Genomic DNA, 57671 nt, shown 5'->3' on the forward strand with positions numbered 1-57671 from the left:
ATAAAAATTTTTCATAATTTTACTTTTAAATTTGAAATAGAATTTCTATTAAAAGATAGAGTTAGATTTTTAGTGTCGCCACATTGTGATTTAAATTTTTGGCAATCAACTTTGTATTTTTGTTTTTCACACAAAATTTCATGCCAAATTTTTAGAATTTATTTTGAAGTTTTATTTTCTTCTTTTAAAACTTTAATGATAAGTCCAAGCCCAATGCCAGCAACTATTACTATAAAAATGATCTCGGCGATATCAAGAGCTGTCATTTTTTACTCGCGTTAGTTTTATCGTTAGTTGGTTTTTCTTCTATTTTAACTGCGTTCTTATCGCTAACGTTAGTTTTAAATTTTGGATTTTCATTGCGCTGTTTTAGCTGTCCGCAAGCCGCACTTATATCAAGTCCTTTACTCTGTCTGATCGTGCAAGTGACGCCATGATCCCTCAGATATTCTTGAAATTTTAGCATGCTAGCAAGCTCAGGCCGTCCAAATTCACTACCTTCATGCGGGTTAAAGTAGATCAAATTTACCTTTGCCTTGATACCATGCAGCAGTTTTACCAGCTTTTTTGCGTCACTAACGCTGTCATTTAGGTCCTTGATAACAAGGTATTCAAACATCACACGCTTTCGCATATCGATAGGAAATCCTCTAACAGCGTCCATAACAGCCTCGATATTATACGCCTTATTTATCGGCATCAGGCGGCTTCTAAGCTCGTTAGTAACAGCATGTAGCGATATGGCCAGCAAGACACCAAGGTCCATCTCACCAAGCTTTTTTATCTGGCTGCCAAGGCCACTAGTTGAAACGGTTTGGCGGCGTGAAGATATGGCTAGACCCTCATTAAGAGCTAAAATTTTGATCGCTTTACTAACGTTAGCAAGGTTGTCAAGTGGCTCACCCATACCCATATAAACGACATTTATGCGCCTCTCGTATGGTATGTTATTCTCTCTTTTTATCCATAAAATTTGCCCTACGATCTCGCCAGCAGTTAGATTTCTAACAAGCCCGCCCTTTGCTGTTAGGCAAAAAGCACAGCCCATTTTGCAGCCAACCTGCGAACTAACACAAACAGTATAACGAGCATGGCGACTAATCTTACCATCTTCGTCGCTAATCTCCTCTTTCATAGGTAGCAAAACACTCTCTATCTTTAGCCCATCTTTTAGCTCGAAAAGATATTTGATAGAGCCGTCACTACTTTGCTCAAATTTCACACATTTTAGAGGATCAAGATAAAATTTCTCAGCCAAGTCCTGGCGCATATCTTTTGGTAAATTTAGCATTTGACTAAATTCTGTCGCATTTTTTTTGTACACCCACTCATAAATTTGCGTAGCTCTAAAAGAGGGAGAGACCAGCTCTTTTAACTCTTCGATGCTAAGATCAAGCAAATTTTTCACACATTTTCCTTTACATATTTTGTTAGTAGCTCTTTGGCCGCAGAGTGATTTTTTATAAAATCAGCATGCGCATTTTCATCACAAAAATTTGTCGCTACGAAAATTCCATAAGCTGGAATTTTAAAAATTTGAGCCACTTTTAGAACAGAAAAAAACTCCATATTTTCTAAAAAATATCCCTTTTCAAACATCTTATAAGCCAAATTTTTGTCTGTCGTTATGAAATTTGATGAATTTGTTTTGATAGTTCCACGTGAAACGATAGAAGAAATTTCACACTCGATAGGCGAATAAGATCTATTTTCTATACTAGAAATTTCAATATTTGCCCCAACCGAGCTTTCATAAATTTGCAAAATTTCACCATCTTTATATAGACCAGCCGAGCCAACAAAAACTATCTTTTCTGGCATCTGGTATAAATTTCGCTCGGGATTTTTTGACAAATTTTGGCTTAGATTTTGCAACTCTGGGTTTGATGAGTTTGCAAATTTAGCCTCGATCTTTGCAAGATAGTGTGGATCAATGTTTTTTAAATTTATACCCTTTTCATCCGCTCCAATGCACGATCTTTTTTGCAAAAACTTTGTCAAATTTATCGCCATATCGACTAGCCCCACCCCCATTGGCAAGGCAAAGTCAAAAATTTCATTTTTTCCAGCCGAGATAACTAACATCAAAGCCTAACCTCAACGCCATTTGCCTTGAGATACTCTTTTAGCTTTTTTATCTCGATCTCGCCAAAGTGAAATATCGAAGCCGCCAAACACGCATCAGCCCCAGCCTCAAAAGCCTCTTTAAAATGCTCCATCTTGCCAGCACCACCACTTGCGATAGTTGGTATAGAAAGCGCGCTAAAGATCTTTGTTAGCTCCAGACTAAATCCCTGCTTGACGCCGTCGTTATCCATAGACGTTAGCAATATCTCCCCTGCTCCGCGCGACTCGACCTCTTTTGCCCAAGCAAAGGCATCTTTTTTGGTATCGATCCTGCCGCCATTTATAAAAATGCTATAACCATTTTCGATCTTTTTGGCATCGATCGCTACGACAACGCACTGTGAGCCAAATTTCTTAGCCGCTTCGTCGATCAAATTCGGATCTTTTATCGCAGATGAGTTTAGGCTCACCTTGTCACAGCCCGCATTTAAAAGGCGCGAGATGTCGTCGATCGTGCGTATGCCTCCGCCAACGGTAAGCGGTATAAAAAGCTTGCTTGCAACCTTTTTTACTACATCAACTATCGTATCACGGCCAAGGTGAGAGGCTGTGATATCCAAAAAGCAAAGCTCGTCAGCGCCCTCGTCGTTATATCTTTTAGCTATCTCGACCGGGTCTCCAGCATCGACAAGTCCAACAAAATTTACACCTTTTACGACCCTGCCGTCTTTTACGTCGAGGCATGGGATTATACGTTTTGCAAAATGATTCAAATTTATCCTTTGTCTATCTTTCTAGCTGCCACCTCAAAGTAGGGCAAACTAGCCCAATTTTCTCGATTTCCAACTATATAAATAACCTCTTTTGCTCTTGTTAGCGCCACGTTTAGCAGATTTGGCTTGCTAGCAGCCCATGCTCTAGCGCCCTTTGTAGCTCCCCCTAACACAAATACAATAACATCAGCCTCTTTACCCTGCATAGTGTGGATAGTGCCAGCACCTTTTAAATTTCTACAAACATCTTTAAATGGCGTTATTATCCTGATGTTATTTTTCTCACCAGCTAGCTCGCCTGCTAAGAGCTCTTTAACCACCTCGCCCTCGGCTTTGTTGTAGTTTCCTATCCACTCCTCGCTTCTAACATCTATCCACTTTGTTTGCACGTTAGTGTTTGCAAATTTACTAGCCGCGCTTCTACCAAGTATCATCATATCATCGTAGGTAGTCTCGTTTGAGATCTCAAACATAGGGTTAGCGCACCTTCTATGCACGATCAATGGTGAGCCGACCCAGATACTCTCACCGCTACCTTTTATATATGTGCCAATCTTTTGCGCCTTGTCTGCTCTTAGTTGCACAGAGGATTTAAGCAAGTTAAACTCCTCCTTTGCCTCGCAGTAGCTAAGGATCGCGTTATTTAAACTAACTGGCAGTATTACGACTGGTTCAAGTTGAAGTGGGTCGCCAACCACCACCGCCATCTTTGAGCGAAGCAAAGCACCTAACGCGTTAGTTAAATTTGCCTGCCCTGCTTCGTCTATCAAAAGTATGCCTATATCGCCATTTAAAAGCTCTTTAAAGGTATTATTAAACGAGGCAAAAGTCGAGCTAACAACAGGCGTTAGCAAGAAGAGTCCCTTGATGATCTCGCGTCTATGCTTTGCCTCTAAGCCGTTTTTCTCAGCCATCTTTTCATCGTTAAAGATAACACTAAGGGCACGTAAATTTGTCCTAACAGCCTCTTTGCAGGCAAAAATGGCAGCTTTGTGCAAATTTAGCGCCTCTTTGAAAAGCTCTATCCTAGCCTTAAAAAGCTTTGTCTTGTGAAATTTCTGGTCTATGCCAAATTCCATCATAAATGGCATACTCTTTTGCATCTCTTCGTTGCTCTCGCTAAAGCTGCTGTTTAGAAAGATATCTAGCTCCTCGCTCCTGCCAAGTATCTTTTGACGTCTAGCAAAGTCGCTTTGTAGCCTTTTGTAAAGATTTATCTTAGTATTTAGCTCTGCTACCCTGCTCTCAAGCCCTGCTATCTCGTCTTTTAGCTCATTTAGCCTTGCCTCATTTTTCTCTTTGCTCTCGCCATTTTGCTTGCTAGCTTTTAAATTTTGCTCAGCTATCTGGCGGTTTATCTCGCCAACCTTTAACGCCTCGTCATTATACTTTTCAAAGGCCTCTGTCTTAAAAATTTGCTGAAAGAGAAAAAATGGCGGCTTTTCTGGCGTGCTTAAATACTCCTGCAAAGCTTCATTTTGACTAACAACTCTTGTTAGCTCGCTAAATTCAGCCTTTTTATCTTCAAGCCCGCCACTAACGCTAGCAAATTCGCTCTCAAGAGGAGATAAAAGCTCATCTATCTGCCTAGCTGAGTTATAGCTCTCTAGCCTTCTATCGACGTCAGCTAGCTCTGTTTTAAGGCTCTTTAGCTCCTCTTCTTTGATCCTGATCTCACTAAAAAGTAAATTTACCTCGTGAAGTGCGAGGTTAAATTTCTCCTTTGCCACGTCGTAGTCATCAACCCCTTCGCCAACTGCCAGATATTTGCCAAGCCCCATCAAAAAGCCATCTTGCTCCAAAAACTCGCCATACTCTTTTAATATCTTGTCATACTGGCTGTGAGTAGCCTCGATCTTTACGCCGTTAATTGCATTGAAAACAAAATTTGACTTGTTTTGCTTTGAGCCAAGCGCCACGCAAAATAGCCCCCAAGCTGGCTTTGAGATAAAGGACTTCTCGCCAAATTCGCTCTTTTCATCGGCCGAGAGCAGCCTTGTGGCTATAAATTTAAAATAATCAATCTCGCCCTTATAATCCCCTATGCTCTTTAGCTGGCTTAGCTCTTTGCTCAAAATTTCAACCGCACCGTTATTACAAGAGCTAACGACCATCTCGTAGCCTTGCAGCTCGTCATTTAGCCTAAAATAAAGCGCCTTTTCGTCGCTGTCATAAACTGGCTCAAAGATATCGTGCCTACTCATTTGCGCGAGCTTCATCGCCCTAAGCGTCACCACTTCAGCCATCACGTCCTTTAAAAGTGTTGTTTTACCCGTGCCTGGAGCGCCATTTACGCTATAAATCCCGCCGTTACCTTCTTTAAATTTCTCTATGATGTTATTTAGCGCCATTTGCTGTGAGAAATTTAGTGCAAAATCACTTGCAAAAGCTGATCTTGGGTAGCGCTCAGCCTTAAAAAAATCCCTAACAGCCCTTTGATTTAGCTCATCTCTAACGTCAAGTCTCTCAAATTTATTCTCACTGCCCTCGTCTAAAAACTGATCCGTCAGCTCGTGCGTCCTGCCTGACTCGTAAAATTTGATAAGTAAATTTATATCATCTATAAAAAAGCTATTTAAAAGGGCGTCATTCTCTTTAAAATTTGGGTCAGCGATCCTTACTTCAAGCCTGATCACGTCTTTACAAAACGGCGTCTTTAGCGAGCTTTTTAGCTCCTCATGCACCGCTTTTACATAGTCGCTAAGCCTCATTTTCTCTTTATGGATAGAAATTTTATCCTTGATGTGCTCGCACTCTTTGTTAAAGTCATTTTGGCTGATCTCTTTTAGGTGGTTTAGGCGCACCATCGCCCAAGGAGCCGTTGGGATAAAGAGCTCATTTGATGAGCTTGGCGTGAAAAATGCGCTTAGCTCATCATCTAAATTTGCATCTTTTAAGGCTAAATTTTGCTCATTTTTGCAAAATACTAGATCGCCAGAGAGCTTAAGCTTATAACAAAATGCCTTTTCAAAGCTCGTTTGCTCAGAGCGTAGCTCATCTAAAATTTGCTCTTTTTCAAATTTCACCTTTGCTAGCTTTGATATCGCAAGGGCGAGCAGGTCAGTCTCAAAAATGCTGCCATAAATTGAAATTTCTACACCATTTTTTAAAAGCGACCTGTCAAATGCTCTTAAAATTTGCATAAATTTCTCATCGAAATTTGCGATCTCAAGGTCCATTGATTTTTTAAATTTACTATTTGTCTTTTTTGGCTCGTCTAAGGTTTTTGGCTCTAAATATTGTGATAATAAAAAGTATTTTAAGGTATTTGCCCTACTCAAATTTGCGCCTTATTTTGTTGTTATTTAGTGATTATAGTCCATTTTATATATGATTAAACTAAACTTGTAATCATTGTATAAGTAATTTTTGGCTAATATCGCGGCTATGATAAAGGCAAAAAAGCACTTTGGACAGAATTTTTTACAAGACAAAGCGACACTAGATAAGATCATCCAAGCGATACCCAATGACGTAGAAAACGTCGTTGAGATTGGGCCTGGCTTAGGTGATTTGACATTTAGACTTTTGCAAATTTACAAGACGACCTCTTTTGAGATAGATTGTGAGCTGTTTCAAATTTTAAAGGTCAAATTTGCAAATGAGATCCAAAATGGACAATTAAAACTTTTTTGTAAAGATGCATTAGAGCAGTGGCAGCAAGAGGGCGGACTAAGTAGCCAGAACTACTTTTTAGTCGCAAATTTGCCCTATTACGTTGCTACGAAGATGATACTAAATGCGATAGATGACGAAAAATGCCTTGGGCTTATTGTGATGATACAAAAAGAGGTTGCTCTTAAATTTAGTGCAAAGAGCAAGGATAAAGAATTTAGCGCTTTATCGATCCTCGCTTCACTTCAAGGCAGGTGTGAGCTTTTGTTTGACGTGGATGCAAAACTTTTTAATCCACCTCCAAAGGTCACATCCTCAGTCATCAAACTACAAAAAACAAAAAAGATTTTTGGCAAAGACGGGATTTTCAAAGATGCAAATTTATATGAAAGCTTCAAGGGCTTTTTAAAAGCTGCGTTTGCTTCGCCAAGAAAGACGCTTTTGAAAAATTTATCCACAAATTTTGACAAAAAGGCGTTAGAAGAAATTTTTGAAGACCTGGGCTTAGCTCAAAATTTACGTCCACACGAACTAGATGTCGATTCTTATCTAAAAGTATTTGAAAGATTAAAGGAAGATAATGAACGACAAAAACGAAGAGAAAGTTGTAACTAATCAAAGTAAAAATAACAAAAGACGAAGATTTAGGCCAAAAAACAAGCCAAAACAAGAGGGCGAAACTACCGAGCAAACATCACTAGCAAGCAAAAGCGTGATAGATAACTTCTTTGCAGCAGAGCAGGCTGAAGCCAAAACGCACGCTGAGCCAAAGAGTCAAAATCCTCGCCCAAAAAAGCAAAGAAATAATAAAAATCAAAACAAAACTGGCGAAAACAATAAGCCAAAAGAGCAAAAACAGCAAAAAGAAAAACCAAAACAAGAGCCAAAAGCTGAAACTAAAAACGAGGCAAAAGAGCAAAAAGAAAAGCCTAAAAAGGCTAAAAAACCAAAGAAAAATTTACCTGCAAAACTAAATGGTAACGAGCAGTGGCAACAAGATATCGCAAGCGCGATGGAGGCAAACAAAGCCACTCACGAGCTAAGGCTTGAGCCACTAAAGTATCTAAACTCAAGCGAGCATAAAATTCGCATAACTCCACTTGGCGGTCTTGGCGAGATCGGCGGCAATATGACGGTCTTTGAAACAGAAACTAGCGCTATCATCGTTGATATCGGCATGAGCTTTCCAAGCGAGAGCATGCACGGCGTGGATATCCTCATCCCAGACTTTGACTATGTTCGCAAGATAAAAGATAAGATAAAAGGCGTCATCATCACTCACGCACACGAGGATCACATCGGCGCGGTGCCTTATTTTTACAAAGAGTTTAAATTTCCTATCTATGCCACACCGTTACCACTTGGCATGATAAATAATAAATTTGAAGAACACGGACTAAAACAAGAGCGCTCGCTCTTTAGATCAGTTGAAAAAAGAAAGCCATATCTCATAGGCGACTTTGAGGTCGAGTGGATACACATCACCCACTCTATCATCGACGCCTCCGCACTTGCGATCACGACAAAGGCTGGCACTATCATCCACACAGGCGACTTTAAGATCGACCACACGCCGATAGATGGCTATCCAACAGACCTTGGCAGGCTAGCGTATTACGGCGAGCGTGGTGTGCTTTGTCTATTAAGCGATAGCACAAATAGCTACAAAGAGGGCTTTACGAAGAGCGAAAGTAGTGTTGGCAAGACCTTTGACGCGATATTTTCAAAGGCAAAAGGCCGCGTCATAATGAGCACATTTAGCTCAAACATCCACCGCGTCTATCAAGCGATCGAATGGGGCTTAAAATACAACCGCAAAGTCTGTGTCATCGGCAGATCAATGGAGAGAAATTTATACACTGCGATGGAGCTTGGCTACATCAAGCTTGATAAGAAAATTTTTATCGATGCAAACGAGGTTGGTAAATTTAAAGATGACGAGGTGCTTATCGTCACTACTGGCTCTCAGGGTGAGACTATGAGCGCGCTTTACCGCATGGCGACAGATGAGCACAAATATATAAAGATAAAGCCGACCGATCAGATAATCATCAGCTCAAAAGCGATCCCAGGTAACGAAAACAGCGTCTCAACGGTGCTAAATTTCTTACTAAAATCAGGTGCGAGCGTCGCTTATCAAGACTTTAGCGAGATCCACGTCAGCGGTCACGCAGCGCAAGAAGAGCAAAAGCTGATGCTTCGCCTCATAAAACCAAAATTTTTCTTGCCAGTGCATGGCGAGTACAACCACATCGCAAAGCACAAAGAGACGGCAATTAGCTGTGGTGTGGATGAGAGAAATATCTATCTGATGAGTGACGGCGATCAGATGGAGGTTTGTCAAAAGTACCTAAAACGTGTAAAAACTGTAAAAACTGGCAAAGTCTTCATAGATAATCAAATAAATAAACAAATCGCAGACGACGTCGTCATCGACAGACAAAACCTTGCCGAAGCAGGTGTCGTCATGATAATCGCTCAAATTTCACGTCACGGCGCAAAACTCATCAACAAGCCTCGCGTCATCAGCTACGGCCTTGTGGGCGACAAGCAAGACGCCGAGTTTAGAAAAGAGATGGAGGGCGTGCTAGAGCAGTATCTAAGTAACGTCAAAGAGGAGCTTTTGAAAGATAGCAGACTACTCGAGTCACAAGTGCGCCAAGTGATCAGAAAGCACATCTTTAGAAAGGTCAAAAAGTACCCAACTATCGTGCCGATCATCTATCTAATGTAAGGAAAATTTATGCAAAAAGCCAACCAAATCGCCGCTGAAGTCTTAGAGATAGAAGCAAATGAGCTTTTAAGACACGCTAAAAGCGTAGAGATAGAAGATGCTGTAAATTTGATATATAACGCAAAGGGCAAAGTCATAGTAACAGGCGTGGGCAAGAGCGGTCACGTGGGCGCAAAGATCGCTGCCACGCTTGCAAGCACTGGCACGCCAAGCTTTTTTTTACATCCGACAGAGGCCATGCATGGAGACCTTGGCATGATAGAAAAAGACGACATCTTGTTAGCCATTAGTTTTAGTGGCGAGAGCGATGAGCTTGTCAAAATTTTGCCTCATGTAAAGCGCTTTGGCGTAAAAATAATCGCCATGGCAAGGAGCAAAACAAGCTCGCTTGGTAAATTTAGCGACGCTTTTATAGATATAAATGTAGAGAAAGAGGCGTGCCCACTAAATACCGCCCCAACAGCATCAACAACGCTAACGTTAGCTCTTGGCGATGCGTTAGCTGTTTGCTTGATGCAAAAGCGCGGCTTTAAAAAAGAGGACTTTGCAAATTTTCATCCAGGTGGCAGCCTTGGCAAGAGGCTATTTTTGAAGGTCAAAGATGTGATGAGAAGCGAAAATTTACCGATAGTCCGCTGGAATGCAAGCCTAAAAAGTGCGATCGATACTATGACACATGGCAAGCTTGGCACGGTTCTCATCGTCGATAAAGATGGCGTGCTAGACGCTCTTTTAAGTGACGGCGATCTTAGGCGTGCGCTTATGAGAGAGGACTTTGACTTAGACGAGCCAGCGATGAAATTTGCAACCTTGCATCCAAAAGAGATAAACGACAAAGAGATGTTAGCCGTAGATGCGTTAGCTTTGATAGAAAAATACAAAATTCAGCTTCTAGCTGTCGTAGAAAATGGCGTGCCTGTGGGTGTTTTACACATCCACGACCTTGCAAATTTAGGACTATAAAATGGAAAAAACAAGACTAAATAAATTTATCTCACATAACACAAACTACTCACGCCGTGAGGCAGATGAGCTGATAAAAGCTGGCAAGGTTAGCATAGCAGGGCGTGTGGTTAGCGACCTTGCTACAAGCGTGGATGAAGATGACAAAGTGCGTATAAATGGCCGTTTGATAAAGCTAAAAAAGGAATTTACCGTTATCGTTTATCACAAACAAAAGGGCGAGCTAGTTAGCAAAAAAGATGACCGTGGGCGAAAGACGATATATGACACGTTAGATAAGAAATTTGCAAAATTTGTTAGCGTGGGACGCTTAGACTACGCAAGCGAGGGGCTACTTTTACTAACTGACGCTCCAGCGATCGCCACAGCGCTCATGAATAGCGACTTAGAGCGCGAATACTACCTAAAGGTAAAAGGCGAGGTGACAAAAGAGGTGATAGAGGCGATGACAAATGGTTTTTTCGCCAAGGATGCCACCAAAGGCGCGCACGCAAAAACCACTATAAAATCAATGGAATTTAAGCCATTTCTAGCCTATAAAGTCTTTGGCTCAAGCGGTGGCTACACAAAACTAAAGGTCATCATCAATGAGGGTCAAAATAGGGAACTTCGCCGCTTCTTTGGCTACTTTGACCTTGAAGTGATGGATCTAAAACGTGTTAGTTTTGGGCGTGTTAGCCTTGATATGCTAAAGCCTGGCAAATGGCGCTACTTCGAAAATAGCGAATACGAAGACCTAAGAGACTTTTTAAAAGTTAATAACGTTAGATACTAAGGATAAAATTTGAAAAATTTTTTAAATACCGTGGCAACCATTGTAGCTACTATTATTTCAACTTTTCTTGCACAGATAGCTATTTCTAAATATAGCGCGGGCAACTTAGAATATCAAGTAAAGTCCGCCAATTATCAATCAATTGAAAAAATAATGGCTATGAACACAAGCAATGTATAACCCTAATTAATTTAAGCATAGAAAATAATTCAAATTTTAATGAAAAAAATATTCAAGTTAAAATCCCAAATATCTATGAAACCCTATTCAATAATATTGAAATAAATAGCGATATTAAAAATATTGAGTTTAATAAAACAAAAGCAAACTTTATTCAAATCCCAGAACTTAGGCAAAAAGAAAAGGCTAAAATTCAAATAAAATTTACAGGACTTTCTTGCATAGACACAGATACTCCATATCTAGAAAACGATCCGTACATATCATCAGATAGCTCATTGGCTCAGAAAAAACAAAAGTTTTTTGACAAATACTCTGAATTAACTTTTATGATGTCATCATTGGGTGTGCTATTTATTATAATTTTATGCATCGCATTAGCAATAGATATTTTAACACCAAAAGAAAAAAAGATAGCAAGTTTAGAAAAGCAAATTCAGCAATTAAAAGATAAAAAAAACTAGACAAAGTATAAAAATTGATATCAAATTAACAAATAATATGTTTATATAAAAATATTATTTAAGGCAATAAGACTAAAAAATATCTTTACAAATTTATATCTTATTTTCTGAAAGTAGGATGTTTATGTATGGATTTAGCAGCGTTTCGCCGCGTGCTGCGTAGAGCAAGACCTCTTTAAAGTAGTTGTCGTTTATGCCGTAAGTGTGAAATTCATACGCCCCTATGCCGTATCCCATCGGCGTGATATCGACCCTCGAGTACCAGGCATCTTGCGCTAGGATGTAGCGGTTTGTATCTCTTGAATAGACATATAACTTGATCTTATCTTTGCTCTTTTGCCCCATATACCAGATGAAAGAATTGGTGATGTCGTTGAAAAAGTAGATGTCGCCATTTGGCATGATCGCCTGAGCTGTGTCGTTGTTATCAGCGATGAGCGTCCTGCTCTCATAACATATAAATTTATTTGGCGTAAGCTGCTCTATGGGCTCAAATTTGCCGTTATTTAGGACTAAAATTTTATCATCGCTTATGTCGGCATTATAGGCGAGCACGGCTAAAACTAGAGCTAACAAACAAAGAGAAAAAATTTGCTTTATCAAAATAAAAATCCTCTTAACAAATAGTATTTGAGCATGTAAAGCGAGCAGATCAGCACGCAAACACTTAGCCAGATCGATGAAAATTTAAGCTTGTGTGAGTAGTTTGTCTTTGTGATGATCTCCACAAGATATGGCATAAGGCCGTAAAAAACGCCCAAAAACAAACTGCCCCAGATGAGGTAACCAACGTAATAATAGTCGCTTCTTAGCATGCAGTATGGGCACTTGTGATTTGGCTGCTCATAAACGTAAAGGCCAAAAAAGTAGGTGATAGCGTAGTAGCTAAGCACCAAAAATAGCAAATTTGCCACAAAGCTTGCCATACTTTGCTTTAAGAAATTTAGCGCCAAAATGACAAAAAATAGCACGAAAAATACGCTTACTAAGCCAAAATTTGTATAGCCAAATGGCAGCTTTGGAGCTTGAAAAGTGACAGAGCAGCAAAAGACTGGCACTTTTAGCGGGATGTTATAAAAAAACGAAATTTCTATGCCAAGCTCGAGCAGTATCATCACAAAAAGGCAGATAAAAATGGCATATTTTTTCTTTAGATATGGGAAATTTAGAGCCTGCAAGTCAAGCTTGTTTATAACCAGCCAGATACCAAGCCCAAAGATGAGCAAAATTTTAGTGAGCATCAAGATGCCGCCAAATTTATTTGAGCCGATTACGCCAGCTGAGCACATAGCCCCTGGGACGATGTCAGAGAGCTCATTTAAACAAAGTGCGAAAAATATAAACAAAACGATCTTTGCGCAGACGCTAAAGAGCAAGATCGTATTTACAAGGTAGTTTTGCTTTTCAAGCGAGTATTGAAGCGATGTTAGCGCGTTATAGTCCCACGACTTCACGATCCTAACGACGTAAAATAGCGAAATGCCCATCAAAACTAACAGCACAAACTCCGCTAACAAAAAGGCAATAACGGCGTTTGATAAAAATACGCTCATACTATCTCTCCGTTTTGTAGGCTAAGAGCCCTATCTGTGGCGCTTAGCTCGTCAAAAATGCTATCGTGAGTGGCGACTATGACGCTTTTTTTAAGCGCTTTAAATGACTCTAGCAATCCTAAAAATGCACGCGCATTTTGCCTATCTAAATTTGCCGTTGGCTCATCAGCCAAAATGATATCCGCATCCATTGACAAAGCCCTAGCCACCGCACATCTTTGGCGCTCGCCACCGCTTAAATTTGATACGTTTTCATCTCTTTTGTGAGAGATATTTGCAAGCTCAAGAGCCCTTTTTATCATCTCTTCACGCACGTTTGCCTTGAAATTTGTTAGAGCAAACGGAGCTAACAAATTTTCATAGACACTTAAGCCCTCTATGAGGTTAAAATTTTGAAAAACAAGCCCAAGCCTTTTGTGTCTAAACTCAGAGCAAAATGCGTCAGGCAGCTTTGCTATGTTAGTGCTATCTATCAAAATCTCACCGCTAGTTGGCTTTTGAAGTAGGGCTATAAGCGAGAGCAGGGTGCTTTTACCACTTCCACTAACGCCTTTTAGTATCACTAACTCGCCGTTATTAACATCTAAATTTATATTTTTTAGAGCGCAAAACTCGTTTTGTTTGCCTTGGTTATAGACTAGGCTAACGCCTCTTATATTTATCATTTTAGCCCCTCATTTATGTCGCCACACGCCACACGCCACGACGGGATAAGGACAAATGCCAAAAATGGTATGACGCCAAAGACAAAGATCAAAAAGAGCTTATCAAACTCCAAAATAGGCGTGAAATTTGTAAAATTTAAAAGCTCATCGCCTAAAAATATCTCCTTTAAAAATGGAGCATTTAGAACAAACACAAAGAGATAAGCTAACATAACTCCAAGCAAAAATGCGCTAACGCTAACAATGAAATTTTGTATAAATTTTAGGAAAATGATATCTTTTATACAAAAGCCGATACTTCGCAAAATAGCTATCTCGCGCTTTTTACTGCCGTAAGCAAGTGAAATTTGGTTTTTAAGTAGCACGAAAAATATTAGCATAACGCCAACATAGATGCTCATAAAAATTCCGCCCTTATAGTAGTAAAGATGTCTAATGTTTGCCACCTCATCTTCTATGCTAATGGCAAATGAGTTTGGATATAAATTTTCTATCTTTAAAGCCACTTGGCTGATCTCTTCGCTATTTGGTACATCAACATAGAGCTTTGTGTATTCTTCATCTTTTAAATTTAAGATAGCCCTTAGCGTTTTTGGGTGCAAAAATATGGCGTTATTTGTGATAAGAGCGCTTTGTTTTGGCATGGTTTTTACTATCTTTACTGGTATCATGCGCTCTTCTGTTAAGAAGTTAAAGCTCTCATCGTAGTAAAGCTCGTTCATAGCAGCTTTTACGCCATCGCCAACTATCATCTCATCTTCTTTCAAGCTATCATCCTCATATAGATGAAACCAGACGCGCTTTTGCACGAAGTAGTACTCTCCATCCGCCACGCCTCTAACGTCAGCCACGCCATCGATCTTTGAGATATCGTAGATATAGCCAGGGTGCATAAGGTCCCTTTTGCCAGCACGAAAGGCGCTAACAACGATGCTTGATCTATCTTTTACTAAACTTATGAGATCATGCTGGATAGAGCCAGAGATGAAAAGCACCGAGCTTAGCACAAAGATAATGAGCGCAAAGAGGCAAAAGCTAAAGAGATGATCCTTTTTGTCTTTAAAGAGCAGGACCACAGCGTAGTTTATGAAATTTCTACTTATCATAGACAAAGCCCTTTTGCTCTTTTAGGCTAAAGCTAGAAGCTAAATTTGCCCTTGTTATCTTTGAAATTTCTCTTAGCTCATCTTGCTTTGCTTTGTGGTCAAAGCTAAGGTAGTGCGCCGCTAAAAGCGTGTAAGAGAGCCCAAAAAATAACGCCAAAAATGCCAGAAATTTCACTTTATTTACCGATAAATGTCTTTATCTCGTCAAATTTTATGACACCTTTGCCAGCGTGATCTTTCATAAAGCTATTTGCCTTTGCTTCGTCTTTAAACGGGATAAACTCCTCGCCCATCGGTCCAAAAACGTTTGAGCCATGCACGTAAAACGCCTCTTTTGCATCGAGTTTTTCAAGCGTGTAATAATCACTCACATAAGCTTCTTTTGCCACCTCATCAGCAAAGTAAAAGTGCGCCATATCTTTTACGCCATCAAAATAATAATCCTTGCCACCAGCCTTTATAAGTGTCGCCCACTGCTTGTTTTTTATAGGCATGCCACACACCGCACATCTTGCGTCCTTTGGTAGCTCGATGCGCTCTTTTGACCCTTTATAGGCGTTTATGTTTGCATCACTCGTCAAATTTCCAGCCCACAAGGCAAAAACCGCACTAAGTAACAAAGCTATAAATTTCATCTTATCTCCTTTAGTTTCTCTTTTTCTAACTCGCCCTTTTCATAGAGCTTTTTTAACATCTCATCATCAAAGTCTATCTCGTAATAGCCCTTTACAAACTCGCTAAATTTATCAAACTCATCAAATGCATATCCAAGCAGCCAGCGTCCGCCGTTATTGCCACCGACTAAATTTTGATGCTCCATCCCGTCATACCAGATAAAAAAAGTCGTCTGCTCTATCTCATCTGGCAAGAAGTAAGAGCGAAATTTAGCAGCCTCGCCACTATAAATTTGCTCTACCACGCTTTTGTCTGCCATGCTAAGCGCATTTAGCTCATTTTCATGGTCAAACCCTCTAACCAGCACTGCCTCACGCGCAAATATCACATCGAGTAGATCGCCCTGCCCGTTATCTACCACGTATCTTAGGCTATTTTCATCCTCTTTTTTAGAAATGAGCCTTAGATACTCTTCATCTGGCTCCAAAAAGGCACTATCAAGCGCATATAGCGCCTCTAGGCTTGCCTCTTTATTGCCCCAGTTTTTAAAACTCATCAATTCTTTCCTAAAATTTCTAAATTCTCGCACGCCTCTTTTAAGCCATTTTTGCAGCTTTTAGTGAAAATTTCACGTGCTTTTTCTACGTCCTCTTTCACGCCTTTGCCCTCAGCTAGCATGATAGCGTAGTTGTTGCAGCCCTTTTCATAGGCGTATATGCACGCTTGCTCGTAAAGTTTCGTCGCTTTTGTAAGGTTTTGATCAACACCTTGCCCATAAACATATAAAAAGCCAAGATTATCACATCCTATGCCAGCTTCGTTTGCGCAGGCCATTTCGTAGTATGTTTTGGCTTTTGCGTAGTCTTTCTCGGTGCCCTCACCCTGAGCATACAAGTAGCCAAGGTTACTACATCCCATGCCGTCACCTGCCTTGCAAGCCTTCTCAAAGAGCTCTTTTGCTTTTTTTAGATCTTTTCTCACGCCAGTGCCGTTTGCATAGAGCAAGCCAAGCTCCGTGCAGCCCTCGTTGTCACTGCATGCTTTTTCGTAAAATTTAGCTGCTTTTTCGAGGTCTTTTTCTACGCCTTTGCCCTTTTCATAGACGTAGCCAAGGTTGCTGCAAGCCATAGAGAAATTTTGATCGCAAGCCTTTTCATAAAGCATCGCCGCCTTTGCTTCATCCTTTTTGACGTTGCCGTCCCCTCTGCTGTAAAGCACAGCTAGGTTGTAACAGCCTGATGCCTTTTTCTCTTTGTCGCAAGCATCTTCATAAATTTGCGCTAGTTTGTTGTGATCATCTTTTGCGTTTAAAGCCTCTTTGATGTAGCCAGCATTTAAAACGCATAAACTAGCAGCCAGTAAAATCAAACTCTTCATCATATCTCCTAAACTACTTTTATATCTCTGCCGCGATAAGCTAGGGCGATCAGCAAGGCAAGAGCCGCTAAGATCAAGTATATCAGCCCAGAAACGCCAAAGCTCTCGCCATTTGCGTATGAGTGAAGCCCGCTAAGGTAGAAATTTACTCCAAAATATGTAAAAAGCACCGAAGCAAATGATAGCACGCTAGCTGTTAAAAAGGCAAAAACGCCCCTTAGCTTTGGTATAAACCTTAAATGAAGCACTATGGCATAGACGATGATCGTGATGTATGACCAGCTCTCTTTGCTGTCCCAGCCCCAGTATCTGCCCCAGCTCTCATTTGCCCAGACGCCGCCTAAAAAATTCCCTATAGTTAGCAGGCTAAGTCCTATGATGAGGCTTAGCTCGTCGGTGGCGGCTAGGTATCTTATCTGCTCGCTAAGCTTTTGTTCATTTTTGTCATTTTTTAGAGCCATTAAGATAAGTCCCACAAGCCCCAGCACAAAGCCAAAGCCCAAAAAGCCGTAGCTTGCTGTGATGACGCTTACATGCACGCTAAGCCAAAATGACTTTAAAACTGGGACTAAATTTGTTATCTGTGGGTTTATAAAATTTAGATGAGCAACGAGCAAGCTAACACTTGCAAAGAGCGAAGCAGCGCCTAGTGCGAAGCTTTGATGCTTGAAAAATAGCACTCCAGCTAGCACGCTTATAAGCGAGATATAGACTAAACTCTCATAAGCATCACTCCAAGGTGCGTGACCTGAGATGTAAGCGCGTAGGGCTAAATTTAGAGCATGCACCGCAAATGCAGTGAAAAACGCAAGGCTAAGCGCTCTTTCAAATCTAAATTTCCTCCCAAAAAATATCCTATAAAAGCCAAGGGCAAGTGAAGCAAGAGCTAGGATCATATAAAAATAGATAAGAAATTTAAATATCTCCATTTGATTGTAGAGCACTTCAATGCTGGCCTTTGCCTTGCTTGGCGCAAGAGAGCCTAGAGTGCTTCTTTGGTAGTTTGAAATTTGCTCCAAACTCCTATCAGCCCCAGCGCACTCGCCAGTTTTTACGCAAAGGCTTAAATTTTCTATGTAAGCTCCTAAAACGCTTTTAAACTCATTTGAAATTTCATCTTTGCTAAAAGCTTCATTTACGCCTAGCCACGTGATCGCTTCACCATTTTTAGCTGGGATAAATTTTAAAATTTCGCCCTTTAGCGCAAGGTATAAGACATTTAGCCTCTCGTCAAATTTAATGACGTCGTTATCAAATTTATCTCTTTTTGAGGCGGATTTTTCATTTGCAGCCTCTACAAATTTAGCCAGCTTATACTCGCCATTTTCGTTAAAGACGTCATTAAAGCTAGCAAATTTCTCGCTAACGCCAAGAAGCTCGCCCACGCGCTCACTCGTGATCTTTACTATCTTTTTATCCATCCACTCTTGTGGCGAGATGGCAAAAGAGAGCATCAGCTCATCGCTACTAAGCCCAAAGAGCGTCGTTTTGGTTGAAATTTTGCTTATTACTGCCCTTGTGTAAGAGCCAGCTGGTGCGATCCTGCTATCAGTTTGAACTAAAATTTTGGCAAATTTATCTGCGTGAGCTTTAAAATTTATAGCTTCATCGCTTGCGAAATTTGGCGTAGCGTTAAGCAAAAGCAGGGCTAAAAACGCAAACTGCGTGCCTTTTATGAAGTTACAAAGTCTAAAAAATCGGCTCTTTTTGCTAAATAAATTTCCCACAAAGCCAAGGCAAAGCAGAAAATATCCGATGTAAGTTGGCACTTTGCCAGGATCAAAGCTGATCTCAAAGGCGCTCCCAAGCTCGTCAGCGTCGTATGATGACTGAAAAATTTTATAGCCCATGATGCTTAGTGGGTGATTTAGCGAAATTTCATGCTCGCTGCCTGCGATATTTACCCTGCTCGTGTAAGATGATGGGCTATTTAGCCCTGCGTAGCGCTCTAGGATAAATTTATCAAGCCTTAGTGAAAATGGTAAATTTATCGCTCGTGAGCTAAAGTAAAATTTCGCCTCTTGCCCGTCAAAGCTCAAAATGCTTGGCTCAAGATCGTATCCAGCGCCACCTTTTAGCTTGGCACTTTTGCTCTTTTGCCCAGCAAAGCCAGCCTCTATGCTAAGCATGGCTGGAGCGTTTTTCTCATCCTTTTTGTAGCCAACTATCTTTATAATAAATTCTTTGCCGTTTATATCTTTTTTGAAATGAAAGTCGTTTTTGCCAAGCAGGCTAAGTTTTAGTGGATATTCAAAGCTCTCATTTGAAATTTGCACTCTTAAATAGGGCTTTGTGCTTTGCATAGTGTTGCCACTCTCGCCAACTCTTAAGTGCATAACGCCCTCTTCGCCAAAGTATCTTGTAAGCACAGCACCGATGAAGATCACGATAAAAGCAAGATGTATCAAAAATGCGCCAAATTTCTTATACATCTTGGTTTTTACGATGCTAACGGCTAAACAAATAGCACAAGCTGCCATGACGCACTCGTACCAGAGCGCTTCATAAACAAGCACTCTAGCCGTCTGTGTGTCATAAAAATTTTCCAAAAAGGTCGCCGCCCCTGCACCAAAAGCAAGGATAAATAATAATATTAAAGACAAGCGATAAATGTTTAAAATTTTCATCACTTGCCCTTAAGCCTTAAATGCTATAAGTCTGTCCTGCATAAAGTATAAAAACCCTAAGCAATAAAACGCCAACGACTGCTGCAAATGAGCCAAGGTAGAAGCTAAATTTCATCTTGCCAAGTGCGAAATTTAAAACAAGAGGCAAGACAAAGCCAACTAAAACAACCCCAAGCCAAAAGAATTTAGCCCAAACGCCACTATAAAATGCAACTGCCGCGCCTTGCTGATAGCTTGAACCAAGCAAAAGCGATACAAAAAGCATTAAAATGAGTAAAATTTCAGCACATAAGACGTAAAACTCCACGCCATGAAGCGAGCTAAGGTCGCTTGAGTGTGGATCTTCTTTGAAAAATAGTGCCGCTATCAAGCTGCTACCACTTATGCCAGCACTAAGCCCTGAAGCTATAAAAAGCGCTGGTAAAACAGCAGTGTTTAAAAGTGGAAATCTAATAAGCACTGAGATCAAAAAGCCTGTATATGCGCAAATGATAACAGCAAAAATCAGGCAAAGCGCGCTTAAGAGCGGATAAAGTGGCGATAAAATTTTCATAACGCCATCAAAAAAGCCACAAAGTGACTTTAACTCCGCATTAAAGGCGTATAGACACATCAAAAAGCTAAGCGGTATAAACACGCAAAGCGCGGCTACACCGATAGACATAACCGATGTGAAGTTGTAATTAATCAAAATTTTCCAAAACAAAAGTGGCTTTTCAAGGTCAGCTATCAAGCAAACCATACCAAGCATGATGCTAACAAAGGCTAGAAGCGAAGCAGCCTTGAAAAATGGACTAAAGCCATCTTGCCTTTTGTAACGCTTTAGAACTATGGCAGCTATTAGCGCTCCGCCACTCATACCAGCTAGCAAAAGATAAACAGCGATCGGCCAGCCCCACTCTACTCCATGCGAAAATGTCGCAGTGAAATTTAATGCACCATCCATCTTACACCCCCGCTTTTACTTTAGGAATATATCTAAGGCTTGGTTTTGTGCCAAGTTCTGCTCTTAGCCTTATGCTATCTTTGACAGCTAGTAACTGGCTAATGTGCGAGTTCTCATCGTTTAAATCGCCAAAGACCAAAGCCTCATATCTGCACGCCTCAACGCAGGCTGGATCTTTTTTATCCTTTAAATTTGTATCTATGCAGAAGTTACAGCTTTGGGCTGAGTGACTAAACTTATCGATATATCTCACGTCGTAAGGACAGGCTACGATGCAGTATTTACAGGCGATGCAGTCATCTATGTTTGTAGTTTGGATGCCAGTTTTTATATCCTTGTGACAGGCTTTTGTTGGGCAAACAGCCACGCAAGGTGCATCCTCGCACTGCTGGCAAGATACTCTTACATATCTTTTATCAAGAAAATTCTTTGGATCAGTCTTATCCTCTACAAAAAGTCTCATCTGCCCTTTTGGGACTAAATTTACCTTTCTACATGCCACTTCGCAGTCCGTGCAGCCGACGCATTTGTTTTGGTCAAATATCATGCCAAAATGTGGTTTTTTCGCACTCTCTTCACTTTTAAAAGCAAAACCACTACTTGCCACGCTAGCACCAGCAGCCACAACTGCCATGCGTTTAAAAAAGGCTCTTCTGCTATTTTGATTTTGCATTTTTAACTCCATTTATGCCTTAATGAGGCTTTTTAATGCCCTCATTTTGCTCTTTTTCATGAATTTTTCTTGCTGCCTCAGCTAGTTCGCCAGGCTTTAAGACCTTAATAAGCTCTATCTCAAAAACGATAGTCTCGCCTCCAGGTATCCCCTCCATGCCGCTATCGCCGTATGCAAGCTCAGGCGGGATGACAAATTTAAACTTCTCGCCCTCTTTCATAAGCATAAGTCCCTCTTCAAGACCAGGGATCAAATTTAGCATCGAAAGATGAGCTGGAGCCTCTTTTGTCTCGTCAAAGACCTTGCCATCGACAAAGCTTGCTTTATAATTTACTATGATGATGCTCTCAGGCTTTGGAGTAGCCCCTTTTGAGCCACCTTTTATGATCTCATATTGTAAATTTGATTTTGTTGTTTTTACATTTTTGTTTTTTGCATTTTTTTCCATATAGGCTTTGCCTTGGGCTAAATTCTCTTTTAGCTTGGCAGCCTCTTTTTCTTTTACTATCTTATCTAAGCTTTCAGCTCTCTTGTTTAGTAGCTTTGCTATCTCATCATCACTTAGTTTTAGCTCGCTCTTTAGCGCATCGCTAAAGCCTTTTATCACTGCATCAGCGTCATAGCCAACACCTAGTTGCTTTTGATCTAGCAGTCCTTTTAAAACATATCCGCCACTTGTTGCGCCTATGGCATAAGAGTCGTTTGTATCGACATTTGCTAAGAGGCTAGCCACGCTTAGGCTAAGAAGTAGCGAACATTTTAAAAACCCATTTTTCATTTCAAACCCTTAAGATTAAAGGGGCTAAAACTAGCCCCTAAATGCTATAAATTTTTGTTTAGAATTCTCTGAGCTTCTTTTATATACTCTTTAGATGCATCTAGTCTTTGTTTAGTAAATTTAAATCCGTGCATACCCCACGAACCATCTTTTTCGACCATATCGATGATCTCTTGAGCGTTTTGGACAAGCTCATAAACTCTTGCTTTATCACTTGGATCTAGCTTTTTAGTCTCTAGCAGTGAGTAAATTCCCTCGATGCCTATTTTTACCTCTGAGAATTCATTTTTAACTGGAGTTTGCCATCCCATAACCTCATCATAAACTTGTTTTTGGTTTTTGAAGTGAAGTGTTGGTTTTAGCTCAGATAGCACTGGGCTATGGCAGCCTTTATTATCTTTCATATCTTTATCAGCCCAAGATGTTCTAGCACATGCCCACATCAAATCAACATAGTTGTGGCCATTTTTATCTCTCTCAAAGTGCCAATCTTTAGCATCTCTTGGACCTTTAGCAGCGTCGCCTGGGACTAGAGATTTCTCTTTTGGATCGACCATGATCTTCCAGATGTGAGAGCGTCTTTGAGTATCAAAGCCAGCGTTGTCTTGGAACTGAACAGCGTAGAAATTCTCGCAGCTCATCATAAATGGCATGTGGCAAGATGCACAAGTGTTGTTTTTGTGAGTATCTGCTTTTGATGCAATATATGCTTGAGTCTCGTGACAATCTTTACAATCTTTTTTGATCTTTGGTTTAGTGTAGAACGCACTTAGATAGCCTTGATCTGGGTTGTAGTTCATACCAGTTACGCTCTTATCGCCTACAACGTTACCTGTGTTGTCGTGTGGATCGTGGCAAGTGACGCATCTCATACCTTTATCGTAGTGAGCGGTAAAGTATGATTGTGAGCCTTCTGAGCCGCATCCTGGTCCCATTGATTTAAATTTAGAGCTAAGTGAGAGATCAAGCTTGCCGTTATTAAGTGGGTTAGCTCGCATTAGATCTGGGCTAAAGTTAAATCTTTGGTGACAGCGTTCGCAGTTTGATGTTCTAAAATTTGTAGCTCCATCAAGGTGACCGCCAGCTCCGTGGCACTCCTCACAGCTTACGCCTTTTGAGATAGTGTGTTTTTGAAGCTCTTTGGCATTACCAAGTGCTGCGTAAAATTCTGCTTTTGACTTAAAGTCAAATTTAACTGGGTGGCAAACCTCACAATATGATGAGTTTGCTTGGAAAAACATCGACTTTTTATGTTTTGCGGCGTATGAGGCAAGACCTCTAACATATCCGCCATTATCGCCATACTCTTCAAGCGTGCCAGGAAATTCTGGGACGAGCTCTTTTATCTTTTTAACAGTTGCGTCGTCTAAATTTAACGCCCATGTTCTTTGCCATTGGTTTGATCCAGCTACGATCTGACCTGTGCCATCTCTTAGCAAACCGCCCTCAACGTAGTAAGTACCACGAAGTAGCCATGCATCGACGTAGCCCATCTTAGTTCTTAAGTGACCAACGGTTGCATAGATGACATCTGGAGTAATACCTTTTGGAAGGATAGAAGCGGTATCTTTGTCAAATACTGGCTCAGTTAGGTTGTTATTGACCTCTGGGTGCTCGCCAGGGAAGCGCATAGTAGTTGCGTGGCGAGATCTGCTCCAGACCTCATACTGAGCTGGGTGACACTCACCGCACTTTTCTGGACCTACAAATTTATTAGGAAATTGAAGTGATGAGGTGGCTGGAATTCTATACATCATAGAGCTATAGCCCTTACCACCATCTCTTTTACTAAGCTTTGACATATCAAAGCCATGTCCCTCGGCAAGCCACTCTAAGCCGCGGTCATGAACGACCATTTTGCCGACGGTTTTGCCACCATACTTTGTAAAAATAGGGTGGTTTTTAAATAGCCAGTTATACATCTCTTGCTCTTCTACGACGTAGTCTTGCAAGGAGACAACACCTCTACTTTGCAGTGTGCCTTTAGGATTTGCGATAACATCACGTGCTTTATCGGACATCTGCATATTATGCTCTTCGCAACAGGCTTGTGAAGCAAAGATACTAACACCCATGAGTAAGCCTGCTAAGGCTTTGTGTAAGTTTCTCACGTCTCCTCCTTTGAATTTTTATCCTAAAATCAAAATGATTTCATACTGATAATCTTAACACCAAAAAAGGGCAGAAAAGGGGGAAAATTAACAAATTATAAATTTTCGAAACTAATTGTAAATGCAACGTGGTTTTCATCCACATTTTTAGCAAAGATTAGGGCATTATTTTTGCGAGCGATAAGGCGGCTCATATATAGCCCAAGCCCGCTACCGCTCTCTTTTGTGCTAAAGTGTGGCTCAAAGATAACCTTTAAAAATGAATTTTTTATCGCTCCTGCATTATTTTGCACGCATAAATTCTTGCGATCATCTTTTAAAAAGGCGCTTATCTTTATCACTCTTGGCTTTGTGTAGCTTTGTTTAAATGCGTCTTTTGCGTTGTTTATGATGTTTATTAAAATTTGGATTATCTCATTAAAGTTTGCAAATACCTCAAAATTTTCTCTCACATCAAGCTGCACTTCGATCTGATACTTTTTAAGCGTTGCGTTTAAAATTTTTATCGTTTGATTTATCACTTCAAGCACCTTAAACTCTTTTCTCAAGGTATTTGGACTAAAGAAATTTTTAAAGTCATCAACGGTTTCTGACATGAAATTTATCTGCTTGCTTGTCTCTTCTATAAACTCATAAATTTTCGCCTCATCAAGCTTTTTTCGCTCCTGATAAAGCTCTAAATTTATCAAAGCCGAGCTTATCTGAGCAAGCGGCTGCTTCCACTGGTGCGAGATATTGCCTATCATCTCGCCCATAGAGGCTAGGCGGCTTTGATGTATCATTAGCTGCTCAGTCTGCTTTTTGCTCTCTTCTCCACGCCTATGCATCTTATAAACAAGTAGCAAAAATAGCCCAAAGATAAGCGTTATAGCGCTCATTATGATGATGACCTCTTGCAAATGGTAGGTAAAAATGGCGCGGATTGGTATCTTAAACGAGATCATCGCGACCGTTTCGTTCACGTCTGGGATATCTATGCCCTGCATGCCATATTTTTCTAGCATTTGTTGTGGGGCATTTGCGCTGCTATGACAGGCTAGGCAGCTTGGACTTTGGTTTTTTATAGGCAGACCCACAAAGAGCTGTGAGCCATTTTCATCTTTTATTATCTTTACAAATTCTTTAAATTTATTCTCTTTAAAGCCATGCAAGACGCCGGCTTCAAATTCATTTGGCTGATGGGCTTTATTTAGCGGAGCGATGGCAACTAGCTTGTAGTCAAATTCAAGGTTGTATTTTTTCTTTTGGATGTTGTAAATTTCACGGCTTATATATGATGACGATAGAAGCCTCTCGTCAAAAAAGTCCTCTTTTAAGATGCCCTGCTCTTTTAACTGCTCGATTAGTGGGCGCTGAACTTCAGCGATGTACTCTCTTACTGAATTTATGCCCTCCAAAACATAATACGCCTCTTTTTTGGCGTCTTTCATCGCAAGATCGTTGTAGAAATTTAAAACAAGTGCCGAAACTAGCAGATAGACAAAGATAAAAGCACCGACTATTAGCTGAAATTTATATCTCACAAAGGTAGCCCACGCCGTATAAATTTTTGATCACGTCTTTGCCAAGCTTTCTTCTAAGCTCTTTTACGATCGTCTTTATAGCCTCTTTTGTCGGTTGCTCGTAGTCCCAGATGTAGTCAAAAATTTGTTCATAAGTGATAGTTTGGTTTTTGTTGTTTAAAAAGTACTCCAAAAGCTTGCTCTCGCTCTTGCTTAGATGAGAAATTTCGCCATTTACATAAAGTGCTTTTTTACCAAAATCATACTCAAGTTCGTCATTTAGCCTGATAGTTGGTGTGCGTCCAACTAGCTCAAACGCCACATCTTCAAGCGCTTTAACAAAAGATTTTTTATCGTATGGTTTTGCAAGATATCTTGTGATCTTTAGCTCAACCGCGCGCCACAGATACTCTTGCTCGACGTGGCTAGATAAGATCACGATAGGGATTTTTTGATTGATAGCTCTTACTTTTTTAGCGATCTCAAGACCATCGATATTTGGCACGCTGATATCAAGCACTAGCACGTCATACGCCCCACTCATTGCAAGCTCAAGCGCATCAAAGCCGTCTGTGACGCCTTTAACTTCTGCAAAAAAGAGCTCCAGCGAGGCGCAGATATTTCGCAAAATCGCCTCTTCATCTTCTAAGCAAAGGACCTTTTTGTTTGATAAAACATCTAAAATATCATACTCTTGCATACGTCATCTCATCTCTTAAGCCAAAATACCGACTTAAATAACACAAAATAAAAACTATTTCATAAATTTACATCATGATCGTAAGCTTAAAGTAAAAAAACAGCTCACTACTTAAGCGATAAATTTAAAAGAAAAAGTTAAATTTAGCCAAAGATTTGGCTAAATTTATCAGGTTCTAAATTTTGAAAGGCTAGTGTTTAGATTATCAGTCATCTTTGAAAGATGAGCGGCTGCAAGTGAAATTTCATCCATACTTTTTGAGTTTTGTTTTGAAATTTCATCGATATTTACGATGCCTTTTATCAGCTCTTCGACCTTATGTCCAGTTTCTAGATAGTCCTTCGTAGAGGTCTCATTTAAGCTAACGCTCTCGTTCATTAGCTGGTTCATATTTTCTATTTTTTCATTGATTTGGGCTGATTTTTTGCAAAGTTCGCCAGCTTTTTTAGCATTATCGCCGATAGTTTGGCTTGAGTTTGAGATCGCTTCAACGATTAAATTTATAGTCGCATTTATCTCGCTTAGGCTATTTTGCGTGCGCTCAGCCAGCTGTCTAACCTCATCAGCCACGACTGCAAAGCCACGTCCGTGCTCTCCTGCGCGCGCTGCTTCTATGGCGGCATTTAGAGCAAGTAAATTTGTCTGATCAGCGATGTCGTCGATGATATTTAAGACATCTTTTACATTTTTAGCTTGATCAGCCAGGCTTTTCATTGAGCTAGCGAGTGAAATTTCGCTATTTGCAGCCTCATCTACATTTTTACTAAGTCCTAAAACATCGTTTGAGACCTCATTTATGTATAGACAGGTTCTTTCAAGATTTTCTTTGCTCTTTTTAGCCTCCTCAAATGAGCTCTTTATCTCTTCTGACATAGTTTTTGCCATGTTTGTCGTATCTGTGACGATTAGTGAAGATTTGTTGGTTAAATTTGTAGTTTGAGCTGAGGTTGAAGAGAGCTGCTCGGCGATAGATGAGTTCTCATGTGCTAGGCCTTTAACACTTTCTATAACAGATCTTAGCTCGCTTGTTAAGTCATTTATCGAGCTTTTGATGTTTGAAATTTCATCTTTACCGCTAACTTCAAGCTTTTTAGTAAGATCGCCCTTGCCACTTTTTATCTCATCTGACATCGCGGTTAAATTTGCAACGATATTTTTTATAGGTTTGATGATCGCTCTACTTAAGATAAATAGCACAACAGCTATTAAAACAACCGTGATCAGGGCACAAGCGATGATAAAAGTTCTTGTATTTTGGCTATTTTGCTCGTTTAGCACGACCTTTGTCTTTTCTATCTCATCAGCCAAGTCATCGACATATACGCCACTTCCTAGCATCCACTTATATGGCTCGAAATTTGCAGCATAGCCAAGCTTCTCCACTGGCTCCTCGCCCTCTTTTTTCGCCCAGCCAAATGTGACGAAGCCGCCGCCTTGTTTAGCTTTTTCAATGAGCTCTTTTATAAGAAATAGCCCTTTTGGATCTTTTAAGCCGATTAAATTTTTACCAACAAGCGATGGCTTTTCAGGGTGCATCAAAACAACGCCGTCGTAGTCATAGATGAAGATATAGCCAGTTTTATCGCTAAAGAATTTTAGCTTTGAGACGACTCTAAAAATTTCTTTTTTTATCTCATCGTCGCTTAGCCCTTTTTCTTTGCCGCCGTTGTAAATTTCACGCATCATTTGATTGATCGTCTCGACGTCATCTCTTAAATTTTCTTTTCTGGCATTTACCAGCTCGTCGTAGGACTTATGGGTGAAAAACTGAGTTAGATCGCTTGAAAATTTGCTATTTAAAAAGATGAGCAAACAGCTAACAAGCAAAACTGAGAAAACAAAAGTGAGAATTATCTTTGTAGATATTTTCATAGCACACATCCTTGCATTTTGGGATCTCCTAAAATTTACGTGCCATTTTATACATTCAAATCTTAATTATAAATTAACTTTTGAAATTTAAGAAAAAAGAAGAAATTTGCTGAGAGAATTTACTCAAAGCCCAAAATAACGAATAAGTTACAAATATTATTATTTTAAGCTTTGAGTGATAAATTTTATAAAATTTAGTTGCCTCTGCTTCCAGGCTTAATAGCCTTGCTACCACTCTTACAAAGCGGACAGTGCTCTGGCTCGTAAATTTCAAATTCAAAATTCCCCAAAGCAAAAAATGGCTTATCACTTGGCAGTTTTGCATTTGCTTTAGCTTCATTGCCTAAATTTGCAACCTTACAAAATCCGCGGTTTGCAAGTGCCGCAAAGCCAACCACCTCGCCCCCAAGGCTCTCTATCACGTGCGCTGCTTCAAGTGCTGAGCCACCAGTTGTTATGATATCTTCACAAACTATAAATTTCTCGCCCTTTTTCACTTCAAAGCCGCGCCTTAGGCTCATCACCCTATCAACGCGCTCTGTAAATATAAAGCGCTTTTTCGCCGCACGAGCTAGCTCATATCCAGCTAAAATTCCACCAAGTGCAGGAGAACAAACGCTATCAAATTTAATGCCAAATTTCTCTATCACGCGCGCTAGCTCATCTGCTAGCTTTGCCGCAAGTGCTGGGTCTTCAAGCACCTTAGCACTTTGCAGATAAAACTGCGAGTGGTTGCCACTACTTAGCAAAAAGTGCCCCTCTAAATACGCCCCAGCATCCTTATAAATTTTCTCTAAATCCATCGCTTTTTCCTTTTAAAATTTGCCAAAAATCTTAACACATACCCACTTAAGCCACTCTTTTTAAAATTTAATAAGCCCCGCCCTTGTATAATTCTTGCACTCATACAAAAAGGACACACATGCTTCTCTTTAACCCTGTTGTTTTTAGCATTTTGGTGATGACGGTGCTATGTTTGCTGCGCTTTAACATCCTACTTTCTATCCTCATCTCAGCCCTTGTCGCTGGCGTTATGTATAAGCATGGTTTTAGTGGATTTGAAAGTGGTTTGGCAAGCGGTTTTGAGAGCTTTTTTACGGCCTTAAAAGAGACTACGCAAAGCCTCATAAGCGGCATGCAAGGCAACCTTGAAACCTCGCTTAGTTACATCTTGCTAGGTGCTCTTGCAGCTGCCATCGCAAATACAAATTTAACAGCCATCTTGATAAATGCAATGAGTAAATTTCTTAGCTCAAATAAGGTCATTTTTACGCTAACCATCGCATTTATCGCTTGTTTGTCTCAAAACTTGATCCCAGTTCATATAGCCTTTATACCTATCTTGATCCCGCCACTTCTTGCTCTTATGAATAAAATGGGCATAGATAGACGCGCGGTGGCTTGCGCTCTTACATTTGGACTTCAAGCGCCATATGTTAGCATTAGCGTTGGCTTTGGTCTGCTTTTTCACAATATCCTTAAAAAAGAGCTAGCAAACAATGGCATAAATACAACCATCTCAGACATCTCATCAGTCATGTGGATAGGTGGTGCTTCGATGTTTGTGGGGCTCATCTTAGCCATACTTTTTTATAGTAAAAAAAGGATTTATAAAACTTCTAAATTTGAAAAAGCCGAGCTTGATGAGATCGAGCGCGCAAAAAGCCTTGAGATGACTAAAAAAGAGTGGGCGGTCTTAGCTGGTGCGGTTGTCGCCTTTGTCGTGCAAATTTACACTTCTCTCTTGCCACTTGGCGCATTACTTGGACTTTTGGTAATGGTTGTTTTTGGCGGCATCGAATACAAAAAAGTAGATAAGATCATGGATAATGGCCTTGCTATGATGGGCTTTATCGCATTTATCATGCTTGTTGCTGCGGGATATGGCACCATTTTAAGAGAGAGTGGCGGTATAGACGAGCTTGTAAAATACGCTAGCTTGGTATCTGGCGGCAAGATAGGCGGAGCATTTTTGATGCTACTTATCGGACTTTTAGTCACGATGGGCATAGGCACTAGCTTTGGAACTATCCCTATCTTAGCCTCTATCTACGTGCCACTTTGCCTTAGTCTTGGCTTTGGCGTGCCAGCTATCATCTTGCTAGTTGGCATAGCAGCAGCTCTAGGCGACGCTGGAAGCCCAGCAAGCGACAGCACACTTGGACCAACGAGCGGTCTAAACGCTGATGGCGAGCACAACCACATATATGATACTTGCGTGCCTACATTTATATTTTTTAACATCCCACTAATCATCGGTGGCATCGTAGGAGCCATGATACTTGGATAAAATATGATATATAAAAAACAACCAAAATTATGTAAGGAGTAAAAATGATAGGTATGCTAGTTACCGAAGAGACACCACAGATCACTCAAATTTTACAAAAAGCGGTTCAAGAGATAAAACGAATAAACCCTCATGCAAGGGTTGAATTTGTAGATTATAACGACTACTATATAAATAAAGAAAATGAACAAAATTTAAAAGAGCTGATCGCGAAGCATAGACGTGGCGAGCTTAAATATTACACTCTTGATGATATTATCGCTGAAACCGATGCCATAATAGAAGGCAAAATTTAAGATGAAAATTCTTTTTACAGATGATTTTAAAGAGAGTCTAAAAGAGATATTAAAATTCATAAAACAAGATAGTAAGGACCGTGCATATACCTTTCGCGATAGTCTAAAAAACGAAATCATAAAAATCCCTGAAAGACCATACTCTTACAGAGAAAATCTAACTATGAAAGATACTCAAGTAAGAGACTTAGTCTTCAAGGGATATGTTGTTGTATTCGTCATAGATGAGGGCGAACAGACTATCACTATCATATCAATCTATAAACACAATCTACCAAATTTAAAATATCCTCAGTAACTATTTTTTACCGATATAAATTTTGGAACATCTTTTGCTTTAGAAAGATCATAAAAAATTTTAAAACGAGAAAAAGGATAAGCTCATGATGAGATCACTTTGGTCTGGTGTTTCAGGCCTACAAGCCCACCAGATAGCCATGGACGTAGAAGGCAACAATATCGCAAACGTCAATACCTATGGTTTTAAATACAACCGCGCAAATTTTGCTGATATACTAAGCCAAACTCCAAGAGTAGCTACCGCTCCACAAGGTCAGCTAGGCGGTCAAAACGCTATGCAAATAGGTCTAGGAACGACTATAAACTCAACTACAAGAATTTTCTCACAAGGCACACTAACAGCTACTGACAAACAAACCGACCTTGCTCTTCAAGGAAATGGCTTCTTCGTCGTATCTCCAGATGGCGGAACGACAAGATACTACACAAGAAACGGCGATTTCGTCCGTGATAAGGCTGGTAACTTCGTAAATAACAGCGGCTATATCGTTCAAGGCTGGACTAGAGATGACGAGACTGGTACTATCGACTCAACAGGCCCTATAAGCAACATCGTCATCAAAAAAGGTCTTACAACTCCAGCAAGAGCGACAACAGAAGTTAAAATAAAAGGCAACCTCGACTCAGGTAACACCATCGGTCAAAGAAGCACGCCTATATATACACTTGACTCAGTTGCAGGCGGACGCGACTTTGACAATGACGGTGTTTTAACTGGAAATGAAATACATAGTGAAAACGACGTAAATAACGACGAATTTTATACGAACTCAAGAAACGAGCAAATTTTAACAGAGCGTGGCGTCGATCTTGGCGTGACATTTGACGAGCTTGGAAATGGTCTAGCTTTACGTGAAGGTCAAGGTATATGGGTAAGCTACGCAAATGCAAAATCTCAAAAATTTGCTATAGGTAGTAAATCACCTCAAAATATCGGTTCGCTTAATGGAAACTACAACTTAGATATAACTTTAAATGGTGTAAAAATTGCTAAAAGTGTAACAAATATAAGTGATATAGCAGCTGCAATCAATGCCCAATATAATACAACTGGCGTTAGGGCTGAAATTTCAGAAGGCAATAAACTAACGCTTATCAATAGAAATAACTCTGGCACAACTGAAGAGACAAAAAACATACATTTGGTAGTAAATGACGGAGACACTATAGGCGAAGCAACAGCAGCATTAGGTGTGCAAGGTGGATTACCTAAAAAATTAGATATCAGAACAGCTTACCAATATGTCTATACAAGCTCACAAACAACAGCCGTTCATCCAAATAACGATAGGGTAGCAAGACAGATCACTACAACAGAAGATCTTCGCGCTGCTATGCAAGAAGATGCTAGAAACCACGTTGATTATAACGGAGATGGAGAAATCGGCGCAAATTCTACATCCTATGACGCTAAGAAACTAGCTGAAGCTGCTGGAAAAGATGCTCCAGATCCTAAAGCTGCTGTTGAAAAGGCATTATCTGATACAAAATATAGTGAAGAACTACAAAGATATAAAGATGCTTATGATGCAGCAATATTAGCAGGTAAGACACCAGAAGAAAGTCATCAAGCTGGTTTAAATGATATTGTTCGCATAATAGGAACAGCTACAAAACTAGCTGATGATGCTGGCAAGGCTAACCCTGCAGATCCTAAATTTGCCGTTGCAGAAGCTTTAGTAGATCCAGACTATAGCACTTACTTAAATACATATAAAGCTGCTTATGACGCAGCAGGTGGAACACCTGCAAACAAGCATACTGCTGGTTTAAATGCTATTACGCTTCCTGCTACCACTGACCCTAATTATCCTAAAATAAAATCAATTAAGGAATTAATAGAAGCTGCAGGAAAGAATTCTACAGAACCTAAAACTGCCGTTGCAATGGCTTTAGTAAAAACAGAATACGCTGAAAAACTAAACCAATACAAAAATGCTTATGATACAGCTACTGGGACACCTGCACCTACACCTGCACAAAGACATAAAGCTGCTATAGATCAGATATTAGAAAGTGGAGATGATACAAACGACGGCGTAAAGATCACAGTGAATAAACTAGGTCAGTTTCAATTAGAAAACCCAGCAAGTAATGAAGCTAATAAGGCTCTTAGAGCCGACCATGCACTTTATATGACTACAACTGGTCTTACAAAACCAGCTCAAGGCTCTAGTGCAGCTGCTGTAAATGAAAATGTTCGCTTTACGACTATCATGAAAGCACTTGATGGCGCACTAAGCCCAGGTCAAGCTCTAAGAGCGAGTGGTAAGATGATGATGTCAAGCCACGGCTCAACAGCTGAAATTTTTGACTCGCTTGGCTCAAAACACACAGTTAGTATCAAATGGGCAAAGACAGGCACTACAACAGATGGCGGAACTGAGTGGAATATGATTATCCAAGTGCCAGAGCCTGCTAAGATAAACTACACAGGCGAGGGTCCAGACAACGTTGTCACTGGCTCAGTTAGATTTAACTCAAATGGCTCACTTGCTAGTTTTCACCCAGCTACGATAACATTTTCAGCTAACAACGGCTCACAAAGTGGTCAAAATGTTAGTTTAAATTTTGGTTTGGGAACTGATTTTAACGGACTAACAAGCTTTGATAAAGACTCATCAACTGAGTCTATCTCACAAGATGGCTACACAGGTGGCACACTAAATGACCTAAAGATCGATGAGACTGGCACTATCATCGGTGCATTTACAAACGGACAAAGCTTTGGTCTAGCTCAAGTGGCACTTGCTAGCTTTACAAACAACGAGGGTCTTCAAAGTGAGGGCGGAAACGTCTTTTCACAAACTGCAAACTCAGGCGAAGCAGTCATCGGCGCAGCAGGCACAGGTGATAAAGGAACGATCGCAGCTTCAAAACTAGAAGCTAGTAACGTCGATCTAAGCCGTGCGCTAACAGATCTTATCGTCATCCAAAGAGGCTTTCAAGCAAACTCAAAAACGATCACAACAAGTGATGAGATGCTAAACACACTTCTTCAACTAAAACAATAATCATAAAGGGGGCGCTCGCTCCCTTTTAAATTTACAAATAAAATCAGCCTTCTTTTTGTAAAATGCTAAAAAATTTCACAAAAAGAGAAAATATGCAAGTAACACTTCTAAATCACACCCCACTAAATATCTGCTCTCACGCGATCCGCACATGCTGGCAAAGCTTTGAAAAAGGCGATAATGGCGGCGAAAAAGACGTCGAGCTGATAGATAGGGTGGGTAATAAATTTAAACACGCATCAACACTAGAGCATCTTTACTACAACTTCTACATCCAAGGCATCTCGCGCGCACTACTTCAAGAGCTAGCCCGCCACCGATTAGCAAGCCTAAGCGTCAAATCAACCCGCTACACGCTAAAAGAGCTAAAAAAGGAGGAGAAATTTGAAGTAGGGCAGTTTGAGCGTGCGGCTAAATTTATCGTGCTAACAAATGACGAAATGGTCGATAACGCGAGCATAAAAGCGCTTGAAAACTTACGTGAAATTTTAGCCTCAACCACAAAAAGCCTTGATATAGTTAAATACTGCTTGCCAGAGTGCTATAAAACCGAGCTTACATGGAGCATAAACGCTAGAAGCTTGCAAAATTTTATCTCTCTTAGAAGCTCAAAGTCAGCCCTTTGGGAGATAAGAAATTTAGCAAATGCTATCTACGATGTCTTGCCAAATGAGCATAAATTTATCTTTGAGAAGTGCTTGCCAGAGGATGAGGGTTAAAATTAAGTGTAAAACAGCACCAAAGTATAAATTTAAAAAGTATTCTAATATCTTTTAAAAATATCTTGGTGTCTGCCTATTTTAAAAAGCTTTAAAATTTCATCATCTCTTTGATAAATTATTACCAAATCTCCAAAAACGTGGCACTCTCTAAATTCTTTCAAACTTCCAGTAAGCTGATGATCTTTTAAATCATCAGCTAATTTTTCATCATTTTGTAGTTGAAAAACCACCTTTGAAATCGCTTTTTCATCCCATCCTTGCTTTAAAACTAACTTCAAATCCTTTTTATAAGAGCTAAAAATTTCTAAAATTCTCATCAATGATTTTCTTGTTTTATTTCACTGATCAAGTCATTATGATTTTTATAAAATCCAACACTTTTTGCGTTTTTTAGATCAAGCAATGTCTGCTCTGTCGGTATCTCTTGCCCTTTTGAACTATTGACATACTTGATCTTATATTTTGGATCCATAGCTTGTGCCATCGCTTTAAATGCCTCAATAGCTTTTTGACTGATATTATCGCCTATTATTGTTATTGTTTGCATAGTATGCCTTTTTGTTTTTTTTGGGATTATATCATTTTTTGTTTTATTGTGTTTTTGTCTAAATTTACTTTTTCAAAACGTAAAGAAGCTCGTCTACGTGGATGTTTCTAGCTTTTAAATTTCTGCTGCCGCGGTAGGCGTTATACTTTTGGCGAAGCAGATGAACTTTGCCCATTTTATTTAGGTTTTTGTCAAATTCATCTTGGTTGATAAAGCCCTCTGAGTTAAACGAGATAAGCACAAATTTCGCCTTTAAATTTGCTATCAGCTCGAAAAATGCCTCGCTTGCTGATGCTTTTTTATTAAAAACTGATCTATTCCAGTCCTTTGCGATGCCTGAGACTTTTGAAATTTTACTTGGCTCCTCATAGCTTGCGATGAGATTTAGCATGAAGTAGTTTGAGCCGTATGGGTGCTGGTTATAAGGTGGGTCAAGATAGACTAGATCAAGCCCATCAAGCTCTTTTGCCAATAAATTTGCATCCTTTTGATAGACCTCAAATGGCACGCTAAAATTTGAAAAAATTGGCTTAGTCAAATTTATATCAGAAGTGATCCTTGAGATGGCATTTTGCCCCCTGCCACCAAACTGACCGATGCCCTCTTTATTTTTATGAAAACCTTTAAAAATTCCACTCGTATTTGCATGCACGCTTGCGTTATAAAGTAGTGGAGCTATGAAAAATTTTCTCATTTCAGCTGGCAATATCTCATCTATGAGCCTTCTTGCGGTGTCAATGAATTTGGCATTTTTCCTTGTGTAAAAGACCCGCTCGCCCCAAGCGATATTTTCGTCATCTTGTGGGGCATAAAGCCTTGTTATAAAGCCCTCACAAAGGCTCTTTTCTATCTCTTTTTCAAGCTTTTTTTGCCAGAAATTTATCTCATCTCTTAGCTCATTTGTGGCGTTTTGTAGGTAGCATGAGTTTGTGATGAAGCTATAAAGCTCCAAGTCGTTTGCGACTAGAAATTCGCTATTTTGCTTTAAAAACCTAGCCACCACGCCGCTTCCGCTAAAGAGATCGCAGCAGCTAAGCTTCTCTTTTTTAAGCTCGTCTTTTGCGTATTTTACGCCTCGCTCGATAAAGCCTAAAAGAGAGCGTTTGTTACCAAGATAGGTTAAAATTTGCTCTTTTAGATAGGCTTGATTTTCTTGTTTTACTGGTTTCAAATCAGTGCTTTTTTAGTCCCATAGCATCAACGTCAAGCTTGATCTCATCGTTGTTTATGATGACTAGACCTTGTGCTAAAATTTTGTTTGCTATGGCATGCGCCTCATCAAGCGAGTGCATCTTGTAAGTGCCGCATTGAAATTTATTTAGCTCTGGGATCTTATCTTGATCTTTGACTTCTAAGATATCTTTCATTGAAGCAAGCCACGCCTTTTTCACAGCTTCTTCGCTAGGTGTGCCGATCACGCTCATGTAAAAGCCAGTCCTGCAGCCCATCGGTGAGATGTCTATGATCTCTACGCCGTTGCCATTTAAATGGTTTCTCATAAAACCAGCAAATAGGTGCTCTAAAGTGTGAGTGCCCTTTTCTGGCAAAATTTCCTCATTTGGCTTGCAAAATCTCAAGTCAAAAACGCTGATATCATCGCCTTTTGGGGTCTTCATACTCTTTGCTAGTCTTACTCCTGGGGCTTTCATCTTCACATGATCTACGCAAAAACTATCAAGTAGTGGCATATATTCTCCTTTAAATTTTTGGTAATTTTAGCGTAAAAAAGATTTAAAAATTTAAAGGCCCACGTAATTTTACATGAGCCTAGTAATATTTGAATAGTTTGGGGTATTAAAATTTATTTTTTCTAACGTCTGTTAGTATGACCTTCGCCATGCCGTCTATCTCGCTAGTTACGTCGTTTGTAGTATTAACAACTGAAATATTTTCTTTTGTAACATTATCTATTTGAGATACACTTTGATTTATCATATCAACAGCTGTTGTTTGCTCTTTGATTGATTCACTCATCTCGTTAATTGATTGAGCAAGGACATTTGTATTTGCCTCGATCTCGCCAAGTGATTTTTGTGTTCTTTCAGCTAGCTTTCTAACCTCATCAGCCACAACTGCAAAGCCACGTCCATGCTCACCTGCACGAGCAGCTTCTATGGCAGCATTTAGAGCTAGTAAATTTGTCTGATCAGCAATATCACGGATAATAATGATGATATTTTTGATCTCATCACTTTGTCTTATAACATCCGCTGTCTTTTGTGATATAGCATTCATTGAGCTTGACATCTCCTCGATAGCTGCTGCACTTTCTTGAATAGACTCTGCTTGCTTATTTGCTCCTGAAGTTAAATTCTTCATAGATTCAGATAAAATTTGTGCTTTTTCTTCCAAAATTTGTGCCTGGCTTAGATTATCATTTAACATATTGCAAATAGCAACACCAGAGCTATTTATACCAAGCATCATAGCTTTTAGATCAGCTTCAATGTTTTCATCTATTTCAATCTTTGCAGTATAGTCATTTTTAGAGTAAGCGTTTAATATATTTATTACATTACCCAAATTTTTACTAATAGAACTAAAGAAAGTGTTTAGTAAATCTTTTAGTTTGATAAGAGATGGGTTATTTGGGTTCTCACTTAGTTTGACGCCTAAATTTCCTCTTATCATATTATTTGCAGCTATATTTAGCTCTTCAAGCATGGTATTATCTTTTTTGATGCCAGCTATGACTTTGTCGATATTTTTATTTATCTCTTCGCTCATCACGCCAAATTCATCAGTAGTGTGGATATCTAGCTTACTTGGGGCAGTGCTGCTCTCATAAGTGATAAATTTAAATGTATCAGAAAGCTTCTCTTGGATAACTCCGATAGGTTTAAGTGAGCGTTTTAGTAGTACAAATACAATGGCTGAGAGTATGACTATAAAGAGCACCGCAAGTATTAGCTGAGCTTTTAAGATAGGCATAGTGTTGTTTGAAAAGGTATCCGCACCTATTGCAACAGCAGCAAGCCAGCCATCATCGTTGATAGGTAAAATTTTAGCTGTTACATCTTGGTTTTTAGAGTTTTTATATGAGATCAGACCATTTTCGTCAAATTCTTTATTGTTATACTTTTCTGAGACGACCTTTGTAGCAGGTAAGATGGTACCAACTTCTGAAGCTATATCAGAAATAAGCATAGTTCCATCTTTTTTCATAATATAAGCATATCCACCTTCTTTAGTTTTACCAATATCAAGGATCTTGTCACTTAACTTTTTAATGTCTATATCAATACCAAAAACACCTTCAAATTTACCATTTTTAGTAACAGGAGCAGTAAAAGTGATAACTAGATCATTTGTAGAAGTGACTCTTGGCTCGGTATAAATTTCTTTATTTTTCTCTTTTGTACTCTTATACCAGCCTCTAGTTCTTGGATCATATTTATCAGCTACGGTTGTTCTTTTACCATCTGACTGAAAAAAGCGTCCATCTTCATCGCCATAATATACATAAGTTATTATGGAATTTGATATCTTTTTTTCAAGCAAAACGAAATTCATTATATCATCGCCACTTTGCAACTCATTGATAACAGCTGAAGATTTTTTAACGTATTCTAAATTTTCATCAAAAAACGTATCTATGACACCTTTTACATCTTTTAGAATTTGATCTTCTTTTTGGCTAACAAGCTCAACCACCTTTTTCTCTGACGTAAAATAGCTGACTGCGGAAATAGCACAAAACGAGATGATGAGTAAGATCATCAAGGCAAATGCTATTTTATTTGTGATAGAACGAAACACCTTTACTCCTTTAAATTTTGTTTGAAATTTATTTGTAAAACAAAATCGGAGTAAAAATGAAAATGTTTATAGCTTTTTTATAGTGTTCTCATAAATTCAGTGCTATAAATTCCCTCGATGCGTCTTTTCATATCATCATGCCAGCCATTTGTAAGAGTGGTGAGGGCGTTAAATTTCTCTAGTAAATTTAAATTTTCACTTGGCGCGTAAAAGAGCCTGTTTATCTCTAAAATGCTCATATGAACTGGATCACTTTTTAAAACTTCTATCGCGTCGCCTGCTTTGCACGAGCCTGGCGTAAGGACACGGTAGTACCAGCCAGTAAGGCCTGTTTCAAAGATGTGTGTCGCCATATTTTCATTGCCCCATCTTTTTGAGAGCTTAAAGCATGGCTTTCTAGGCTGCGAGACTTGAAGCACAAGCGAGCCCACCTTGTGGATATCGCCCACATAGACGCAGCTCTCATCAAGCCCATCAACGCATAAATTTTCTCCCATCGCACCATAAGCCATGTTTTTTAATCCTAAAAATTTCTCCCACTCGGCATAGTTTGCAAATGAATTTGCAAATACTGCCTTTTCAGGGCCGCCATGATGCTTCGTATCAGCGACGCTATCGCCCTCAAAGCCAAGCTCATTTGCAAAAATTTCGCCATTTTGAGCTACTTTAAAAATAGCCGAGCTCCAAGGTAAATTTAGCTTATCAGTCGCATTTTGTGAGCCGTAGTTTTTCACATCTCCTATTAGTAAAGCTTTTAGTGTTGCCATATTTTTCCTATCAAATTTAGTTTATTCTTAAATTATTCGCGTGAGTTAGCGCGATCGCGATAGCATCGGTGATATCAAGCGGTTTTATCTCTTTATTTATACCTAAAATTTTCTTCACCATAAATGCCACCTGCTCTTTGTCAGCCTTTGCCTTGCCAGTGACAGTTTTTTTCACTTGAAGTGGCGTATATTCGGCAAAGTCGCCATGAAGCTGTAAAATTTTAAGGCTAAGTGCCCCGCGAAACTGAGCGAGCTTTAAGACCGTTTTTGGATTGTAGGCAAAGAATATGTCCTCTACCGCGACCTCGTCAAATTTATGGTTTTTAAAGATGAGATCAAGCCCCTCGCAAAGCTCTGTTATTTGGTATTGAAGCGTGTTTGGCTTTATCTTTATAAGCCCAGCTTCAAGAAGTATAGTTTTAAATTTGCTCTTTTCAAGTATCGCGTAACCGCAATTTTTCGTGCCTGGATCGATTCCTAAAATTTTCATCACAATCTTTTCAATACTTTTTCACGACTTTTTCACGCCGTGAAAAAGTTTGTCGGAGTTTAACAAAGGTTTTATTAAATTTAAGATAAAATCGCTAATAAAATTAATTACTTCAAAAGGGTTTAAATTTGCTAGCAGACGAGATTTTAGAGCTTTTACAGACAAAAATATCCGCTAATGAATTTGACTGCTACATCAAACAATTAAAATTTAACGAAAAGGCTTCAAACGAAGATTTTATAGTTTTTAACGCCACGAGTGAGTTGATGGCTAAATTTATAAAAACTAGATACGCAGAAAAGATCGCCTACCTTTACGAAGTAAAAACCGGCAAAAAGCCAGAGGTCGAGATAACTAGCCAAACAAAACTAAAAAACATAAAGCAAAACCAAGTAAATGTAAAGCAGATCAAGGCGCAAAGTAGCATTTTAAACCCTGGATATACATTTGAAAATTTTGTCTGCGGCGACTCAAATCAGTTTGCATTTCTAAACGCAAAAGCAGTCGCAGACAAGCCTGGCGTGCTTTACAACCCACTTTTTATCTATGGCACAACTGGCCTTGGTAAGACACACTTACTTCAATCAGTTGGCAACTACTGCTTAGATCAAGGTAAGGTCGTTATCTGCGTGACGAGCGATCAGTTTATGATTGATTTTACCACGCATCTAAATAGCCACTCGATGACTAAATTTCGCGAAAAATATCGAAACTGCGACGTTTTACTAATAGACGACGTACAATTTCTTGGCAAAACAGATAAAATTCAAGAAGAGTTTTTTAACACCTTTAACGAGCTCATCGCCAAAAAAGGTCAGATCGTCATGACCTCAGACCGCCCAGCAAAGATACTAAAAGGCTTTGATGAGAGGCTAAAGTCTAGGTTTGAACAAAGCATAATGGCTGATATCACGCCACCTGAGCTTGATACAAAGATAGCTATCATCATCAAAAAATGTGAATTTGACAAAATTTATCTAAATAAAGAAGTGATCGACTACATCGCTACAAACATGGGCGATAATATCCGCGAGATCGAGGGTGCTATCATAAATTTAAACGCCTATGCAAGCTTGATGAGAGTTGAGATAACACTTGAATTTGCTAAAAACACGCTAAAAGATCTCATCAAAGAGAAGCATGAAAATATAAATTTAGAGACTATTATAGAGATCGTTAGCAAAGAACTAAATATCAAGCCAAGCGATATAAAAAGCAAGTCAAGAGTGCAAAACATCGTCGAGGCTAGACGTATCATCATCTACCTTGCAAAGATGCTCACTACAAATTCAATGCCACAAATCGCAAACTATTTTGGTATGAAAGACCATAGCGCCGTTAGTCACAATATAAAAAAGATAAACGAGCTCATGGAGAGCAACGAAATTTTCAACCTCAGAGTGACTGAGATAAAGAACAAAATTTTAACAAAAGGATAAAAACAGAATGAAATTCGTGAATAAATGTGAAGAAATGAAAAATTCTTTTCACATTTTAAATAACGATGCTGGCGTGAGAAAAGATGCTTTTCACACTTTCACGCTACCAACTAATACAACAAAAAGAAAATTAAAAATAAGAGGGAGTATTTAATGAAGGTTTTAATAAACAAAAACATGCTTGAGAGCATAGTAACAAACACTAATCCATATCTCGAAAAAAGAGATCTTAGTGCTATAACTTCTCACATCTATATCTCTGCAAAAGATGGAGTTTTAAACATAAAAGCGACTGATCACGAGATAGGACTAGCATATAAACTAAGCAACGCAAAGATCGTTGATGAGGGCTATGCGACTGCAAATGGTAAAAAGCTACTTGACATAATAAAAAGCCTAAAAGATGAAGAGGTAACGCTTGAAACTGTTAATAACTATCTTTACATCAAGCAAAAAAACTCAAAATACAAACTTCCAATGTATAAATTTGAAGATTTCCCAGAGTTTCCAAACATCAATGGCAAGGCTAAATTTGACATAGACGCCATAATGCTAGGCAGAAGCTTAAAGAAAATTTTACCTTGCATTGATAGCAACAACCCTAAATTTGAGCTAAACGGCGCTTTATTAGATATAAAACAAAACTATATAAATATAGTAGGCACCGATACAAAAAGGCTAGCTGTATTTAAATTTGCAAATGAAGCGAGCAATGAGTTTTCACTAATCATCCCTAAAAAAGCGATAAATGAAATTCAAAAGCTATTTTTCGACAAGATAGAAATTTACTATGATGAAAACGTCCTCATCGCTCAAAGCCAAAATTTTGAGTTTTTCACAAAGCTGATAAACGGCAAATTCCCTGACTATGAGCGCGTTATACCAAAAGATATTGCTATAAGATTTGAGCTAAGCAGAGATAAGATGGTTGAAGGCATCAAGACTATTTCTATGCTAAGCGATCAGATGAAGATAACTTTTTCAAAAGAAAGCATCACATTTGAGAGCATCATAGAGGACAACTCTGAGGCAAAAACGATGATAGAGTTTCAAACAGGACTTGAAGAAGATATCAGCATAAATGTAAAAAATAGAAATTTAATAGACTTCTTACAAAGCATAGAAGATGAGAAATTTGAGTTTGGATTTAAAGATAGAAATTTACCTTTCGTTGTTAGCTCAAAAGAGCTTCTAACGGTTATAAGTCCATTAAATATATAAGTTAAAAAAGGTTTATGATGGAAAATAATTATGGCGCAGAAAATATTAAAGTACTAAAAGGTCTTGAGGCGGTTAGGAAGCGCCCAGGCATGTATATAGGCGATACTAACATAAGCGGTCTTCACCACATGATCTACGAAGTCGTTGATAACTCTATCGACGAAGCGATGGCAGGATACTGCGATACGATAGATGTTGAGCTTACACGTGAGGGCTCAGCGATCATTAGCGATAATGGACGTGGTATCCCAGTAGATATGCACCCGACTGAGAAAATTTCAGCTGCGACTGTTGTTCTAACTGTGCTTCACGCTGGTGGTAAATTTGACAAAGACACTTATAAGGTCTCTGGCGGTCTTCACGGCGTTGGTGTATCTGTCGTAAATGCCCTTTCTAAAAAGCTAGTCGTAAATATCAAACGCGATGGCAAGCTTCACAGACAAGAATTTGCAAAAGGCATCCCTCAAAGCGATCTTGAAGTGATAAAAACTACAAACCGCACAGGTACGCAAGTCGAGTTTTGGCCAGATGATAGCATATTTGAAGTGACTGAATTTGACGATGAAATTTTAGTAAAGAGATTTCGCGAGCTAGCCTATCTAAATCCAAAGATAACTATAAATTTTAAAGATCAAAGAAACGGCAGAAGCGAGAGCTTTCATTTTGAGGGTGGACTTGAGAGCTTTGTAACTGATATGAACAAGGCAAATGCTGTCAGCAAAGCAGTCTCATTTAGCGGCGGCGAAGATGATGTTATGGTTGATTTTGCACTGCTTTACAACGATACTTATAATGAAAATTTACTAAGCTTTGTAAATAACATCAAAACTCCAGATGGCGGTACGCACGAGGCTGGCTTTAGAGCAGGTCTTACAAGAGTTATCACAAACTACGTTCAAGCAAACGCTGCTGCACGTGAAAAAGATACAAAGATAACTGGCGAAGATATCCGCGAGGGACTTATCGCAGTTGTTAGCGTAAAAGTGCCAGAGCCGCAGTTTGAGGGGCAAACAAAGGGCAAACTAGGCTCAAGCTACGTAAAACCTATCGTTCAAAAGATGGTTTTTGACGTGCTTACAAAGTATTTCGAAGAAAATCCTATCGAAGCAAGAGCGATAATGGATAAAGCTCTAATGGCAGCTCGCGGTCGCGAGGCCGCTAAAAAAGCTAGGGATCTAACTCGTAAAAAAGAGAGCATGAGCGTAGGCACGCTCCCTGGCAAACTAGCTGATTGTCAGAGTAAAGATCCAGTAATTAGCGAGCTATATCTGGTGGAGGGCGACTCTGCGGGCGGTTCTGCAAAGCAGGGACGTGATAGAGTTTTTCAAGCGATATTGCCGCTTAAGGGTAAAATTCTAAACGTTGAAAAGGCAAGACTAGATAAAATTTTAAAATCTGATGAGATAAAAAATATGATAACAGCGCTAGGCTGCGGTATCGGAGATGAATTTGACGCTGAGAAGCTTAGATATCATAAGATCATCATCATGACCGATGCTGACGTCGATGGTAGCCACATCCAGACGCTGCTTTTAACTTTCTTTTTTAGATTTTTAAATAAAGTTGTTGAAAACGGCCACATCTACCTAGCTCAGCCGCCACTTTACCGCTATAAAAAAGGTAAGAAAGAAATTTATCTAAAAGATGAAAAGGCATTAAACGAATTTCTTATCGAAACTGGCATCGAGGGCGTTGATATAGAGGGCATTGGTAGTGCGGATTTAATTGATTTTTTAAAGATCGTTGCAGCTTATAGAAGCGTCTTAAAAGAGCTTGAAAAACGCTTTAACGTCCTTTCAGCGATCCGCTATATGATAGAAAATCCAGACATCGTCTCAAAAAGCTACAATGAAATTTTTGAAATTTTAAGAGACTTCTTAAAAGCTGAGGGTCACAACATCCTAAACCACTACGTTAGCGATGATGAGGTTAGAATTTATGTCCAAACTGAAAGCGGCCTAGAAGAGCTTGTGGTAAATGAAAATTTATTCACAAATCCACTCTATGAAGAGGCACTTTACATCAGTCAAAAGATAAAAGAGCACGGTCTAGACTTGCATAGTGACGTTATAGACGTGCTTGATGAAGTAGAGAAAAATGCGAAAAAAGGTGCATATATCCAGCGCTACAAAGGTCTTGGTGAGATGAATCCTGAGCAGCTTTGGGAGACTACGATGAACCCTGAGAATAGAAGACTTTTAAAGATCGATATAAACGATGCTATAAGCGCTTCTGATACGTTTAATCTCTTTATGGGCGATGAGGTCGAGCCAAGAAGAAACTACATCCAAGACCACGCAAAAGACGTTAAACACTTGGATATATAAAATATAAAGGATAAAAGATGAGCGAAGAGATGAAGTATGGCGAGAAAATTTTAAAAGAATTTGACGTAGAGAGTGACCTTGAGGTCTGGGAAAATAAGCAAACAAGGGACTATGTCATAAAGATCACTCTGCCTGAGTTTTGCTGCCTTTGCCCTCGCTCTGGTTATCCTGACTTTGCGACCATATACCTAGAGTACATCCCAAATAAGCTAGTTGTCGAGCTAAAAGCGATAAAGCTTTATATAAATAGCTTTATGAACCGCAACATCAGCCATGAAGATAGTATAAATGAAATTTACTCTGTTTTAGAGAAAAAACTTGAGCCAAAATTTATGAAGATAGTGGGTGACTTTAACCCACGTGGAAATGTCCATACAGTTATCGAGATCAGCTCTGATCTAGTGGTAAAAAAGCCAGCTGAAGAGAAAGAATACGCTCCAAGAAGTAGGGAGAGAAGCTTTAGCGACAAGCCGCGTGAGAGGCGTGGCACAAGCGATCGCGCTAGCAGCAGAGGCAGCAGAGATGATAAATTTAAAAAAGATGACAAGCCAAGAAGAAGCTCAAACAAAGAGGGCTTTAGAAAGATAAGCTACGCCGATGATAAGAAGCCAAAAGTAGTCAAAAAGGATAAATAATGATAAGTGCTAAGCTTATAGAACATATCTTTAAAGCAGCATCTATATCACGTTGGAACGACTATCCAAAGATGACAAATTTAGTCGAGCTTGACAAACAGGCTCATAAATTTATCATCGCTTATTTCATAGCAAAACAAGAGCAAAATGCCGACATGAACTACATCATCGAGGCTGGGATTTTTGAGTTTTTAAGCAGGGTTGTAGTCACAGACATACGCCCTGACGTCTTTCACCACATCCAAAAGATAAAAAAAGATCAGATAAATAGCTGGGTTTTAAGCAACCTTGAGACGCTCATCTCAGATATCGAGGGCGGCGAGTTTTTGGAGAGGTTTAAAAACCACTATAAAAACGACAAAACTCACGAAAAAGAGCGCCTTATACTAAAAGCAGCCAGCTATCTTGCCACGAGGTGGGAATTTTCTATCGTCTATCAAACAAGCCAGTTTTTAAGCGACATCGACGAGCTTAAGGCGAAGGTCGAGGAGGAGATGGAGGATTATTACGAGCTAATTGGTGTTAGAAAGATCGCTATGAATCAAAAATTAGCCCGCCTTGTAGATCTAAGTGGCAGGCTAAGGTTTCAAAAGCGCTGGGCGCAAACGCCTCGCATCCCTGAAACTGCGGTCTTAGGACATATGCTAGTTGTTGCGATACTTAGCTACTTTTACTCACTAAAAGCAAAAGCTTGTAAAAAACGGCTAGAAAATAACTTCTTTTGCGCACTATTTCACGACTTGCCAGAGAGCCTCACAAGGGATATCATAAGCCCTGTAAAATACGGCGTAAAGGGGCTAAATGAGATCATCAGCGAGTATGAGATGAGGCTTATTGATGAGAGGATTTTGCCATTTGTGCCTGAAAAGATCAAAGATGAGTTTAGTTACATCCTTGGTATCAGAAAAGATGGCGAGAAATTTATCAAAGATGAGTTTGAAAATAGGACTTATGAGCGCAAGATCATCTGCCACGAAGGGACTATGGAGAACGTAAATGAGGATAAATTTAACCCGATCGATGGCAAAGCGCTAAAATACTGTGATAAGCTCTCAGCCTACATCGAAGCTGGAATTTCTATAAGCTACGGCGTCAAGTCAAAAGAGCTAACTGACGGCTTTAATAATATGTATAAATTTTTTAGCGAAAAACCTAAGATCGATGGAGTGGATTTTTTAGAAATTTGCGATGATTTTAATGAGCATTTTGGTTTAGAAAGACCCCCTCTCAGATGACTGCGGCACACACTTAATACAAGTGCTCTGCTGTGTTCCCACCCTGAAGCGGTGCTCATAAAAAGCATTGCACAGGTCTAAGAAGGAGCTTTGCAATCATACAAAAACTATACTTAAATTTAGTTTTATAGTTACATTTTTAAAAATTTAGCTTTAAAAGTATATAATCTCACATAAATTTCACCAAAAGTAGGGCAATGTCAGGAAAGATCAAACTTCGTTTTTTATCGGCCTTTAGAGATTTTTTTGTCTATCATCACAAGTCTTTAGAGTTTCGTGCCAAAATTTTTGCCGCGATTATCTCGGCTAAATTTGACCCAGATGAGGATGATTTTTCCATTTTAAATGACATCGTAAATGAAATTTATGAAAACGATCAAACTAGAAAAGACTTCTTAATCCAAACCGTTAGAGAGTACGTGGCAAGGGTTAAGAAAAACGATAGGATCACGCTTGACACGCTTCTTTTAAGCATAGATAAAGATATGAAAGATCACAAAAGATATGCTAAAAAGATAGACTTTTCGCACCTTCGCCGCTTGATGAGTGGCTGCGAGGAGGAAATTTTAGTGCAGCAAAGGGTATATGAGTTTTTGATAAACGAGGTCAAACTCTACTCGCAAAGTGCTTAAATTTCACTCAAATTTAATCAAAAATTTTCGTGGCTTGTAGCTAAATTTTCTCGTTTTTTACCTTGATTTTCTCTATTTATCTCGCTAGTTTGGGCGATTCGTGACCAAAAATTTGAAACAACAATTCATCAGCTAAATTTACATTGATAAATGTGCATTATTTTGCGATAAAACGATATAGACCTTGGGCTAACCATAAAATTTAAAAGCAGGATGCTACAAAATAAAAATAATTAAGCGCATAGATTAGCCCGTTTTGTAGCTTCTTAGTGGTGCTTGCTTGCTACCCTGCAAAGGACAAGAGCCTAAAGTAAGCCATAGGGCTTTTTAAAGAGTATATTTGTAAGGTCATAAAAGAGAGTATCGACACAAAACTAGGCAAAAACCGCCTACTTTGGCACGGAGTGAAATAAATTTAAGCTGCTTTTTGCACGGCGGCTGAGTGGGTTATTATGTCGTGTAAATTTAGCTTGTCTTTTCTAAAAAAGCAAAGGCAAAGTCCGATGATACTAAAGCCAGCAAATGCAAAGCAAATTTGACGCAAGATCGCGTGAAGAAGGCTTAGCTTTTTACCAGTTTGTAAATTTATGAGATAAATTTCTTGCGCTTTGTAGCCCGGAGTTTGTGCCTTTATGCTAAAAAATAGGCACATTATAAATGAGATGAGGCTATTCACGCCAAAGATCGCAAGCTGGTTGTTTAAAAAGGCCTCTTTACTGCCAAGAACGAGATATGTGCTGATGTAAAATATCGGCATACCGATGATGAAAAGATCGATGATAGAAGCCTTTACTCTAGCCCAGATCGGTGCGATTTTTGCCTTTTGCTTTGACAAGTTACTTTCCTGTATTTATAAAAATTCGGCTAAATTTCTCGCCGTTATCATGCGTGACGCAAAGCATAGTAGAGGTGCGCGAGACCTCGCACCAGTGCTTATAAATATCTAGCTTTTTTATCTCGCCTTTTAGCACGCCAAAACAGCCTATAAAAACACTAAGATTTTTGATCTTAGCAGGCGTTTTTTGCTAAATTCTTGCATCAAACTAGCTCAACGCCTTTGCCACTTACCACTTCGCCGATCACGTAGCCATCGCTATTTTCTAGCACAGCATCTACGTTTTCTTTAGGCACAACAAGGATCATGCCAACGCCCATGTTAAATGTCCTCATCATCTCGCTATCTTCTACCTTTTGAGCTAGGATTTTAAAAATTTCAGGCGTTTTTATAGCGCTTTTTTGCACCTTCGCGCCAAGTCCAGCAGGAAAGACGCGAGGCAAGTTTTCAACTATGCCGCCACCCGTTATATGCGCCATCGCTGTGATCTTATCTTTTAAGTTTAAAAAGTCGCTCACGTAAATTCTAGTTGGCTCAAGAAGCACGTCGATAAGTTTTTTATCGCCCACTTTTTCATCAAATTTTAGCCCAAGCTCGCTTACCACTTTTCTTGCAAGAGAGAAGCCATTTGAGTGCAGGCCGCTACTTGGAAGTGCGACTAAAACGTCGCCAGATTTTACAAATTTACTCCTATCGATCTCGTCAGCCTCGGCGATACCCACGGCAAATCCAGCAAGGTCAAAGTCGCCCTTTTCATACATCGATGGCATCTCAGCTGTCTCACCGCCGATCAGCGCGCACTGCGCCTTTTTGCAGCCATTTGCGATGCTTTTTACTACCTCTTTGGCACTCTCTATCTCAAGCTTTGCAGTCGCGTAGTAGTCGAGGAAAAAGAGTGGTGTGGCGAAGTTGCAGATGAGGTCATTTACGCACATAGCGACTAGATCCTCGCCCACGCCGTCAAATTTCTTAGCGTCGATAGCTAGGCGAAGCTTCGTGCCAACGCCGTCGGTCGCACCTAAAATGGCTGGATTTTTATATCCGCTTGGCAGTCTGACCGCACCTGAAAATGATCCGATGCCGCCTATGACGTTTGGTGTTTGCGTAGATTTTACGAAAGGCTTGATCGCCTCAACAAAGCTGTTTCCAGCATCTATATCGACTCCGGCATCTTTATAACTTATCATTTTCACCCTTTTGGTTATTTTTTAAAACTTTAGCCAAAAGTTGCTAAAATTGTTATCAATTTTCAAAAATGGAGCGAGTTTGCAGAATTTTCCAAACGCCTATGTCATCACAGGCTCGATCGCTAGCGGCAAAAGCACGGTTGTAAATTTACTAAAAGAGCGAGGTTTTAGCGTGATCGACGCAGACGTGATCGCACACGAGCAGCTTGAAATTTGCAAAGGCGAGATAGTAGAAGCTTTTGGCGAGCAAATTTTAGATGAGACTGGTAAGATAGATCGCAAAAAACTGGGTGCCATCGTCTTTAACGATCCAAAAAAGCTTAAAAATTTAGAGCAGATTTTACATCCAAAGATAAAGGCTGAAATTTTTTTCAAAGCTTCGCAGCTTGAGCGCTTGGGGCAAGTTTATTTTGTCGATATCCCTTTGTTTTTTGAAAAAAAGGAGCGCTACAGCGAGTTTAAAAATGTAGCCGTGATCTACGCGCCAAAAGAGATTTTACTAAGCCGTCTAATGAGCCGAAATGGGCTAAGCTTAAATGAGGCAAAAGCTAGAGTAGAGCTTCAGATGGACATCGAGCAAAAGAAAAAAATGGCAAAATTTGTTATCGATAATAGCGGCAACATGGAGCATTTAAAGCTCGAGTTAGAGAAATTTCTAAAGCAAATTTGCGCTATTTCTTGATAAATTTACTAGCAAATTTATATGTTTGCAAGCTCTCTTTACTACCCAAATCCCAGCTTTCAAGCTCGGCTTTTACTAAATTTGGAAATTTCTTGCTTATATCTTTTATTGCGTTACCAACCGACTTTCTAAGATACTCGCTCTCGTCTTCTTTTAGGCTGGCTAGGCGCCTAATCGCCTCATCTGGGTTATCTTTAAAATAGGGCCTATTTGTCCATATCCTAAGCCCCTCTGTTACGGCTCTTTTTGCATTTTCGTTGCCATTTTTTAGCCACTCATCGATCGTTAAAAGTGCCTGCTCGTAGCCAATTTTCTTGCAAAACTCGTCAAACGCCTTTGCTAGCACCTCTTGAACCCTCCAGTTTTCATCTTTTGAAATTTCATCTCTCATAAACGTCAAAATTTCTTCACTATCTGATAGGTGCCCAAAGAGAAAAACCGCATACATCCGCACTTGATAGAGCTTCGAGCCGTATGCTAGGTATGCAAGCTCTTTGCAGTGCGCAGCTCCCTTTGCTTTATAGTCAGCCAAAGCCCTTTTTTCTTGCTCTTTAAAGCCATTTTCTATCAAAGAAAACTCTTTTTCTAAATTTAAGATGTAGCTCTTCAAAGTGGCTCCTTTAAAATAACTAATAACTCTTATCTAAATTTTAGTAAAATCAAGCAAAAAAAAGAAGGATGGCTCATGCAAGTCTCAAAGTACAACGCTAGCGGCAATGATTTTGTCATATTTCACACATTTTTGAGCAAAGATAGGAGTGAGCTTGCAAGGCAAATTTGTAGCCGAACAAACGGCGTGGGAGCTGACGGGCTCATCGTACTTTTGCCTTACGAAAAGGGCGTGAAATGGGAGTTTTACAACAGCGACGGAAGCTACGCTGCGATGTGTGGCAACGGCTCTCGCGCGGCTGCTAGATATGCCTATCTAAACGGCCTTGTGAGTTCAAGCGAATTTGCTCTGCTAACTGGTAGCGGCGAGGTGATGGCAAGCGTGAAAGATGAGTGCGTCGAGGTTGTGCTAACAAGTCCAAAAATCTTAAGCGAACCGCTAAATGAAGGTGGCAAAACTTGGTACTTTTACGACACAGGCGTGCCTCACCTTGTAAATTTCACACAAAATTTAGATGAATTTGACGTCAAAGAGTGCAGGGCGCTTCGTCAAAAATACAATGCAAATGTAAATTTAGCCAAATTTGATGGCGGAGTTTTAAGGGTGAGAACCTATGAAAGGGGCGTGGAGGACGAGACGCTAGCTTGTGGCACTGGCATGGCGGCTTGCTTTTACGGCGCTACTTTAAATTTAAACGCAGCGCAATGTCTAAAAGTCTATCCAAAAAGCGGCGAAGAGCTTGGCCTTAGGCTAGAAAACGGCAAAATCTTATTTAGTGGAGCGGTTAAACACTGCTTTGATACGAGTATCGAAATTTAGCTATTTTGGCTGCTGGTAGTTAGATTTGGCTAGTAGTTTGTAAAAGTCGCGGGTAGTAAATTAAAACAAAGAGTTTATATAGTTTTTGTTATTAAAATTTAAAAGTGTATAAAAAAGAAGATCCCCGCCGAAGCGGAGAAAAGGTGTTATTTCAAAGCATCTTTTGCTTGTTTTGCAAGTGCCGCAAATGCCTTCGCGTCATTCATAGCTAGATCAGCTAAAATTTTTCTATCAAGTTCTATATTAGCTTTGTTTAAGCCGTTGATAAATCTTGAATAGCTAATGTCGTTTAGTCTGCAAGCTGCGTTGATACGAACGATCCATAAACGTCTGAAATCACGTTTTTTCTGGCGTCTGTCGCGGTATGCATAAACTAAACTTCTCTCTAGTTGCTCTTTAGCTTTTCTAAAGTGTTTATGTCTAGCACTGAAAAAGCCACGTGCTAGCTTTAAAACTTTCTTATGGCGTCTTCTTCTAACTACGCCTGTTTTTACTCTTGCCATATTTATCCTTTTACAAATTGGCGCTCACAAAGTGAGTCTTGCCCCTAAATTTGGGGGAGTTTGAATGACTTTTTGTCAAAAACTTAAATCTACGCTGCTTATACGCCGAGCATTTTGCGAACGGCTGGGACATTTGTGCTGTCCACGTATTTTGGGCCACGCAAATCTCTCATACGCTTAGTAGGTTTTTTTGTTAAGATGTGGCTTCTAAAAGCAGAGCCTCTTTTTATCTTATTTTTACCTACTTTAAAGCGCTTAGCAGCACCGCGAACGGTTTTCATCTTTGGCATGCTAATCCTTTTTGAAATTTTATACGCAAGTGCGTAAGATTTGGATTATAGCGAAAAATCCTTTAGAAAATTTAAATTTCACTTAGACAAAATTTGCAATAAATTTACATTTAACTTAAAAAAATTTTAAAATTTAGAATTAAATTATTAAATTTGGCATATAATCACATATAAGAAAATTATTTTACTAAAGGAGTAAAAATGAAAGGGAAAATTCTCGCATCAATCGTCGCTATGAGTGCGATTTTAGGCACAAGTAGCTTGGCATGCACTACCATTTTAGTAGGAGATAAAGCTTCAAACGATGGCTCTATGTTAGTGGCTAGAAGCGCTGATAGCAAGGCTATAAAGGCACAAGTCTTTTTGATACATCCAGCTACGAAAAACCAAACTGGCATGCACAGCTCAAAGGCACATGACGGCGCAAATGACTTTACATATCCGCTCCCAAAAGATGGCATGAGATACACAACTATCGCAAACTCACACACAAAACTTCACGGAGCAGTCGGCTACAACGAGGCTGGCGTAGGACTTAGTGGCACTGAGACCATCTATGCAAAAGATGAGCTTTTAAAAGTTGATCCATACAACGAAGAGACCGGCATCACAGAAGATGACATCCCAGACGTGCTTTTGCCACGTATGAAGAGTGCAAAAGAGGGCGTTAAGCTTCTTGGCGAGATAGTGGAGACAAAAGGCGCTGGAGAGGGCTTTGGCGTGGTATTTATCGATGCAAATGAGCTTTGGTACTTTGAAACTGGCACAGGCCATAAATGGATCGCTTCAAAGATCCCACAAGATGAGTATTTTGTCACTGCAAACCAAGGCAGACTTCACGCTTATAAAGAGAATGATCCAAATTTCATGGGCGCAAAAGATGTCATCAAATTTGCGATCGACAACAAGACTTATGACCCTGCAAAAGACGGCGAATTTAACTTCACAAAGGCCTATACAAGGGATGATGAGAGAGATGTGACTTACAACTACCCACGTGTTTGCTGGGTTCAAAGCATGTTTAACCCAAGTCTAAAACAAGACTTTGCTGACGGTCAGAAATTTCCAGTATTTTTAAAACCAGAGAAAAAACTAAGCGTTGAAGACCTAAAAGCTGCGATGAGAGCCCACTACAACGGCACTGCGTTTGATAACTACGCTAGTAAAGACGAAGATAAGAAAAACATCTACCGCGCTATAAGCGTCTTTAGAACATACGAGTCTCACGTCATGCAGGTGCGCCCATGGCTACCAAAAGAGATCGGCCGCGTGACCTACGTAGCTCTTGGCATGGCTGATCTTAGCGTTTATTTGCCGTATTACGAGGGGCTTGATGGCTTTATAAAAGGCTACTCTGATGGCTCTTATGACGCTGATGATACTTCGATTTACTGGGTTTATAGAAAGCTTCAAACCCTTGTGATGACTGATTATGAGAAGTATTCGCCAGTGGTTAAAGAGGCTTACGCTAAATTTGAAAAAGAGTTGGCGGTAAAACAGGCTAAATTTGAAGATGAGTACGTCAAACTTTACAAAAAAGATAAGAAAAAAGCAGACAAACTCTTAAATGAATTTAGCCAAAAGACTATGCAAGAGGCTAAGGATTTAACCCAGGAGCTTACAAACAAAGTCTTTACTATGCTTACAGCTGATATGGATGCTAAGCTAAAATCTCTAAATAAAGGCAAAAAAGACTAAAAGTTTTGGGCGTGAAATTTAGTAGCGCCCAAATTTAAACAAAAATTTGGCAAAGAGCGTTTATAATGCGGCAAAAATTCACTACAAAGGAAAAACGCTGATGCCTTGTCCCATGCATAAAGCTCGTTAATCTCGGCAAAAAACATATCAGCGATTTTCAAAAAACACGCAAATTTTTAAATGATTTTACATTTTTTCACATTGAGATAAATCCATTTTTGCTAGCAGGTCCGCTGCATTGTAACTGCATTTTTAATAGCAAAGCTAAGCAATGCCTGAAATTTGGCAAGGACCTTTTTAGTAAGGTTTTTTATAAATTTTACTTTAGTTTAAGAAGAAGTGGGTGTCATCCACCACATGTGGGGTAATCCAGACTTGTGCGCAGCACAACAACATTGAACGTGCTGGGGGTTTGGGTCGCAGGGATAAGGGGGCGGTTTCGTAATTCTAGCCCCCTTGTACCTGTATAAAAATATTCAAGGTTGCTGTGCATGGCACAGTTTTATAGTAGTCCGCAGAGCGAATTTTCGTCTGCAAATTTAAATTTAAAAAGGATAAAAATGATAAAAAATTATGTTTTAGGTTTTCCAAGAATCGGAGAGAAAAGAGAGTTAAAGCGCGCATTAGAGGGCTTTTGGGCTGGTAAAGAGGGCTTTAGTGAAGAGAATTTGCAAGAGACTGCAAAGACGCTTCGTCAAAGACACTGGAAATATCAACAAGACGCTGGCATTTCGGCTATTAGCGTTAATGATTTTTCATTTTATGACCTAATGCTTGATAACATCATCGCTTTTGGCGCTACGCCTCCAAGATTTGCAAATTTAAGCGGCTTGGAGCAATATTTTGCTTGCTCAAGAGGCAATAAAAATGGCGTTGCGATGGAGATGACAAAGTGGTTTAACACAAACTACCACTACATCGTGCCAGAGCTTAGCAGCGAGAGCAAATTTAGCCTAAAAGCGGACAAAATTTTAAATGAATACAAAGAGGCGAAGGCTAACGGCGTAAAAGGCAAGGTAAATTTGATCGGCCCTATCACGTTCTTGGCTCTTTCAAAGACGACTGACGGCAGCTGCCCATTTAAGCATCTTGACGCAATTGTAGGCGAATACAAAAAGCTACTTGAGCAAATTTCTAAGCTTGATGATGAAATTTTAGTGCAGTTTGACGAGCCGATCTTTGTAACAGACAAAAACGAAAGCGATCTTTTGCCACTTATCACAAAGGTTTATAACGAGCTAACAGGCGTCGCAAACAACATCAAGATCGTGTTTGCGACATATTTTGAGCATGCGATCAAGGCAGTTAGCGAAGTGGCTAAAACTAAAATTTACGGCATCGCACTTGACTTCATCCACGGCAAGAGAAATTTCGAGGCACTTGAGACTATCAAAAACAGCCATTTGACGCTATTTGCAGGTGTGATCGACGGCAGAAATATCTGGAAAAGCAACATCGATGATAAGGTAAAACTTGTTCGTGAAATTTCAGAAAAAATAGGCGGCAAAGACTTTTATATCGGCACTTCATGCTCGCTTCTTCACGTGCCATACACTCTAAAATATGAAGAAAATTTAAACCCAGAGATCAAAAGCTGGCTAAGCTTTGCGGTTGAGAAGCTTGATGAGATCAAGATCATCACAAAACTAGCAAATGGTGAGAAGCTTGATGAGAGCGAAACAAAAATTTACGAAGAGAACAAAAATGCAGTTAAAACTCGCGCCACTTCAAAGCTCATCCACTCTGAAAGCGTTCAAAAACGTATCAAAAATTTAAGCAAATTTGAGCGTGACGAGAAATTTGAAGACCGCATCAAAATTCAACGCGAAACGCTAAAATACGGCATCTTGCCAACAACAACGATAGGTAGCTTCCCTCAAACGGTTGATCTTCGCGTACTTCGCCAAAATTTCAAAAAAGGCGAGATCGACGCGGCCGCTTATGAAGCTGGCATCAAAAAATATATCGATCACTGCGTGAAATTTCAAGAAGATATCGGCCTAGACGTGCTAGTACACGGCGAGCCAGAGAGAAATGACATGGTTGAGTACTTTGGCGAGCAGATCAGCGGATATGCATTTAGCCAAAATGGCTGGGTACAAAGCTACGGCAGCCGCTGCGTCAAGCCACCACTTCTCTTTGGTGACGTAAGCCGCCCAGAGCCGATGACTGTTAAGTGGATGAAATACGCTCAAAGTATCACAAAACACGTAATGAAGGGCATGCTAACAGGTCCTGTGACTATGCTAAACTGGAGCTTTGTGCGTGACGATCTTCCAAGAAGCGAGGTAGCAAAACAGCTTGCACTTTGTATCTACGACGAGATCGCGGACCTTCAAAATGCGGGTATCAGAGTGATCCAAGTCGATGAGGCAGCGTTTAAAGAGGGCTATCCGCTAAGAGCTGAAAATATCCCAGCTTATGAGAAATTTGCGGTTGATTGCTTCAAGCTTTCAGTAAGCTCAGCAGAGGCAAAAACTCAGATCCACACGCATATGTGCTACTCTGAATTTAACGATATTATTAAGACTATCGAGGCAATGGACGCTGATGTCATCAGTATCGAGACTGCAAGAAGTGGCAACGAGCTACTTAAAATTTTCAAAGCCGTTGGCTACAAACAAGAGGTCGGACCTGGCGTATACGACATCCACAGCCCGCGCGTGCCAAGTGTCGAGGAGATCGTCGCTCAGATCAAAGCTCTGCTTGAAGTCTTGCCAAAAGAGCAACTCTGGATCAACCCAGACTGCGGCCTAAAAACTAGAAAATGGGAAGAGGTCGAGCCAAGCCTTAAAAACATGGTAGAAGCCGTCAAGATCGTAAGAGGTCTATAATACAAATTTTTAGCGTCTAGGCTCTTCTAGACGCTAATCCTGCAAATTTAAAATCAAAGTTAAGAAAAATGCTAAAAGAGAAAATTTTAAATAAAGAAAAAGGGCTCGTGCTATATGGACTCACGCCGCCAAAAGCTGAATTTGAAGAGGCAAAGCTGCGTGAGATCTCAGAGCGCTGGAGCGGGCGGATAAATGATATCAAGGCCGATGGGCTCGTGCTTTACGAGGTGCAAGACGAGAGCGAGCGAAATGATAGCGAGAGGACATTTGAGTTTAGTGGGACGCTAAGCCCAGAAATTTACTACAAAAAGTACCTAAACGTCGCAACACCTAGTATATTTTACCGCGTGGCTAGCGGATACGGCGAGGATGAATTTCGCGCAGCACTTAAGGCTCAAAGCTCAAATTTAAACGTGCTAGTGGGGGCAACTTCTAGCACGCAA

At 39.8% G+C, this 57671-nt stretch carries 54 protein-coding genes, 1 other RNA gene and 2 pseudogenes (1 of these 57 running past the window's edge); 21 read left to right on the plus strand and 36 right to left on the minus strand.

Going from position 1 to position 57671, the window contains the following annotated elements:
• Positions 1–262: 262 nt before the first annotated feature.
• The 4 genes from rlmN to CYP05_RS05215 are packed head-to-tail and all read right to left on the minus strand — an operon-like array spanning position 263 to position 6121.
• Positions 263–1408: a 23S rRNA (adenine(2503)-C(2))-methyltransferase RlmN gene (gene rlmN, locus CYP05_RS05200; protein WP_103642196.1), complete on the minus strand. Its 1146-nt coding sequence runs from the start codon at positions 1406–1408 to the stop codon at positions 263–265.
• Complete coding sequence (locus tag CYP05_RS05205) at positions 1405–2085, minus strand: purine-nucleoside phosphorylase (protein ID WP_103642197.1); 681 nt, start codon at positions 2083–2085, stop codon at positions 1405–1407. Before CYP05_RS05205 ends, rlmN begins: the two co-directional genes overlap by 4 nt.
• Complete coding sequence (hisF, locus tag CYP05_RS05210) at positions 2085–2840, minus strand: imidazole glycerol phosphate synthase subunit HisF (protein WP_103642198.1); 756 nt, start codon at positions 2838–2840, stop codon at positions 2085–2087. The genes CYP05_RS05205 and hisF overlap by 1 nt, the downstream gene beginning before the upstream one ends.
• Positions 2841–2842: 2 nt before the next feature.
• Positions 2843–6121: a DEAD/DEAH box helicase gene (locus CYP05_RS05215; protein WP_103642199.1), complete on the minus strand. Its 3279-nt coding sequence runs from the start codon at positions 6119–6121 to the stop codon at positions 2843–2845.
• Positions 6122–6227: 106 nt separating this feature from the next.
• On the opposite strand from CYP05_RS05215, the gene rsmA reads away from it, so the two are divergent.
• The 5 genes from rsmA to CYP05_RS09965 are packed head-to-tail and all read left to right on the plus strand — an operon-like array spanning position 6228 to position 11107.
• Positions 6228–7070: a 16S rRNA (adenine(1518)-N(6)/adenine(1519)-N(6))-dimethyltransferase RsmA gene (rsmA, locus tag CYP05_RS05220; RefSeq protein ID WP_103642242.1), complete on the plus strand. Its 843-nt coding sequence runs from the start codon at positions 6228–6230 to the stop codon at positions 7068–7070.
• Positions 7036–9189: a ribonuclease J gene (locus CYP05_RS05225; RefSeq protein WP_181001176.1), complete on the plus strand. Its 2154-nt coding sequence runs from the start codon at positions 7036–7038 to the stop codon at positions 9187–9189. The genes rsmA and CYP05_RS05225 overlap by 35 nt, the downstream gene beginning before the upstream one ends.
• A gap of 9 nt (positions 9190–9198) precedes the next feature.
• Positions 9199–10152 carry a KpsF/GutQ family sugar-phosphate isomerase gene (locus CYP05_RS05230; protein WP_103642200.1) on the plus strand — a complete coding sequence of 318 codons (954 nt, stop codon included), beginning with the start codon at positions 9199–9201 and terminating at the stop codon, positions 10150–10152.
• Position 10153: 1 nt separating this feature from the next.
• Complete coding sequence (locus CYP05_RS05235) at positions 10154–10927, plus strand: pseudouridine synthase (RefSeq protein WP_009295179.1); 774 nt, start codon at positions 10154–10156, stop codon at positions 10925–10927.
• Between the two features lie 9 nt (positions 10928–10936).
• Positions 10937–11107 carry a hypothetical protein gene (locus tag CYP05_RS09965; protein ID WP_181001177.1) on the plus strand — a complete coding sequence of 57 codons (171 nt, stop codon included), beginning with the start codon at positions 10937–10939 and terminating at the stop codon, positions 11105–11107.
• Positions 11108–11664: 557 nt separating this feature from the next.
• Here CYP05_RS09965 and CYP05_RS05245 read toward each other — a convergent pair.
• The 18 genes and pseudogenes from CYP05_RS05245 to pyrE all read right to left on the minus strand — a co-directional run bounded on the left by CYP05_RS05245 (position 11665) and on the right by pyrE (position 28899).
• Positions 11665–12174, minus strand: coding sequence for a hypothetical protein (locus tag CYP05_RS05245; RefSeq protein ID WP_103607256.1), 510 nt, complete (start codon positions 12172–12174; stop codon positions 11665–11667).
• Entirely contained in the window at positions 12171–13124 is a 954-nt protein-coding gene (locus CYP05_RS05250) for a hypothetical protein (RefSeq protein WP_103642202.1), read from the minus strand. Before CYP05_RS05250 ends, CYP05_RS05245 begins: the two co-directional genes overlap by 4 nt.
• Complete coding sequence (locus CYP05_RS05255) at positions 13121–13789, minus strand: ABC transporter ATP-binding protein (RefSeq protein WP_103642203.1); 669 nt, start codon at positions 13787–13789, stop codon at positions 13121–13123. The genes CYP05_RS05250 and CYP05_RS05255 overlap by 4 nt, the downstream gene beginning before the upstream one ends.
• Positions 13786–14895 carry an ABC transporter permease gene (locus CYP05_RS05260; RefSeq protein ID WP_103642204.1) on the minus strand — a complete coding sequence of 370 codons (1110 nt, stop codon included), beginning with the start codon at positions 14893–14895 and terminating at the stop codon, positions 13786–13788. Before CYP05_RS05260 ends, CYP05_RS05255 begins: the two co-directional genes overlap by 4 nt.
• Entirely contained in the window at positions 14885–15070 is a 186-nt protein-coding gene (locus CYP05_RS05265; RefSeq protein ID WP_021084005.1) for a hypothetical protein, read from the minus strand. The genes CYP05_RS05260 and CYP05_RS05265 overlap by 11 nt, the downstream gene beginning before the upstream one ends.
• Position 15071: 1 nt before the next feature.
• A complete protein-coding gene (locus CYP05_RS05270; protein ID WP_103642205.1) occupies positions 15072–15530 on the minus strand; it encodes a nitrous oxide reductase accessory protein NosL in 459 nt (152 codons plus the stop codon).
• Entirely contained in the window at positions 15527–16066 is a 540-nt protein-coding gene (locus CYP05_RS05275) for a hypothetical protein (RefSeq protein WP_103642206.1), read from the minus strand. The genes CYP05_RS05270 and CYP05_RS05275 overlap by 4 nt, the downstream gene beginning before the upstream one ends.
• Positions 16066–16887, minus strand: a complete 822-nt coding sequence (locus CYP05_RS05280) for an SEL1-like repeat protein (protein WP_103642207.1) — start codon at positions 16885–16887, stop codon at positions 16066–16068. Before CYP05_RS05280 ends, CYP05_RS05275 begins: the two co-directional genes overlap by 1 nt.
• Positions 16888–16895: 8 nt before the next feature.
• Entirely contained in the window at positions 16896–19514 is a 2619-nt protein-coding gene (gene ccsA, locus CYP05_RS05285; protein WP_103642208.1) for a cytochrome c biogenesis protein, read from the minus strand.
• A gap of 16 nt (positions 19515–19530) precedes the next feature.
• Complete coding sequence (gene nrfD, locus CYP05_RS05290) at positions 19531–20460, minus strand: NrfD/PsrC family molybdoenzyme membrane anchor subunit (RefSeq protein ID WP_103642209.1); 930 nt, start codon at positions 20458–20460, stop codon at positions 19531–19533.
• Between the two features lies 1 nt (position 20461).
• Positions 20462–21133, minus strand: coding sequence for a 4Fe-4S dicluster domain-containing protein (locus CYP05_RS05295; RefSeq protein WP_181001178.1), 672 nt, complete (start codon positions 21131–21133; stop codon positions 20462–20464).
• A 19-nt stretch (positions 21134–21152) separates the two neighbouring features.
• Positions 21153–21911, minus strand: coding sequence for an FKBP-type peptidyl-prolyl cis-trans isomerase (locus CYP05_RS05300; protein ID WP_103571790.1), 759 nt, complete (start codon positions 21909–21911; stop codon positions 21153–21155).
• A 44-nt stretch (positions 21912–21955) separates the two neighbouring features.
• Positions 21956–24022, minus strand: a complete 2067-nt coding sequence (locus CYP05_RS05305) for a cytochrome c (RefSeq protein WP_002940704.1) — start codon at positions 24020–24022, stop codon at positions 21956–21958.
• Positions 24023–24117: 95 nt separating this feature from the next.
• Positions 24118–25545 (minus strand): c-type heme family protein, encoded by a 1428-nt coding sequence (locus CYP05_RS05310; RefSeq protein WP_103642211.1) that lies wholly within the window; start codon positions 25543–25545, stop codon positions 24118–24120.
• The gene (locus CYP05_RS05315; RefSeq protein ID WP_002940643.1) at positions 25535–26224 is read right to left on the minus strand and encodes a response regulator transcription factor; all 690 of its coding nucleotides are present in this window, start codon (positions 26222–26224) and stop codon (positions 25535–25537) included. Before CYP05_RS05315 ends, CYP05_RS05310 begins: the two co-directional genes overlap by 11 nt.
• Positions 26225–26709: 485 nt before the next feature.
• Positions 26710–26899: pseudogene (locus tag CYP05_RS10355) on the minus strand (methyl-accepting chemotaxis protein); the annotation flags it as partial.
• A 351-nt stretch (positions 26900–27250) separates the two neighbouring features.
• Positions 27251–28105, minus strand: a pseudogene (locus CYP05_RS10360) (cache domain-containing protein); the annotation flags it as partial.
• A gap of 185 nt (positions 28106–28290) precedes the next feature.
• On the minus strand, positions 28291–28899 hold the full coding sequence (pyrE, locus tag CYP05_RS05325) for an orotate phosphoribosyltransferase (protein WP_002940584.1): 609 nt from the start codon (positions 28897–28899) through the stop codon (positions 28291–28293).
• A 119-nt stretch (positions 28900–29018) separates the two neighbouring features.
• Between pyrE and CYP05_RS05330 the strand changes: the two genes are divergently transcribed.
• From CYP05_RS05330 to thyX, 5 genes are all read left to right on the plus strand, one after another.
• The gene (locus CYP05_RS05330) at positions 29019–30386 is read left to right on the plus strand and encodes a Na+/H+ antiporter NhaC family protein (RefSeq protein ID WP_021088800.1); all 1368 of its coding nucleotides are present in this window, start codon (positions 29019–29021) and stop codon (positions 30384–30386) included.
• A gap of 44 nt (positions 30387–30430) precedes the next feature.
• The gene (locus CYP05_RS05335) at positions 30431–30682 is read left to right on the plus strand and encodes a hypothetical protein (protein ID WP_103642213.1); all 252 of its coding nucleotides are present in this window, start codon (positions 30431–30433) and stop codon (positions 30680–30682) included.
• Position 30683: 1 nt separating this feature from the next.
• Positions 30684–30980: a type II toxin-antitoxin system RelE/ParE family toxin gene (locus CYP05_RS05340; protein ID WP_103642214.1), complete on the plus strand. Its 297-nt coding sequence runs from the start codon at positions 30684–30686 to the stop codon at positions 30978–30980.
• Between the two features lie 85 nt (positions 30981–31065).
• The gene (gene flgE, locus CYP05_RS05345; protein ID WP_103642215.1) at positions 31066–33996 is read left to right on the plus strand and encodes a flagellar hook protein FlgE; all 2931 of its coding nucleotides are present in this window, start codon (positions 31066–31068) and stop codon (positions 33994–33996) included.
• Positions 33997–34088: 92 nt separating this feature from the next.
• On the plus strand, positions 34089–34715 hold the full coding sequence (gene thyX, locus CYP05_RS05350) for an FAD-dependent thymidylate synthase (RefSeq protein WP_103642216.1): 627 nt from the start codon (positions 34089–34091) through the stop codon (positions 34713–34715).
• A gap of 44 nt (positions 34716–34759) precedes the next feature.
• Here the strand turns inward: thyX and CYP05_RS05355 are convergent, their stop codons facing one another.
• The 7 genes from CYP05_RS05355 to ruvC form a co-directional block, all read right to left on the minus strand.
• Positions 34760–35035 (minus strand): type II toxin-antitoxin system RelE/ParE family toxin, encoded by a 276-nt coding sequence (locus CYP05_RS05355; protein ID WP_009295138.1) that lies wholly within the window; start codon positions 35033–35035, stop codon positions 34760–34762.
• Positions 35035–35265 (minus strand): molybdopterin converting factor, encoded by a 231-nt coding sequence (locus CYP05_RS05360; RefSeq protein ID WP_103585453.1) that lies wholly within the window; start codon positions 35263–35265, stop codon positions 35035–35037. Before CYP05_RS05360 ends, CYP05_RS05355 begins: the two co-directional genes overlap by 1 nt.
• A 64-nt stretch (positions 35266–35329) precedes the next feature.
• Positions 35330–36436 (minus strand): DNA adenine methylase, encoded by a 1107-nt coding sequence (locus CYP05_RS05365; protein ID WP_103642217.1) that lies wholly within the window; start codon positions 36434–36436, stop codon positions 35330–35332.
• 1 nt (position 36437) lies between these two features.
• Positions 36438–36953 carry an S-ribosylhomocysteine lyase gene (gene luxS, locus CYP05_RS05370; RefSeq protein WP_103608724.1) on the minus strand — a complete coding sequence of 172 codons (516 nt, stop codon included), beginning with the start codon at positions 36951–36953 and terminating at the stop codon, positions 36438–36440.
• Positions 36954–37059: 106 nt separating this feature from the next.
• Positions 37060–39024: a methyl-accepting chemotaxis protein gene (locus CYP05_RS05375; protein WP_103607239.1), complete on the minus strand. Its 1965-nt coding sequence runs from the start codon at positions 39022–39024 to the stop codon at positions 37060–37062.
• Positions 39025–39101: 77 nt separating this feature from the next.
• Entirely contained in the window at positions 39102–39791 is a 690-nt protein-coding gene (locus tag CYP05_RS05380) for an MOSC domain-containing protein (RefSeq protein WP_103642218.1), read from the minus strand.
• A gap of 16 nt (positions 39792–39807) precedes the next feature.
• On the minus strand, positions 39808–40287 hold the full coding sequence (gene ruvC / locus CYP05_RS05385; RefSeq protein WP_087581269.1) for a crossover junction endodeoxyribonuclease RuvC: 480 nt from the start codon (positions 40285–40287) through the stop codon (positions 39808–39810).
• 122 nt (positions 40288–40409) lie between these two features.
• Here ruvC and dnaA point away from each other — a divergent pair, with 122 nt between their 5' ends.
• The 5 genes from dnaA to CYP05_RS05410 all read left to right on the plus strand — a co-directional run bounded on the left by dnaA (position 40410) and on the right by CYP05_RS05410 (position 47138).
• On the plus strand, positions 40410–41720 hold the full coding sequence (dnaA, locus tag CYP05_RS05390) for a chromosomal replication initiator protein DnaA (RefSeq protein ID WP_002940543.1): 1311 nt from the start codon (positions 40410–40412) through the stop codon (positions 41718–41720).
• 153 nt (positions 41721–41873) lie between these two features.
• Positions 41874–42941 (plus strand): DNA polymerase III subunit beta, encoded by a 1068-nt coding sequence (gene dnaN / locus CYP05_RS05395; RefSeq protein WP_103642219.1) that lies wholly within the window; start codon positions 41874–41876, stop codon positions 42939–42941.
• A 17-nt stretch (positions 42942–42958) separates the two neighbouring features.
• A complete protein-coding gene (gene gyrB / locus CYP05_RS05400) occupies positions 42959–45268 on the plus strand; it encodes a DNA topoisomerase (ATP-hydrolyzing) subunit B (protein ID WP_103642220.1) in 2310 nt (769 codons plus the stop codon).
• Between the two features lie 17 nt (positions 45269–45285).
• Complete coding sequence (gene queF / locus CYP05_RS05405; protein WP_258031523.1) at positions 45286–45903, plus strand: preQ(1) synthase; 618 nt, start codon at positions 45286–45288, stop codon at positions 45901–45903.
• Positions 45903–47138 carry an HD domain-containing protein gene (locus CYP05_RS05410; RefSeq protein ID WP_103642221.1) on the plus strand — a complete coding sequence of 412 codons (1236 nt, stop codon included), beginning with the start codon at positions 45903–45905 and terminating at the stop codon, positions 47136–47138. Before queF ends, CYP05_RS05410 begins: the two co-directional genes overlap by 1 nt.
• On the opposite strand, the gene ffs is transcribed toward CYP05_RS05410, so the two are convergent.
• An RNA gene (gene ffs / locus CYP05_RS05415) (signal recognition particle sRNA small type) lies at positions 47125–47222 on the minus strand. The genes CYP05_RS05410 and ffs overlap by 14 nt on opposite strands.
• A gap of 113 nt (positions 47223–47335) precedes the next feature.
• On the opposite strand from ffs, the gene CYP05_RS05420 reads away from it, so the two are divergent.
• Positions 47336–47770, plus strand: coding sequence for a hypothetical protein (locus tag CYP05_RS05420; RefSeq protein ID WP_103595911.1), 435 nt, complete (start codon positions 47336–47338; stop codon positions 47768–47770).
• 415 nt (positions 47771–48185) lie between these two features.
• On the opposite strand, the gene CYP05_RS05430 is transcribed toward CYP05_RS05420, so the two are convergent.
• From CYP05_RS05430 to purM, 3 genes are all read right to left on the minus strand, one after another.
• Positions 48186–48605 carry an RDD family protein gene (locus CYP05_RS05430; RefSeq protein ID WP_103642222.1) on the minus strand — a complete coding sequence of 140 codons (420 nt, stop codon included), beginning with the start codon at positions 48603–48605 and terminating at the stop codon, positions 48186–48188.
• A 1-nt stretch (position 48606) separates the two neighbouring features.
• Positions 48607–48741, minus strand: a complete 135-nt coding sequence (locus CYP05_RS10155; protein WP_258031524.1) for a hypothetical protein — start codon at positions 48739–48741, stop codon at positions 48607–48609.
• A 67-nt stretch (positions 48742–48808) separates the two neighbouring features.
• On the minus strand, positions 48809–49792 hold the full coding sequence (purM, locus tag CYP05_RS05435; RefSeq protein ID WP_103642223.1) for a phosphoribosylformylglycinamidine cyclo-ligase: 984 nt from the start codon (positions 49790–49792) through the stop codon (positions 48809–48811).
• A gap of 79 nt (positions 49793–49871) precedes the next feature.
• Between purM and coaE the strand changes: the two genes are divergently transcribed.
• Positions 49872–50474: a dephospho-CoA kinase gene (gene coaE, locus CYP05_RS05440; protein WP_103642224.1), complete on the plus strand. Its 603-nt coding sequence runs from the start codon at positions 49872–49874 to the stop codon at positions 50472–50474.
• On the opposite strand, the gene CYP05_RS05445 is transcribed toward coaE, so the two are convergent.
• Positions 50464–51084 (minus strand): DNA alkylation repair protein, encoded by a 621-nt coding sequence (locus CYP05_RS05445; protein WP_103642225.1) that lies wholly within the window; start codon positions 51082–51084, stop codon positions 50464–50466. The genes coaE and CYP05_RS05445 overlap by 11 nt on opposite strands.
• Before the next feature lie 75 nt (positions 51085–51159).
• Here CYP05_RS05445 and dapF point away from each other — a divergent pair, with 75 nt between their 5' ends.
• Entirely contained in the window at positions 51160–51903 is a 744-nt protein-coding gene (gene dapF / locus CYP05_RS05450) for a diaminopimelate epimerase (protein WP_103642226.1), read from the plus strand.
• Between the two features lie 146 nt (positions 51904–52049).
• Here the strand turns inward: dapF and rplT are convergent, their stop codons facing one another.
• Together rplT and rpmI are read right to left on the minus strand one after the other, a co-directional pair.
• On the minus strand, positions 52050–52406 hold the full coding sequence (rplT, locus tag CYP05_RS05455; RefSeq protein WP_009295119.1) for a 50S ribosomal protein L20: 357 nt from the start codon (positions 52404–52406) through the stop codon (positions 52050–52052).
• Between the two features lie 98 nt (positions 52407–52504).
• A complete protein-coding gene (gene rpmI, locus CYP05_RS05460) occupies positions 52505–52696 on the minus strand; it encodes a 50S ribosomal protein L35 (RefSeq protein WP_004317422.1) in 192 nt (63 codons plus the stop codon).
• Between the two features lie 201 nt (positions 52697–52897).
• On the opposite strand from rpmI, the gene CYP05_RS05465 reads away from it, so the two are divergent.
• The 3 genes from CYP05_RS05465 to CYP05_RS05480 all read left to right on the plus strand — a co-directional run.
• Entirely contained in the window at positions 52898–54394 is a 1497-nt protein-coding gene (locus CYP05_RS05465; protein ID WP_103642227.1) for a C69 family dipeptidase, read from the plus strand.
• 560 nt (positions 54395–54954) lie between these two features.
• Positions 54955–57228: a 5-methyltetrahydropteroyltriglutamate--homocysteine S-methyltransferase gene (gene metE / locus CYP05_RS05475; RefSeq protein ID WP_103642244.1), complete on the plus strand. Its 2274-nt coding sequence runs from the start codon at positions 54955–54957 to the stop codon at positions 57226–57228.
• A 68-nt stretch (positions 57229–57296) separates the two neighbouring features.
• A protein-coding gene (locus tag CYP05_RS05480) for a methylenetetrahydrofolate reductase (protein WP_103642229.1) crosses the window boundary here: on the plus strand, positions 57297–57671 show its beginning. 510 nt of this gene lie beyond the right edge of the window; the window shows 375 of its 885 coding nt (coding positions 1–375); its start codon is at positions 57297–57299; its stop codon lies beyond the right edge, outside the window.

This window comes from Campylobacter concisus, from assembly GCF_002913545.1.
Taxonomy (GTDB): Bacteria; Campylobacterota; Campylobacteria; order Campylobacterales; family Campylobacteraceae; genus Campylobacter_A; species Campylobacter_A concisus_AV.

What these genes read in the sequence shown, in the direction of transcription:
- CYP05_RS05205 (WP_103642197.1), bottom strand. Translation starts at nt 2,085, where the DNA reads ATGTTAGTTATCTCGGCTGGAAAAAATGAAATTTTTGACTTTGCCTTG.
- rsmA (WP_103642242.1), top strand. Translation starts at nt 6,228, where the DNA reads ATGATAAAGGCAAAAAAGCACTTTGGACAGAATTTTTTACAAGACAAA.
- CYP05_RS05225 (WP_181001176.1), top strand. Translation starts at nt 7,036, where the DNA reads ATGAACGACAAAAACGAAGAGAAAGTTGTAACTAATCAAAGTAAAAAT.
- CYP05_RS05230 (WP_103642200.1), top strand. Translation starts at nt 9,199, where the DNA reads ATGCAAAAAGCCAACCAAATCGCCGCTGAAGTCTTAGAGATAGAAGCA.
- CYP05_RS05235 (WP_009295179.1), top strand. Translation starts at nt 10,154, where the DNA reads ATGGAAAAAACAAGACTAAATAAATTTATCTCACATAACACAAACTAC.
- CYP05_RS05250 (WP_103642202.1), bottom strand. Translation starts at nt 13,124, where the DNA reads ATGAGCGTATTTTTATCAAACGCCGTTATTGCCTTTTTGTTAGCGGAG.
- CYP05_RS05255 (WP_103642203.1), bottom strand. Translation starts at nt 13,789, where the DNA reads ATGATAAATATAAGAGGCGTTAGCCTAGTCTATAACCAAGGCAAACAA.
- CYP05_RS05260 (WP_103642204.1), bottom strand. Translation starts at nt 14,895, where the DNA reads ATGATAAGTAGAAATTTCATAAACTACGCTGTGGTCCTGCTCTTTAAA.
- CYP05_RS05270 (WP_103642205.1), bottom strand. Translation starts at nt 15,530, where the DNA reads ATGAAATTTATAGCTTTGTTACTTAGTGCGGTTTTTGCCTTGTGGGCT.
- CYP05_RS05275 (WP_103642206.1), bottom strand. Translation starts at nt 16,066, where the DNA reads ATGAGTTTTAAAAACTGGGGCAATAAAGAGGCAAGCCTAGAGGCGCTA.
- CYP05_RS05280 (WP_103642207.1), bottom strand. Translation starts at nt 16,887, where the DNA reads ATGAAGAGTTTGATTTTACTGGCTGCTAGTTTATGCGTTTTAAATGCT.
- ccsA (WP_103642208.1), bottom strand. Translation starts at nt 19,514, where the DNA reads ATGAAAATTTTAAACATTTATCGCTTGTCTTTAATATTATTATTTATC.
- nrfD (WP_103642209.1), bottom strand. Translation starts at nt 20,460, where the DNA reads ATGGATGGTGCATTAAATTTCACTGCGACATTTTCGCATGGAGTAGAG.
- CYP05_RS05295 (WP_181001178.1), bottom strand. Translation starts at nt 21,133, where the DNA reads ATGCAAAATCAAAATAGCAGAAGAGCCTTTTTTAAACGCATGGCAGTT.
- CYP05_RS05300 (WP_103571790.1), bottom strand. Translation starts at nt 21,911, where the DNA reads ATGAAAAATGGGTTTTTAAAATGTTCGCTACTTCTTAGCCTAAGCGTG.
- CYP05_RS05315 (WP_002940643.1), bottom strand. Translation starts at nt 26,224, where the DNA reads ATGCAAGAGTATGATATTTTAGATGTTTTATCAAACAAAAAGGTCCTT.
- pyrE (WP_002940584.1), bottom strand. Translation starts at nt 28,899, where the DNA reads ATGGATTTAGAGAAAATTTATAAGGATGCTGGGGCGTATTTAGAGGGG.
- CYP05_RS05330 (WP_021088800.1), top strand. Translation starts at nt 29,019, where the DNA reads ATGCTTCTCTTTAACCCTGTTGTTTTTAGCATTTTGGTGATGACGGTG.
- CYP05_RS05335 (WP_103642213.1), top strand. Translation starts at nt 30,431, where the DNA reads ATGATAGGTATGCTAGTTACCGAAGAGACACCACAGATCACTCAAATT.
- CYP05_RS05340 (WP_103642214.1), top strand. Translation starts at nt 30,684, where the DNA reads ATGAAAATTCTTTTTACAGATGATTTTAAAGAGAGTCTAAAAGAGATA.
- flgE (WP_103642215.1), top strand. Translation starts at nt 31,066, where the DNA reads ATGATGAGATCACTTTGGTCTGGTGTTTCAGGCCTACAAGCCCACCAG.
- thyX (WP_103642216.1), top strand. Translation starts at nt 34,089, where the DNA reads ATGCAAGTAACACTTCTAAATCACACCCCACTAAATATCTGCTCTCAC.
- CYP05_RS05355 (WP_009295138.1), bottom strand. Translation starts at nt 35,035, where the DNA reads ATGAGAATTTTAGAAATTTTTAGCTCTTATAAAAAGGATTTGAAGTTA.
- CYP05_RS05360 (WP_103585453.1), bottom strand. Translation starts at nt 35,265, where the DNA reads ATGCAAACAATAACAATAATAGGCGATAATATCAGTCAAAAAGCTATT.
- luxS (WP_103608724.1), bottom strand. Translation starts at nt 36,953, where the DNA reads ATGCCACTACTTGATAGTTTTTGCGTAGATCATGTGAAGATGAAAGCC.
- CYP05_RS05380 (WP_103642218.1), bottom strand. Translation starts at nt 39,791, where the DNA reads ATGGCAACACTAAAAGCTTTACTAATAGGAGATGTGAAAAACTACGGC.
- dnaN (WP_103642219.1), top strand. Translation starts at nt 41,874, where the DNA reads ATGAAGGTTTTAATAAACAAAAACATGCTTGAGAGCATAGTAACAAAC.
- gyrB (WP_103642220.1), top strand. Translation starts at nt 42,959, where the DNA reads ATGGAAAATAATTATGGCGCAGAAAATATTAAAGTACTAAAAGGTCTT.
- queF (WP_258031523.1), top strand. Translation starts at nt 45,286, where the DNA reads ATGAGCGAAGAGATGAAGTATGGCGAGAAAATTTTAAAAGAATTTGAC.
- CYP05_RS05410 (WP_103642221.1), top strand. Translation starts at nt 45,903, where the DNA reads ATGATAAGTGCTAAGCTTATAGAACATATCTTTAAAGCAGCATCTATA.
- CYP05_RS05420 (WP_103595911.1), top strand. Translation starts at nt 47,336, where the DNA reads ATGTCAGGAAAGATCAAACTTCGTTTTTTATCGGCCTTTAGAGATTTT.
- purM (WP_103642223.1), bottom strand. Translation starts at nt 49,792, where the DNA reads ATGATAAGTTATAAAGATGCCGGAGTCGATATAGATGCTGGAAACAGC.
- dapF (WP_103642226.1), top strand. Translation starts at nt 51,160, where the DNA reads ATGCAAGTCTCAAAGTACAACGCTAGCGGCAATGATTTTGTCATATTT.
- rplT (WP_009295119.1), bottom strand. Translation starts at nt 52,406, where the DNA reads ATGGCAAGAGTAAAAACAGGCGTAGTTAGAAGAAGACGCCATAAGAAA.
- rpmI (WP_004317422.1), bottom strand. Translation starts at nt 52,696, where the DNA reads ATGCCAAAGATGAAAACCGTTCGCGGTGCTGCTAAGCGCTTTAAAGTA.
- CYP05_RS05465 (WP_103642227.1), top strand. Translation starts at nt 52,898, where the DNA reads ATGAAAGGGAAAATTCTCGCATCAATCGTCGCTATGAGTGCGATTTTA.
- metE (WP_103642244.1), top strand. Translation starts at nt 54,955, where the DNA reads ATGATAAAAAATTATGTTTTAGGTTTTCCAAGAATCGGAGAGAAAAGA.